The sequence below is a fragment of the Mesorhizobium sp. M0854 genome (assembly GCF_040319815.1).
Lineage (GTDB): Bacteria > Pseudomonadota > Alphaproteobacteria > Rhizobiales > Rhizobiaceae > Mesorhizobium.
In genome coordinates, this window is record NZ_JAMYOL010000005.1 from 1 (window position 1) to 55653 (window position 55653).

Here is a 55653-nt window from a genome sequence, read left to right on the forward strand (position 1 = left end):
CGATGATCTGCTCTTCAGAGAAGCGGCTACGTTTCATGTCCTGGTCCTCTCGATGGGCCAGAACGAACTTCAAACCGGATTAGATCAGAGGGGCAAGGTCATCTGTTCTCCTTTTCCCACACGATTTCCCACAACGGCGTGTTTCCCACAAAATCCGTTGCACGAGTGGAGAGATTAAAATGAAATGAAAAACCCCGGCGCAAACCGGGGAATTACAAGCGTTGAGGGGTTAGTTGCGAGGGTGCAACGGACTAGAACGGGATTTTAAGTCCCTTGCGTCTACCAATTCCGCCACGTCCGCAGGCCAGTCCTGTTCAGATGCCGGGCAGGGGCCGTCAAGCCGTCTTCTGCCGTCGACAAATCTGGCACTGGAAGCTAGCGAGGCCGATCACCTACAGTGATACAAACAAAATCGTTTCACCTGGAAATGTTTTTAGCGGCAGCTTCCGCGACTACCGCGAATGCGCGTCCCCCGTTCGCAGGATGCGTTCGGGCGCTCTGCCCTGATAGACTCCAATTGGCAAGTGGATCGGCGCGCCGATACTCGACGCCGTCCTCTACAGACATTGGGAGATTGTCATGCTCAAGCTTGCCTCTGCCCTGGCACTGCTGGTTGTTGGGACGGCGTCTCTGTTTGCCGATGAGATGCCGATGAACGCCAAAGACATCAAATGGGGTCCTGCTCCAGCTGTCATTCCCGCTGGCGCGGAAATGGCTGTTGTCGCTGGAGACCCCTCAAAGGAGGGCGCCTATGTGCTGCGGTTGAAGACACCCGCCGGCTACAAAATTGCCGCACATAATCATCCCACCACGGAATACGTAACGGTGCTTTCCGGCAACTTCCATATTGGAATGGGCGATAAGCTCGACGAGGCGAAAGGTGTCGAACTGACTGCTGGCGGCTTCGGCGTCGCGCCGGCCGGAATGAATCACTTCGCCTGGACGACAAGCGATACGATCATCCAGGTTCATGGCGAGGGGCCATTCAAGATCACCTACGTCAACCCGGCAGACGATCCAAGCAAGAAGTGACAGTTCGGGATCGAATTGAGTGAACCGGCCGAAGGCTCGAACGATGGAGTGCGTCAAACTCCGCGACCGTCGATTCAGAAGGATCCTCTAACGAGACGAAAGCTGATTGGCCGCAACGGAATCGTATTCCGCCTGGGCCATTTGCCATGAATGGCGCAATAACAAAAACCCGCCTCGGGAGGCGGGTCGTTGGAGCCAATTGGCACCATACCCAAATTAGTAGCATAGCTGCCGGCACAAAGCAAGAACAAAGTTGCTGCGGCCGACACAAAATGCCCTTGGCGATTGGCGAAGGCCATGGCGCATCGATCTCCCTCCTTGAGGGGGAGATGGCCGGCAGGCCAGAGGGGGTCGTCGCGCGTGGATAGGCGACCCCTCTGTCGCCATCGGCGACATCTCCCCCTCGAGGGGGGAGATCTGCAACTTCGCCGTCCGCGCTTACTTCCCCGCTGGTCAAAATCCTCGCGGCTTGGCACAGTCGGGCAAAGAGGAGCCTGTTGATGCCGAAGACCGCCAATGCGACGAAACCAAAACCCTGGACCGAGATGGCGACGCATCTGGTCGATGTCGCCATGGGCCGCAAGCCCGCCGATCTCGTCATCCGCAACGGGCGCTGGGTCAACGTCCATTCGGGCGAGATCATCGCCGGCACCGACATCGCCATTGCCGGCGGCCGCTTTGCCTATTGCGGGCCGAACGCCGGCCATGCCATCGGCCAGGGCACCAAGGTGGTCGATGCCGGCGGCCGCTATCTGGTGCCGGGGCTTTGCGACGCGCATATGCATGTCGAGAGCGGCATGGTGACGGTGACGGAATTCTGCCGCGCGGTGATCCCGCATGGCACAACTTCGATGTTCATCGATCCGCATGAGATCGCCAACGTGCTCGGCCTGCCGGGCGTGCGGCTGATGCATGACGAGGCCGTCGCCATGCCGGTCAATGTACTCGTGCAGATGCCGTCCTGCGTGCCTTCGGCACCGGGGCTGGAGCATGCCGGCGCCGAACTGACCGTCGCCGACGTTGCCGAAGCGATGAGCTGGGAAAACATCATCGGGCTCGGCGAGGTGATGAATTTTCCGGGCGTCGCCGCCAACGATCCGGTGATGTCGGGCGAGATCGCCGCGACGGTGAGGGCCGGCAAGACGGTCGGCGGGCATTATGCCTCGCGCGATCTCGGCCTGCCGTTCCACGGCTATGTCGCCGGCGGCCCCGAGGATGACCACGAAGGCACGCGCGCCGAGGACGCCATCGCCCGCGTCCGCCAGGGCATGAAGGCAATGCTGCGGCTGGGCTCGGCCTGGTATGACGTCGCCTCGCAGATCAAGGCGGTGACGGAGAGCGGGCTCGACCCGCGCAACTTCATCCTGTGCACAGACGACAGCCATTCCGGCACGCTGGTGCACGAAGGCCATATGGACCGGGTCGTGCGCCACGCCATCAGCCAGGGCTTGAAGCCGGTGACGGCGATCCAGATGGCGACGCTCAACACCGCCCAGCATTTCCGGCTGGAGCGCGAGATCGGCTCGATCGCGCCGGGACGGCTCGCCGATCTGCTGATCGTCTCCGACCTCGCCGAAATGACCATCGACGAGGTCTATGGCCGCGGCGTCAGGCTGGCCAAGGGCGGCAAGCTCGAAATCGACATTCCGGCCTACGACTATCCGAAGACGGCGAAGAACACCGTCAAGCTCGGCAGGAAGCTCAAGCCCGGCGACTTCGACATCGCCGCACCCATGGGCGCCAACGAGGTGCGAGTGCGCGTCATCGGCGTCATCGAGAATCAGGCGCCGACGCGGGCGCTGGAGGCCGATCTTGCCGTCGAGGACGGGCTGGTCGCCATGGACCGCCGCAACGATGTCTGCCAGATCGCGCTGGTCGAGCGCCACAAGGGCACCGGCGGCGTCACCAACGCCTTCGTCTCCGGCTTCGGCTACATCGGCGATTGCGCCATGGCGTCGAGCGTGGCGCATGATGCCCACCACATCATCGTCGTCGGCACCAACAAGCAGGATATGGCTCTGGCCGTGAACCGGCTGGGCGAGGTCGGCGGCGGCGTCGTGCTGTTTTCCAACGGCAAGGAGCTGGCGCTGGTCGAAATGCGGATCGCCGGGCTGATGTCGGACGAGCGCGCCGAAATCGTCGCCGCCAAGGCCGACAAACTCAGCGACGCCATGCGGCAGATGGGCTGCTCGCTCAACAACGCCTACATGCAGCACTCGCTGCTGGCGCTGGTCGTCATCCCCGAGCTCAGAATTTCCGACGTCGGCCTGATCGACGTGACGACTTTTCAGAAGGTTGATTTGTTCGTTTGAAGAATCACTGAACCCTGGAGGGACAGCGCCCCCTCTGTCCGGCAGGACAGAGGGGGGCGCGAAGGATCGCTGCAGAGCGTATTTGTTGACAGCTGCCAATCACCGGCGTGATTGGCAGCAGAGGTCGGCTCACCCGCCGGTGGCGATGGTCAGCACCTTGAACGGCGTGGTGATGACGATTTCGGCGACCGAGCCGACGGCCTTGCCGAGGCCCTGGCCGAGATTGTCGAGCTGGGCCGGCGCGGTCTCTTCGGAGGCGAGGCCCGCCGGGGCGCGCAGGCGGTCGCCGAGCAGCTGCACCAGGAACGGGTTGTCGGCGAATTTGGCGTGGTTCAGCCGGTCGCCGCCCTTGGTCTTGGTCAGGTCGACCACCGAGACGCCATAGCTGGCGAGGTCGGCCGCGTCGCCATAGTCGCCGACGCGTGGCTTGTCGCCGGAGATCAGGGTCGACAGCCTGAGCGCCCGGTCGTCGCCCGAAAGCAGCACGGCGAACGGCTTGTCGGGCTTGCCGTAGCGGATCATCTGCTTCTTGAACACGTCGACGTCGATATCGGGTGAGGCCAGGATGACGTAGCCGAGCTTGCCGCCGAGGTCGCGGTCGCCGGTGATGGCAAGCTGGCGCAACGCTTCCATGGTCACCCAGGTCCCCATCGAATGGGCAATGATGTCGATGCTCTTGGCGCGGCTCTTGGCGAGCATGCGCAGCGTCGCTTCGAGATCGTCGCGCGCCGCATTGGCGCTTTCCTTGTCGTAGATGTAGCCGGTCGTCTTGCCGCTCGACGCCCACGAAAACAGCACCGGCGTGCCTGGGTATTTCGTGTCGTGCGCGATCTGCGTCAGCCGGTAGATACCGTCATCGAAGCCGTTGTTGAAGCCGTGCACGAAAACCAGCGCGCGGTCGCCGCGCATGGCGATGTCGGCGCCGACCGCCTTGGCGAATTGCGGGGCGCCTTCGTAGAAGGTGACGCCGGTCGCCGTGAAATCCTTCGCCGGATTGCTGTTGGCCGAGCCCTTGACCCGCTCGATGGCGCCGAGCTGGTGGATTTTGGGCACCGTCACCTCGACGCTGGCAAAGCTGGTGGTCGGCGAACGGTCGCCGTCGAACACCTGCCGGGGCTCTTTCATTGCCTTTTGCCGGGTTGTGGCGACGAAGATCCTGTGCGTCGCCGCAATGTCCGAAGCAGGCACGATGATCGTCGTCTTGTTGAGCAGATCGTGCGTGTTCTGGCCGGCGCAGCCGGTAACCGCGAGCGCGAACGCAGCGACGAGAAAGATCTTCGAAGGCACGATCACGCGGGCTCCCGCAAAGGCGACGTCGAGCCGGAGACGTCTTGGCCTATTCGATAGAGGCAGAGGCCGGCACGGTCCAGTTCAAACTGTTCCGATTGTGCGGCAATGGTCAACGGTCGCTGCCGCGCAATGCAGCTATTGTCCGACCGAGGCGATGCGGTCTGTCACTTCGCGGTCGCTGGCAAACCCGTCATCCTCGCGCAGCTTCTGGCCGATCAACTGCACCAATTCCGGATTATCGGCGAATTTGGTGTGGTTGAAGCGGTCGGTTCCCTTGACGCTGGAGAGATCGACGACCGACACGCCATAGCTGGCGAGGTCGGCGGCGTTCTTGTAGTCGCCAACGCGCGGCCGCGCACCGGCGATCAGGCCGGAGAGCCGCAGCGCCCGGTCGTCGTCGGAGAGCAGCAGGATGAACGGCTTGTCCGGCTTGCCGTAGCGGCGCATCTGGCTCTTGAACACGTCGACGTCGATGTCGGGCGAGGCCAGCACGACGTCGCCGAGCTTGCCGCCCAGATCACGGTCGCCGGTGATGGCGAGCTGGCGCAACGCCTCCATGGTAACCCAGGTCCCCAGCGAATGGGCGACGATGTCGATGCGCCGCGCGCCGGTCTGCGCCAGCATTCTCAGCGTCACTTCCAGCTGGTCGCGGGCAACGCTGGCGCTTTCTTTGTCGTAGACGTAGTCGGTGGTCTTGGCGCCCGACGCCCAGGAAAACAGCACCGGCGTGCCCGGATAGCCGGAATCATGGGTGATCTGGGTGACGCGGTAGACGGCGTCGTCGAAGCCGGTGTTGTAGCCGTGGACGAAGACCATGACACGGCCGCCGCGCGCCGCGATGTCGGCGCTGAGGGCGCTGGAGAATTTCGGCTGGGTGTCGTAGCCGACGACCTCGGAAGCCATGAAGTATTTGGCCGGATCGTCCGACTTGCCGCGTGAGCGCCGCTCGATCTGGCCTGTCTTGTGGATGCCGGGGACGGTGACGTTGACGCGGGCATAGTTCAGCGTCGCCGAACGCTCGCCGTCGAAGACCTGGTTGGGATCGTCGGAGCGCTTGCGCGTCGTGGCGATGAAGATCGAGTGATTGCCGGCGATTTCCGTCACCGGCACTGCCATCATGGCGCTGCCGAGCAGTTCCTCGGTTTGGCGGCCGCCGCAGCCGGCGAGCAGCGCGGCAAGGACAATGATGCAAATCGTCTTCAAGGGCACTTAAGCAATTCCACTCCGGCCTGACCAAAGGCCCATCCACCTCCGCCGCACCTCCCGGACAGGCGAAGTGCGGCAGAAGTAAGTCGCAGGCGCCCGAAATGCGCTCAGCGCCCCGCGACTGCCATCGCACTGTTGCACGAAAGCCAGAACGGCGGCAGGAACGCCGGAATGTTGGAAAAGGGCAGCACTTCCGGCTTCAGCCTTATGCCGAGCACGTCGGTCATGAAGGCGCGGCGCGCCTCGATGCGGCGCCAGGCCTCGGGAAAGCGCGCCGCGATCTCTTCGCGCAGCGCCTCGTCGGCCAGCGCGATGCCGTCCTCGATGTTTGTGGTGAAATAATCGGTGCCGGTCGCCGGGATGATGTCGACCTGCAAGGCCATGCCCGATTTCAATCTGATGTCGGAGCCGGAAAATACCGGCGAATGCATCCATTCGTCGATATGGATGAGATGGCCGGGGTTGAGCGCTACGCCGAAGAACCGATCGCCGATGCGCTCATGCACAGCTTGCCACAACGCGCCGCCGGGAACGCCGATGCCGACCGTCTCGTACCAGTCGACGACGGCGCAGAAATAGGGCGCGACCAGCTTCTCGACATAGTCCTGGATGCCCCTCGGAAGCTCGGCCGCGTCCTCGACCAGAAAACCGGCGCGGGCATTGAGCGAGCCCTGGATGCCATAGGCCATGGTGATCGGGTCGCCGCGCTTGATGACGTCAAGACGCGGGCTCGGCAGGCCATAGGCCGCCCGCCTGCCGGCCGACAGCATCGGGTGGCAGCATTGCGGCAGGCCGTTGATGCCCATCAGCCGCGCCGCCTGCAATTCGGTCATGCCGGGTTCGATGCCTTGCAGGACATTGCGCAGGCCTTGCGAGGAATAGGTCGCGGCGAATTCGAACGCGGCCAGTTGGTCGGCCTCGTTGATGGCGCGCAGGCCGTCGGCAGGGTTCATCAAAAGGTTCGCCGCGTTGATGATCACGCCCCTATCGCCGGCAAGGCTGCGCAGCGTGTCGGCGATGAAGGACGGCAGGTCGAGCGTCGTTTCGCCAAAACCCGCATCGCCGGGGCCGAACGGCTTCCAGCCGATGGCGCCGATGCGCTGGCCGGCTTTCAGGCCGCAACCGACGAGGATGTCGGCCAGCGCTTGCGAGCGGTCGCGCGGCTGCGCCGGCAGCGAGAACGTCTGGTAGAGCACGCGCTCGTAAGGCCCGTCGCAGATCTCGGCATAGCCCCAGCCCTCGTTGCCGACCAGCAGTTTCGGCGGCTTGCCGGGAACGATGACCAGCAGCGTCTCCTCGAAGCGCGGATCGTAGCCACAGAGATAGGCGACATTGGCCGCATGTTCGCGGTCGCCATAGACGACGAAGGCATCGAACCCGCCAAGTGCGACCAGCGCCGCGATACGGGCCTCATAGGTGGCGCGGGGAACCAGCGGCATCACCGTCGGCTCGCCGAACTCCGGCAGCGACACGGTTTTCCGGGCAACCGATGCGACAGGCATGAGCAAACGCCCCCAAATGCTTACGTTGATTCCGGAAATGCCCCTTCGGGTGGCCGGACAATGGCTTCGCGAGGCCGGATATGCAATAGCGGGACCGAATTCGCCTAGCCTGTGGGGTGCTCCAGCCATGACCAGTTTCTCCTCTCGCGTCGCTGCCGCCGCTGCCGCGATCCGCGAGATCTTTCCGGAAACGCCGCTGCAGGAAAACGACTATCTGTCGAAGAAGACCGGCGCGCGGGTGCTGCTGAAGCGCGAGGACCTGACGCCGGTGCGCTCCTACAAGATCCGCGGCGCCTTCAACTTCTTCCGCAAGACGCTCGCCGCCGGCAACGCTGCCGAGCTGTTCGTCTGCGCTTCGGCCGGCAATCACGCGCAGGGCTTTGCCTTCGTCTGCCGCCATTTCGGCAAGAAGGGCGTCGTCTTCATGCCGGTGACCACGCCGCAGCAGAAGATCGACAAGACGCGGCTGTTCGGCGGCGAATTCGTCGAGATCAGGCTGGTCGGCGATTTCTTCGACGACTGCTACCGCGCCGCACTCGAATTCACCGAAACTGCCGGCGCACACATGGTGCCGCCGTTCGACCACAAGGACATCATCGAAGGGCAGGCGACCGTCGCCTACGAGATATCAGGCCAGATGCCCGGCGCGCGCATGCCCGACATTGTCATGCTGCCGGTCGGCGGCGGCGGCCTGGCCGCCGGTGTCACCCATTATTTCGCTGACCAGCACCGCGAAACGCGCTTCGTCTTTTGCGAGCCGGCCGGCGCCCCGAGCCTGAGCGAGAGCCTTGCCGCCGGAAAGCGGATCAAGCTCGCCAAGGTCGACAATTTCGTCGACGGCGCAGCAGTGGCCGAGATCGGCCGCGAGCCGTTGCGCCACCTGAAGGAGTTTGCCGCCGACACCGTGCGGCTGATCCCGGAAAACCGGCTCTGCGCAACCATGATCGAAATGCTCAATGTCGAAGGCGTCGTGCTCGAGCCGGCCGGCGCGCTGGCGATCGATGCGCTCAAGGATTTTTCCAGGAAGGAAATCAGGGGCAAGACCATCGTCGCCGTGGTGTCGGGCGGCAATTTCGATTTCGAGCGGCTGCCGGATGTGAAGGAACGGGCGCTGCGCTTCGAGGGCTTGAAGAAATACTTCATCATCCGCTTTCCGCAACGGCCCGGCGCGCTGCGCGATTTCCTCGAATTGCTGGGTCCCGACGACGACATCGCCCGCTTCGAATATCTGAAGAAATCGGCGCGCAATTTCGGTTCGGTGCTGATCGGCATCGAAACCAAGGACCGCCGCAATTTCGACCTGCTCAAGGCGAATTTCGACGCCGAGAGCGTCCATTACCAGGACATCACAGACAACGAGACGCTCGCCGGGTTCATCATATGAGCAGCAACGATCTTCCGAACGCTCCGGCGAAGGTTTTTATCGCGCTGTTTTCCGGCATCAATGTCGGCGGCAACCGCATCGTCAAGATGGCGGAACTCAGGTCATTTTTGGAGCAGCTCGGCTTCTCCGATGTCGCCACCTATGTGCAGAGCGGCAACGCCGTGTTCCGGTCGCCAGATGGCGATGCGGCGACGCTGACCAAGCGGTTGGAAACGGAATTCGAGAAGAAATGGGGGTTCCATTCACGCATCATGGTGCGCGATATCGGCTGGCTCGAGCGGCTGGCGGCGGACAATCCCTATCCGGAAGTGGCCGGCGAGCCGACCAAGCTGCATGCCTATGCGCTGGAGCGCCGGCCGACCGCCGAGGAGGTCGCCCGGCTGGCGGAAAAATGCACCGGGCCAGAACGCTTCGAGATCAAGGGCGACGTGCTCTACCTGCATGCGCCTGACGGGCTCGGCAAATCCGTGTTTGCCAATCAAATTCCGCGCGTTCTGAAGGTGCCGGGCACGGCGCGCAATTGGCGCACCGTGCTGATGCTGCTGGACATGGCCAAGGCCGGCGGTTGACAGGTCGTCTACGCGGTCGGAGCGCGTTTCCAGTCGAATGCCAGCTCTTCACGGAAGGCGAAGCGCTTGATGTGCTCGGCGACGACCGTTTCCAGGCGCTCGAGCGAGCCGGCTTCATCGGTCGTCACTGCAATGTGCAGCGCAGCCGGGTCGGCATCGAGAACCGTGCGGCCGAGCGTCAGATCGATGGTGCCGTGGTTCGGGTCGAATTCGACGGGAAACTTGTGCGCCCAATGTTTGCACAGCTGCTGCAGATAGCGGCTGGCATGTTCGGTGGCGACGTCGACATGGCTGGCCGGCATGAATGAATTCTCCTTGGGAATGCGGACGCGAAAACCGAACCAGGGCCCGCCTGCGTCCGTTCATGATGGCGTGATCGGTTACCAGCTGCCGGTGTTCGGCATCGACGCCCACGGCTCGGCCTTCGGCTTGGCCGGACCTTTCTGCAACAGCTCGATCGAGATGCCGTCCGGCGATTTGACGAACGCCATGTTGCCGTCGCGCGGCGGCCGGTTGATGGTAACGCCATTGTCCATCAGCCGCTGACAGGTGGCGTAGATATCGTCGACCTCATAGGCGAGATGGCCGAAATTGCGGCCGCCCTTGTAGTCTTCCGGGTCCCAATTGTAGGTCAGCTCGACCAGCGGCGCTTTCTCGCTGATGCCGCTTTGCTCGTCTTCGGGGGCGGCGAGGAAGATCAGCGTGTAGCGGCCTTGCTCGTTTTCATGGCGGCGCACTTCCTTGAGGCCAAGCTTGTTGCAGTAGAAATCGAGCGAAGCATCGATGTCGGCGACGCGGACCATGGTGTGCAGATAGCGCATGATTTCCTCCTTATGTTGCGTTGCGGCGCAACATAAGGGCGGCCCGGCCAAAGGGCAATTGGCCACGCTTGCCGGCGCCGGCAAACGGCAAATCCGCTATTCCTGTACGGAACCGTGAAAAAAGGCACGTCAGGTCTTGCACACACCGGAAGCCGCGGTGTTAATCTGATACCAAGAATCAGTTGCGGTGTTTGTTGAAAAAAGGGGGCGTTCTTATGGGGGAAAAGGCCTCTTTCATGGGGCGGGACGGGGCCGGTAACGATGCGTTGAAGCGGGATGAGAGCGCCGATACGGCCGATCTCGTCGAAATCGCCGGCGCCATCAAATGGTTCGACGTGGCCAAGGGCTACGGTTTCATCCTTCCCGATGATGGTACTTCGGGCGACATCCTCCTCCATGTGACATGCCTTCGAAAGGACGGTTTTCAGACCGCCCTGGAAGGCGCCCGTGTCGTCTGCCTGGTCAAGCAGGGCGAGCGCGGGTTGCAGGCCTTCCGCGTGCTCTCGATGGATGTCACCACGGCGGTGCATCCGGCGGAGCTGCAGGAGCAGCGTACCCATGTCGCGGTGACGCCGGAAAGCGGCCTCGAACGGGCGCTGGTCAAATGGTTCAACCGCACCAAGGGGTTCGGCTTTCTGACCCGGGGCGAGGGCACCGAGGACATTTTCGTCCACATGGAGACGCTGCGCCGCTACGGCATCACCGAACTCCGGCCGGGCCAGGTGGTGCTGGTCCGCTTCGGACGCGGCGACAAAGGCCTTATGGCTGCCGAAATTCACCCCGATATGGGTACCTTGCCGGTCTCGCATTAGTTCCGGCCGAGGATTTCATATGGCTCACAGCAACCAGCTGACGGCGGGCGCGCTCTGCGCCGGGATTTTCCTCATCGTCGCCGCAAGTGCGTTCTTCTATTTTCAGCAACCGAGTTCCGCCGACGGCAAGGCGATGATCCTTCCCGTCGACCCGGCGCCGCTGGTCGCGGTGACGAAGGCCGGCGAGCGTTCTTTTTCCGTGGAAATCGCAGACACGCCCGCCGAGCGCGAAGCCGGGCTGATGTTCCGCCGGCACATGGCCGACAATCACGGCATGCTGTTCGTGTTCGGCGCGCCGCAGGATGTGAGTTTCTGGATGAAGAACACGCCGATGCCGCTCGACCTGATCTTCGTCGGCCAGGACGGCCGGATCCGGGCGATCGAGCAAGGCGAGCCGCAGTCGGAGGCGATCATCTCGCCGGACGAGCCGGTGCGCTTCGTGCTCGAGCTCAAGGCAGGCACCGCCGCCAAAAAGGGCATTAAGGACGGCGACCTGCTGCGCCATCCCGCCATCGGCACGGCGCCGGGGCCGGCCATGCCGCCGCCCGACAAGGGCGATGCGCCGAGTGTCGATTCCGACTGAGCGGGCAGGATCTTCGGCCGATGCAGTTCTTCTCCCATGACGGTTTCGACCTTGCTTTCCTTGACCGCCAGCCGGCATCGGGGCAGGGCGATCCGGTGCTGATGATCCACGGCTTTGCCTCGAGCCATTACGTCAACTGGGTGTCACCCGGCTGGTTCAAGACGCTGAACGACGCCGGCTACCGTGCCATCGCCTTCGACAATCGCGGCCATGGGTCGTCGTCGAAGAGCTATGACGAAGCCGACTACACGCCGGCAAAAATGGCGTCGGACGCGGCAGCGCTTTTGAACCATCTCGGCATCGAACGCGCTCATGTCATGGGTTATTCGATGGGCGCGCGCATATCGGCCTTCCTGGCGCTCTCCGACCCGGAGAAGGTGGCGACGCTGGTCTTCGGCGGTCTCGGCATCGGCATGATCGACGGCGTCGGCGACTGGGATCCGATAGCCGACGCCCTTCTGGCCGACGATCCGGCAGGCACCAGCGATCCGCGCGGCCGCTCGTTCCGCGCCTTCGCCGATCAGACCCGCAGCGATCGCCGCGCGCTCGCCGCCTGCATCGCCACCTCGCGCGAATTGCTGAGCGAGGCCGACATTGCCCGCATTGCCCAGCCGACCTTGATTGCGGTGGGAACCAAGGACGACATCGGCGGCTCGCCGGATGAACTCGCCGCCCTGATGCCGAACGCCAGGGCTTTTCACATCGAAGGCCGCGACCATATGCTGGCGGTCGGCGACAAGACCTTCAAGCAGCGCGTGCTGGAGTTTTATGCCGAGCATCGGTTTTGATGGATGGCTGCCCAAAAGCGGCCATTGGGCCTGAAGCTGGGGTTCTTAGCGGTTTTGCAACGATACGGGAGTAACCAAGCGTGACGCGTGGATCGGTTCAAACCCGCCACGCGCTGAACGAGGGGCAGGGGGTACGATGGCACAATGGGGAAGAAGCGACGCCGCTTTGCTGGGCGTCGTTGCGAAAAGCAGGTTCGGCGAATGGTCCGTTGTTCTAGCGCTGGCTGCATTGGTGGCAGGCGCGATGGCGATCACCGCGTTGATGGCAATGCCGAGCGACGCGTCCGTGCTTATCCAGCACAGTGTGACAGGCTTCTTCATGGCGGTATTTTTCCTGGTCGGGCCATTGGCGCATCTTACCGGCGCGGTCTTCGGGCTGATGGCGCTGGGTCGTCCAAACGACAATCGTTTGCTCGGCCTGGCTGGCATCGTGGTCAACGGCGCGTCGCTTGCCGCCGGGGTGTTTATGCTGTGGGCCATGGCATCGACCATAGGCGCGTTTACGTGATTTCGGGCAGATCTTCCGGACGCAAGTGGCCGACGCGTCGGGCTACGATCGGCGCGGGCTGTGCCCCAGCGCCCTGAGCGACCGCGCCATGTTATGCCGTGCCTGGGTTTCGAAGCGCCGGCGGAATTCCTCGCTGTGGAAGATATGCGGACGCGCGAGGAAGCCCTCTAGCACTGCGGCACGGCCGGCCCGCCACATCGGCTCATCGACCCACTTATATTCGCGGCGGACCGCCTGTTCATAAGCGTCGAACGCCTCGGGCGCAGCACCCAGGATCGCCAGGTCCATGTCGAGGAACAGCGCCGCGTCGCGAACCGAATGCTGGTCGCCAAGGGGCGGCAATTCGTGGCCGGCGGTGGCAGTGATCATCGCGGCGATGTGGCCGAGGCGTTGTGCATCGGCGCGACCGGCGAGCTTTTCCTCGGCAAGTGCGGCACTCCTCGCCTCATTGTCGTTGGCGCGGCTGTCGTAGATCGCGTCGTGAAACCAGATCGCTGCCTCGACTGCTTCAGGATCATGCAGCAACGCCTTGTAATCATTGGCCAGCGCCAGCATCGCCTCGATGTGGCCAAGGTCGTGGTAGTGGCGATCTTCGGCCTCATAGAGCGCGGAAAGCTCGCGCTTCAGGGTCTCGTCCATCAAGGTTGCGTTTTCCATGGCTGCTTGAAATTCCGCCAACCAAATCCATTTCACCAAGCACTAAGGAAAATTGAGTTCACCCGTGCTATGATCTGGCTTATAGGTGCGGCCGGAGAATAGGCAAGCCGCCAACCGAGACATTGGATGGCCGAGACATTGGATGGCCGGAGACATCAGATGAACAGCGTTACGATTTCCCGTCCCACCAGGGTGCAGCCGGTAGATCCGATCTGGCGTTCGATCCGCGACGAAGCGATGGAAGCGGTCAACCGCGATCCGCTGCTGGCGGCGTTCCTCTATTCGACCATCCTCAATCAGGAAAACCTGGAAGAAGCGGTCATTCACCGGCTGGCCGAGCGCCTCGCCCACCAGGACATCGGCTCCGACCTCATCCGCCAGACGTTCAAGGCGATGGCGGCCGACGACAAGGACTGGTCGACGACGGTGCGCGTCGATATCCAGGCCTATTACGACCGTGATCCGGCATGCGACCGCCTCATCATGCCGGTGCTCTACTTCAAGGGTTTTCACGCCATCCAGACGCACCGGCTGGCGCATTGGCTGTGGAACCAGGGCCGTCAGGACTTCGCGCTGTATTTGCAGAGCCGGTCGTCCTCGGTGTTCCAGACCGACATCAATCCGGCTGCCCGCATCGGCAAGGGCATCTTCCTCGACCACGCCACCGGCCTCGTCGTCGGCCAGACGGCGGTGATCGAGGACGACGTGTCAATCCTGCACGGCGTGACGCTGGGCGGCACCGGCAAAGCCGGCGGCGACCGCCATCCCAAGATCCGCTACGGCGTGCTGATCGGCGCCGGCGCCAAGATCCTCGGCAACATCGAGATCGGCCATTGCTCGAAGATCGCGGCCGGCTCGGTGGTGCTGTCGCCGGTACCGCACAACAAGACGGTTGCCGGCGTGCCGGCCCGCGTCGTCGGCGAGACCGGCTGCGACCAGCCTTCGCGGCAGATGGACCAGCTGTTGCCATCGCAGACGATGGACCACGTCGTCAGCTTCGACATCTGAGTGCTCGGGCAGGGGCTTGTCGCGTCGGACCAACTGTCGATGTCGGCGCCGCAGCGCAAACCTGAGGCGATTGCCCGTGTTCTCTCGCCGGCTTGCCTTTACATGACCATTGTCGACGTGCCAGAAGCGCGCTCAAACGAAGAAGCCGACGATCGGAGAAGACTGTTGAAGCCGGACGAAATCAGAAAGCTGGATGCCTATTTCAAGCGCACCTTCCAGAACCCTAAACTCGAAGTGAAGGCGCGGCCGCGCAAGGAAGATTCGGCCGAGGTCTATGTCGGAGACGAGTTCCTTGGCATCGTCTTCAAGGACGAGGACGACGGCGACTATAATTTCTCGATGGCGATCCTCGACATCGATCTGGCCTGAGCTGGGAGTTTAGCTGGCCGCTACGCCTCAAGTGCTGCGGCGGTACGGAACCTTGCAGGACGCCGGTGGGACAGCGCCCCCCTCTGGCCTGCCGGCCATCTCCCCCTCGAGGGGGGAGATTGGCAGCCTCGGCGCTGCGCTCTTCCTGCAACATTGGAGATTGGCGAAAGCCAAGATGACGGCCGATCTCCCCCCTGTGGGGGAGATGTCCGGTAGGACAGAGAGGGGCGCGAAGGATCGCTACGGAACGGCTCGTTTCGTTGCTTATCGCCCGGTCTTCTGCACACGCGCTGCTTCGGCAGAAATCGCCGCGTCGAGCCCCTGCCAGTCGCCCAGGAATTCCCGGGGGAAGCGGTAGGTGAGGCTGAGATTGTCGCCGACCAGGATGTCGCGTTCGCAGGGCGCCAGCGATTCGTCCGCGCTCGGGCCGCTCAGGCAGCGTGCGACGAACGGATCCTTGCCGGGGCGATCGGCGACCGCCAGCACTTCGTTGAGATAGCCTGATTTCTCGCTGAAGGCGTAAAGCGTGGTGCCGCCAGGGCCGGGCGTACCCGGCTTGGCGATCAGCGCGCTGTAGATCGGCGCGAAGCGGCCGCTCATGTCGCGCGACATCATCTGCGGCTCGAACGACAGGAAGACGATGTCCTTGCTGGGTCCCGTGTGGTTGAAGTCGTTGCGGGCAGCCTCGCTGTAGCCGTCCATCTCGGGATAGCGCAGATAGAGGTCGAGTCGCGAGGCGATGCCGTCGCGCCGGGCCTGGGCAAAGCGGATGACATTGGCCGGCACGGCGATGACGTTGTTGCCGATGACGACCCTGTGGACCGTGGTGTCGTCGGTGTACCCGGCCATGGCGATCGAGCGGCCGAACCATTTGCCCCCGAGGCTGATCGCCACCGAAAGCAGCGCCAGCGTCGCGAATGCATAAAACACCCGCCTCATCAGCGTCGAATCGACGACGCTGAGTTGCGGGCCCTCAGTGGCGGCTGCCTGCTTCATCGCGACCCTCATTTGCCGTCCCATCGGGTGTACCTGAACGGCACATCTCGGCGCGGCACGGCTCTTGCTTCGCAGCTTTGCGGGCGACTGTGCGATTTCATGGTAAACGGAGGGTAAAGATGGGCCCGGTCGAACAAATCATATTCAGTTTTATGGCTGGGCTGACGGCTTGCGGCCTGGCCGGATCGGCGATGGAGCTGATCGCCGGCCGCAGGCTTGCCTTCGTCCAGCCCTATGTATCGTCGAAGCACATGCTGCGCTCACTCGCCGCGACGGCTTGCGCCGGGCCGCTGATGTTCGCCAACGAGGCGCTGGACGCCTGGCGCGAGCGTCGCATCTCGGTGCTGGGGCTGATCTCCTGCGGCTGTACGGCGACCATCTGGGCGCTGGCGCTGGGCATGGTGGTGATCGCCATTGCGTCCTGGGCGGCTTCGCTTCTAGGGTCTGGCAGCTTGTCGGTGTGAGACGATCTGGAGACAGCAATGCCGATCTACGCGATTGACGGAAAAGCGCCCGCCTTCGAGGACGCCGACAGCAACTGGATCGCGCCCGATGCCACCCTGATCGGCAATATCAGGATCGGCCGCAATGCCGGCTTCTGGTTCGGCGTCGTCGTCCGCGGCGACGACGAGCCGATCGTCGTCGGCACCGACACAAACGTGCAGGAGCACACAATCATGCACACCGACGCCGGCTTTCCGCTGACCGTCGGCCAAGGCTGCACGATCGGCCACCGTGCCTTGCTGCACGGATGCACGATCGGCGACAACAGCCTGATCGGCATGGGCGCCATCGTGCTGAATGGGGCGAAGATCGGCAACAACTCGCTGGTCGGTGCCGGCGCGCTGGTCACCGAAGGCAAGGAATTCCCCGACAATTCGCTGATCGTCGGCTCGCCCGCGCGCGTCGTCAGGATGCTCGACGAGGACGCAGTCGCCAGGCTGCGCGCCTCGGCCGCGCATTATGTGGCAAACGGCAGGCGGTTTAGGGCGGGGCTGAGGAAGGTCTAGCCGACCCGGAAATGGCGGAGCCGGGCCGGCCTTAAGATACCGAAGCATAACCCCTTCCAAGTCAAACCGGCTGGGCGGTCGGCCGGAACAAGATCTCGTTGATATCGACGTCGTCGGGCTCGTTGATCGCGAAGGCGACCGTTCGGGCAAACGTATCTGGCCCCACGGCGATCTTGCTCACGAAGCCCCTGGTGCCCTGCTGGATATCCTTCTCGCTGATATGCTCGAGCAACTCTGTGCTGACAGCGCCCGGCGAGATCACCGTGGTGCGGATATTGTAGGGTTTCACCTCTTTCCGCAGACCCTCGGATAGCGCACGCACCGCGAACTTGGTGGCGCAATAGACCGCCGCACCCGGGTCGACCACATGGCCGTATACGGACGAGACATTGATAATGTGCCCCGATCGCTGCTCCTTCATGTACGGAAGCGCGGCCGCGATGCCGTAAAGGACGCCCTTGATGTTGACGTCGATCATCCGGTCCCATTCGTCGACCTTGAGCCGCTCGAGCGGGGCCAACGGCATGAGGCCCGCATTGTTGAGCATCACGTCGATGCGGCCGAATTCCCGGACCGCCGTGTTCACCAGGTTCTGGACCTGGCCGGCGTCGGTGACGTCCGTAGTAACGGCCTTGGCTTTGTGCCCAGCGGCGGTCAGTTCCTGGACAAGGGCGTCGATGCGGTGTGACCGCCGTGCACCCAGGACCACGGAAGCGCCTCGTGCGGCGAGATGGCGTGCCGTCGCTTCACCGAGGCCACTGCTAGCACCGGTGATGACGACGACCTTGTTCTCGATTCCTTCGGACATGAGATTCTCCTTGACAAGAATTGAAAGAGTTCAGGTGCGGGGGCCGGCCGAGGCGGCGAGCAAGGCCGATCCCGTGAGCAGGACGGCGGCGAGAAGGAAGGCGCTCCACCAGCCGGCCACGTCGAACAGCAGGCCTCCTGCAATAGCGCCGCCTGCGATCGCGAACTGGATCAGGGCGACCTGGAGTCCGCCCCCGGCCTCCAGGTCTTCAGGGATGAGCGTGCTCATCCAGGTGTTCCACGCCACCGGGATCGGGGTAGCGAACAGTCCCCAAAGAACCAGCAGGCCGGCCGTGGCGCGTGCAAACGGTCCAAAGGCAATCAGCAGTAGAGCGAAGACCGCGAGTGCACTCGGCAGCCCGATCAGCACGGCTGTGAGGTGCCGCCGGAGTATGAAGCCGACAATCGACAGTCCCGCCACGCCACCGAGGCCGACGCCCAATAGAGCCAGTGAGAGGGTGTTGACCTCAAGGCCCGTCACGTTTTCCAGAAACGGCCGCAGATAGATCGAGAGCGCGTTCTGCCCGATGAAAGCGAGCCCGGTCGCGCCCATGCCGATGGCGAATCTGCGATTCCGCAGCAGGCCGAACATGCTCGACACCGAGGCGATCTCTATCGGCGGCATCTTCGGGAGAACGGCCAACTGCCACACGAGCGCCGCAAGGCCGATGGGGACAGTGACGAAAAACGTTCCCCGCCATCCGATCAGCGATCCGAGGAAGCTGCCAACGGGCGCGGCGATCACCAATGCGAAGGCAGTGCCACCCTGGAGCAAGGCAATGGCCTTGGGCAGGTCGGGTCCCGCGGCCAGGCGGGCCAGAATGGCCGTCGACAGTGACCAGAAACCGCCGATCGCGATGCCCACCAGCGCCCGCCCGGCCAGGAAGACCAGGAAGTTGGGAGCAAGCGCCACCGCCAGGCTCGATGCGGCCAGCACTGCCGTATAGACCAGAACCACCGTCCGTCGATCGACGTTTCGCAACAGCGAGTTGCCGAAGAGGCTGGTAACCACGGCGAAGAATCCGGATACCGCGATTGCCTGGCCTGCCTGACCCTCGGAGACGGCCAGATCCTGAGCGATCGGGGTGAGCAGGCTCACCGGGAGGAACTCCAGTCCGACCAGAAGGAAGGTCAGCAGCGACAGGCAGACCACCGCAGACCATGGGGTCGTCCCGCTGTCAGCAGCAGTGGCCCCGTCCAGCACGAAATCGATGGTCATAAGGCAGTCTCCTGTCCGTTCCCGAACTACGTAGTCGGGCTGGCCAAATGCGACTAGCGGGTATAATTTTGATGTGGTTGTGAATGAGGCTCATCAATGCCACGCGACGAGTTCGCCGAAATGCGCGCGTTCCTGGAGATCACCCGGACGCGGAGCTTCACCCGAGCAGCCGCCAAGCTCGGGGTCACTCCTTCGGCCCTTAGCCACACCATCAAGTCGCTGGAGTCGCGGCTTGGCGTCCGTCTTCTGTCTCGCACCACGCGCGACGTGGCCCCGACGGCGGCCGGTCAACGCCTCAAGGAAGGCATCGAACCGCATTTCGAAGGCATCGCGGCTGGGGTCAGCGCTCTCGGCGTCCTTCGCGACAGGCCGTCCGGCAACATTCGCCTGGTGTGCACCGATGATTCGGTCGACATTGTCTTCCGCGCCCGGCTGCCAAAGTTCCTGAGCGACTTCCCCGATATCAATGTCGAGTTGGTGGTCGACAACGCCTTCACCAACATCGTCGAGCGCCAGTTCGATGCCGGCGTGCGTCTGGGCGAGTCCATTGCCCGGGATATGGTAGCCGTGCGCATCGGAGCCGACGTGACCTACACTGTGGTCGGCTCACCCCATTACTTCGCCCACCGGACACCGCCGGAGACGCCGCAGGAGCTGACCGACCATAACTGCATCAACTACCGGCTGCCGACGTCAGGATCGGTCTATGCCTGGGAATTGCGGGAAGGAGCGCGCGAGTTCAATGCTCGGGTCGAGGGACAACTGACGCTTAACAATATGGGGCCGGCGATCCAGGCCGCGCTTGACGGAGTGGGCTTGGCCTATCTGCCGCGCGAACTCGTCCTTCCACATATTGAGAGTGGCCTTCTCCAGGAAGTCCTGACCAAATGGTGCCCGACGTTCCAGGGTTACCACCTGTACTATCCAAGCCGGCGCCATCCCTCTCCGGCGTTTTCCGCCTTTGTCGACGCGTTCCGTATCAGGGGCAAGTAACAGCGTTTCGACGGCAAACGGCAGCTCGTATCCCACAAACGATCGTGAGACAGCTTGGATGACGAAGCGCAGTTGGAGGCAAAGCCGAGATAACTTTATCGAGATGCGTTCCGCCAGAAATGGTGGAGCCGGCCCGGGGACGGGGCCGGCTCCTTAAACCCGGTCGTTGGGGACGGGGAGGGTGGGGACTCGACCGGGTTTCTCCTAAAGCGCGAAGTCATGCGACGCACTTAACCTCTGCTCTATGCATGTCGTTATCCCAAAACCGCTACGCGCTTTTGGGCGACATGCCTTGGCGTCCTCAGCGGACGCTGGCGACCGCGTCGGAGCGGCCGTCGTTGATCGTCACCCAGGCGCCGGAATTCCGCTCGGACTGGCGCTTCAGGTAGGTGTAGCCGGTATTGGTCCAGGACAGCACCTTGGGCTGGAGATTGTCGAGGATGAACTCGCCAAGGCTGGTGCGCACGGTCAGCACCGCATGGCCGTCGCCATTGCGCTGGCGCACCACCGTCATCAGCAGATCGCCGGCCGGCACGCCGATGCTCATCAGCTCGCGGCGCTTTTCCAGCGCATAGTCCTCGCAGTCGCCGAAGCCGCTATTGGGAAAAGACCAGACTTCCTCCTTGCCCCACATTTCCATGTCGGTGCGCGGCGCGACCCTGCTGTTGACCGAATTATTGATCTTGACGATCGTCGCCCACAGCTTGCGGGTCAGCTCGACGGGCGCCCGGCCAGGCGTCCTCTGATTGCATTCCTGCGGAAGCTGCTGGCACATTTCGTAGTGTCCGACCGGCTGCGTGGTACGGCCGCCGGTGTGCATGAAGGCCGGCTCCGCCGCGTTTACAGTCCCCCAACCGAAAAGCTGCATCGCTATTGCCGCCAGCAACAGCTTGCCCCTCATCCTGTTCATTATTCAGTCTCCCCGTTTGAGGAGACAATGACACGGCTGGATTTATTTGACGCAAAAGCGCGAAGTAGACATTAAGTAAAACGCCAATAGAATAAACATAAAATTTGACGCAATTGAATATAGAATTGTTAGGGTGCCCTTTGGGTGCATCCGCGACAGCGGGACAGCGCCCCCCTCTGTCCTGCCGGACATCTCCCCCACAAGCGGGGAGATTGGCAGTTCCGGCGTCCCGCTCATTCCTGCGACGCTTGAGATTGGTGAAAGCCGTTTTGAAAGCCGATCTCCCCCCTCGTGGGGGAGATGCCAAGTGGTGGCAAAGAGGGCAAGACAGAGGGGGGCGCGAAGGATCGCCAGCCTCTCTCTTCCCTATAGTGCTGACGCTTCCGCGTCAGCCGCGCGACGAGCTGAATTCGGTATCGAGCGTTTCCGGCCGCTGGATGACGGCGAACTCGATGGCGACGCCATCTTCGAAATGGCGCACTATCTGGCCGCGCATGGTGCCCAGCATCACCTGGACGCCGATGGCCGGCTTGACGTCGATCTCGATCGCCGCGCCAGACAGCGACAGGTCGATGATGCGGCACTGGTACTGGCGCCCGTCGGCAAGCTGCAGCACGCTCGTCGGATTGCGCGGCGCCACGCGTTCATGGCGGCGGTCTTCCGGCAGGTCGAGCTCGTGCTTGTTGGCAAGCCAGGTCAGTTGCGCGGCGAGCTTGTCCCTCTTGCGGTCCGATGCGATGACGGTCATCGCAAAGCCATCCTGCAAAGTGCGAGTGATGACGCCTTCGATGCGGCCGATGTGATCGATATAGGCAATGACCTTTTCGCCAGCCAGGCCGGCGCGCTCGGTGCGCAGCGCGACGTTGCCGGGCGACATGTCGACCACCTGGCAGGGATGTTCGGTGCGGTCTTCGAGCATGAAACGTCCGTAAATTTTCACGCGGACGCGCTGAAAGTTACGCCTTTCAGCTTGGGACGGCGCATGGTCGACCGCCGCTGACCTCATCACTGCCATACCCCGTTCGGCATTCCGCGCATGGATGCGGGGAATTTCAGCGGAAAACTACAACAAAGCAGGTTAACAAAGGGGAAAGCCCGGCGCTGTTGCTTTAAGCTTTGGGCATCATTCCTCGCGTCCGCCGTCGAAGACGACTAGGTGACGGATGCGGCGGGCTTGGCCGAGCGCCGAAATCGTCTCGGGCGGGTCGAATTCCGATGGGGCGAGCGAGGGAACCTCGATCGCCGGACGGTTCCCCGGGAACATCGGCTCCTTGTCGGGATCGACGACGCGGATCGAATCGATCAACGCGTCGAGAACCGGGTCGGCGCCCAGCCAGAAGGGCTTTTCGACGGCGCTTATCACGCCGAGGCAGCGCGGGCTCTCGACACCGCCGTCGAGCGGCAGCGCGAGCAGCTCGAACCTGTTGGAACGGCCGCTGCGGCTGAAACCTTCATAGGTGATGAGCACCACCGATTTCAGGTCGAAGACGCCATCGGTCAGCTTCGAGATCAGCCGCTGGTCCTTCTCGCGCCACAGCGAAGGGAATGAAAACCCCTTGAGTTCGCGGCCATAGACCGCGCAGAGCCTGGTGCCGGCGAGCCGGAACACCGCTTCGCCGCGCGTGTCCTTTTCCAGGATGAACGTGTCGGCCAGCAGCGACTTGATGTCGGCGGGTTCGACTTCCGAGCGCTTCGGGGCAGGGCGTCCGTCACGCAACCGGTTCCAATAATGGAACAGCGTGATCGATCCGGTCTGGTTCATGCTAATGCTGCTCCGCGCATTCTGTCTTCTGATGTCCCATCGGTGAACAGAAGGGCGCCCTCCGAAGACCTACATGCGTTGCGGAGCAGGATGCGTGCCAGCATCGTTAATACTTGTTCACGGGTCGGGGCGGTTAAGGTTAACAACTGGTTTACGTTGCGCGCCGGCCAGGCCTGTGGCACACCAAAACCACTCCAGAAGCGGTCGTTTTGCGACGATCGGCAGCACTTCAGTCAAGAGTTCAGGGGGAGCAAGGGGGCTCGACCAGCCGTTCAAGGGAAACCTTGGACGGCTTCTTTTTTTGATTCGGGGCTGCTGATTCGCCGTTTGTGATTCGGTTGGCCGTGATCTACATGCTCGCCAAGTCCAATCCAGCGACTGAGTGCAAGCCATATGAGCGACCCAGAAAGCCCACCGGAGATCGAGCAGGGCGAGAGCGGGCCTGCCGCCCGCGAACCGGAGCAGCGCCGCGAACCGGTGTTCAACCTGCCGCCCGTGGTGCTGGCGGTGATCGGCATCTGCGTCGCGGTCCATCTGATCCGGGTCTATTGGCTGACCGACGACCAGGACTTCGAACTGCTTGTCCGGGCTGCCTTTGTCCCCATCCGCTATTCGGGCCGCTTCGATCTGGATTTCTTCGCGTTTTCGAGCCCCTTTACCTATGCCTTCCTGCATGGCGGCTTTGCCCATCTTGCCATCAACATGGTGTGGCTCGCGGCCTTCGGCTCACCGTTGGCCAACCGCTTCGGCGCGCTGCGCTTCAGCCTGTTCTTCGCCGCGACCGGACTGGCGGCGGTGGCGTTGTTCTGGGCCATGCACCCGCTTGGCGAGGCGCCGCTGGTCGGCGCCTCCGGCGCGATTTCCGGCATGATGGGCGCGGCGGCACGCTACGGCTTCCGCATTGACCGATCGTCGGGCAAGGCCGCCTTCGCCGGCCAGCCTTTGCCGATGGCGGCGGTGCTGCGCTCGCGCGGCGTCGTCACCTTTCTCGCCATGTGGATGGTGATCAACCTCGCGACCGGCCTCTTCGGCCTGGCGCCTGGCATTGACGGCCAGATCGCCTGGGAAGCCCATATTGGCGGCTTTCTTGCCGGCTTTTTCGGCCTGCGGTTTTTTGATCGGCGAGAGCAGGTGCCCCGGCAGGCGGACGAGCCGGAGACCTGAGACGGCCGCACTTGAAATGCAACCGTTCGCGGCGCACCATGTTCATCCCAGGGCAAGCCGGCCAGGGCAGGAGCCGGCAGGAAATGCAGAGGAGGACGCCATGACTGTTAAGGCAATTCTCGAGGCAAAAGGCCACGACGTGGTGACGCTCGGGCCGAACGAAAAGCTCAGCGAAGCCATCCGCATGCTTTCCGAACACAGGATCGGCGCGCTGGTCATCACCAACGGCGATCACAAGATCGTCGGCATTCTTTCCGAGCGCGATGTGGTGCGGGTTCTCGCCAAGGAGGGGGCGGCGGCGCTCGACCTTGCCGTCCGCTCGGCGATGACGCCCAAGGTGAAGATCTGCAATGAGAACCACACCGTCAACGAGGTCATGGAGATCATGACCAAGGGCCGCTTCCGCCATCTGCCGGTGGAAAAGAACGGGCTGCTCGACGGCATCGTGTCGATCGGCGACGTGGTCAAGCGGCGCATCGAGGATGTCGAGCGCGAGGCCGAGGAGATCAGGGCCTATATCGCCACGGCATAGGTGACGGCGGCCGGGTTGCCGGCAGGTCGATTTTTCAAGCTGCTATCGCAGTTCGTCGCGGCAGGTGCGGGCCTGTGCCGCGTCGGCGCCTGCGGCTTTGCGCTTGTCTCTTTTGGCGGTTTGCACTAGCGAAGTTGCACAGCAAAATATGCGTTCTCGCATATCCGCAATTTCAGTATGCAGGCCCTTATGAGCATTATCGACACCCGCACGCCCGACGCCAAGCGCCTGGTTCCCGGCGCCACCGGCGACTGGGAGATCATCATCGGCCTCGAGGTCCACGCGCAGGTGACCTCGCAGGCAAAGCTGTTTTCCGGCGCCTCGACCATTTTCGGCGCCGCGCCCAACGCCAATGTCAGCCTGGTCGACGCGGCGATGCCCGGCATGCTGCCGGTCATCAACGAGGAATGCGTCAAGCAGGCGATCCGCACCGGGCTGGGCCTGAAGGCCGAGATCAACCACAAATCGGTCTTCGACAGGAAAAACTATTTCTATCCCGACCTGCCGCAGGGCTACCAGATCTCGCAGTTCAAGCAGCCGATCGTCGGCGAGGGGAAGGTGATCGTCTCGGTCGGCCCGGACCGGCAGGGTGAATTCGAGGACATCGAGGTCGGCATCGAGCGCCTGCACCTGGAGCAGGACGCCGGCAAGTCGATGCACGACCAGCATGCGACGATGTCCTATGTCGATCTCAACCGCTCCGGCGTGGCGCTGATGGAGATCGTCTCCAAGCCGGATATGCGCTCCGCCGATGAAGCCAAGGCCTATGTCACCAAGCTGCGCACCATCGTGCGCTACCTCGGCACGTGCGACGGCAATATGGACGAAGGCTCGCTGCGCGCCGACGTCAACGTCTCGGTGCGCCGGCCCGGCGGCGAATTCGGCACGCGCTGCGAGATCAAGAACGTCAACTCCATCCGTTTCATCGGCCAGGCCATCGACTACGAGGCGCGCCGCCAGATCGCCATCCTGGAGGACGGCGGCAAGATCGACCAGGAAACGCGGCTGTTCGACCCCAACAAGGGCGAAACGCGCTCGATGCGTTCCAAGGAAGAAGCGCACGACTACCGCTATTTCCCCGATCCCGACCTTCTGCCGCTGGAATTCGACCAGGCCTATATCGACGAGTTGGCAAAGGACCTGCCGGAACTTCCCGACGCGAAAAAGGCGCGGCTGATCACCTCGCTCGGCCTGTCGACCTACGACGCCTCGATCCTGGTATCGGAAAAGGCGGTCGCCGACTATTTCGAGAAGGTGGCCGCTGGTCGCGATGGCAAGCTTGCCGCCAACTGGGTCATCAACGATTTGCTGGGTGCGTTGAACAGAGCCGGCAAGAGTATTGAAAATGCTCCGGTTTCGCCCGATCAGCTCGGCGCGGTCATCGATCTGATCAAGGAAGGCACCATCTCCGGCAAGATCGCCAAGGATCTGTTCGAGATCGTCTGGAACGAGGGCGGCGATCCGCGTCAGCTGGTCGAAAGCCGCGGCATGAAGCAGGTCACCGATACCGGCGCCATCGAAAAGGCGGTCGACGAGGTGATCGCGGCCAACCCGGACAAGGTCGAACAGGCGCGCGCCAAGCCGACCATGGCCGGCTGGTTCGTCGGCCAGGTGATGAAGGCGACCGGCGGCAAGGCCAACCCGCAGGCGGTCAACGAGCTGGTCAAGGCCAGGCTCGGGATCGAGTAGGATGTTCGTCCGCACCGCCGGCGAGCGCGATCTTGCGGCGGTGCGCGCATTGCTGGTCGAGACATGGCATGCCACCTATGATGCCATCTACGGCGGGCCGCGGGTCACCGAAATCACCGATGAATGGCATTCTGTCGCCGCGCTCAAAGCACGGCTGATGCGGCCCAACTCGGAGTTCCTGGTCGCCGACGACGGCAAAAACATCGGCGGCATGGCTTTCGCCGCCGCTACCACGGATGCCAGGATCGTCATGCTGAACCAGCTTTACGTGCATCCGGCCTGGCAGAGGCAAGCCATCGGCCAGGCGCTGCTGGACGAGATCGAGGCCAGCTTTCCGGAGGCCCGGACGCTGCGTGTCGAGGTCGAGGAAGCAAATGCTCCGGCTGTCGCCTTCTACCGCTCGAGGGGGTTCTTGCCCGCCGGCAACACGGCCGATTGCGGCGGCGCCTCGGGATTGCCGGCGCTGGTTTTGGAGAAGGCGATCGGCTAGCTCGTTTGCCTGGCGCTCAGTTGCGTTTCTCAGGCAGGTTGGAGCAGCCGGCAGCGAGAAACTCGCACGGCAGGCTGCCGCCGCCGCCCGACGTGTGCGGGGGCGTGGCGGCTTCGATTTTTTCCACCTCGTAATATTTCGAGGTGACGCCCCATTTTTTGACGCCCTGGCACGTCGAGCGCACGCCAACCTCCGTCGCCTTTGCCGCAGTCTTGTAATAGGTGGTGATCCGGCAGGATTGGCTGACCGGCAGCGCGTTCGCCGGGCTCGCGACCGGCGGCAGGAAGTTCGGGAAGGCAAGCAGCGAGATTGCCGCAATGATCCTGACGGCGGGCATGGTGAGGGGAAGGTGCTGCATCGTTTGTCTCCATCGATGGCGCCGCTCGCTCGTGGCGCAGCGGCGCGTTTGTTCCGGCAAGATCAGGCCATGATGCCGGTGCTGCCGCATCTGCCGCGCGGGGGAAGGCGGTAGCGGTCTGAACCGCCGCCGTCATCCGCGAGCGGCCGCGTCAGGGCGTTTTCGGCTTGATGAGCGTCTCTATCGGAACGGCGACTTTTGGAGGCCGGACCGTCCTGGTTCCACCATCGACGGCCAGCCCGCCACTGTTGAGATAGCGTACCGTATAGTGCAGCTCATAGCCGGGAACTCTGATCCATGTAGGCTTGGGATTGAACTGGTCCGGCGGCCTCGAATACCACTTCGGGATCTGCATGATCTTGGAACCGGCACCGAATCCCGCAGTCTTGGCCGCTACTGCGAAGGCGCTGTCTCTGGGGTCGTTCGGCGGCTGGTCGACATTGCCGATGACGACCAGCGAATCGTATTTTCGCGCGTCCAGCCGTACTGCGGGAAGGTTCAGCGCAGCCACGTCGCCTTCGCGCATCGTCAGCGCCTTCTGACGGCCATCCTCATTGGCATAGACGTTGAGGTTTATGGCCTCGGATTCCGCATAGACGACATTGTTGTGGAAGTCGCGGGCTGGCAGGCGTGTGAGGCTGTCGAAGGTCACTTCAACCGTCGGCTTGGCTATGGCGTCCGTCACCACCAGGTTGCGCCGCGGCACCGTCCAGAAGATGAGATCATCGCCGGTGGCCTGCGTGCCGGCATCGGAGCCGTCTATTGCCGAGCATTTCGAATTTGGAACCGGCGTCGTCACCGGCAGGGGTGCCGAAAACGAGCTGCGTACCTGAGCGTCGATGTAATTGCCGACGTTGAAAACGTCTTCGAGGATGTTGCCGCCCTCGAAGCTCGCTGGGCCGGGTTGCGAGCGGATGATGACCTGGCTGGAATCGGTCTGCCAGCCGCTGCAGAAGACGTTGACGTCTATGGGAATGCCGATGTGGCGGTCGGAGGTCACCGGGATCGAGACTTTGATGGTCAGGATGTAAGGAACTTTGACAAACCAGCTGTTCGGCTGGTTCAGCATCTGCGTCGCAAAGCGCGACGGCCGCCATTGCTTCAGCGATTCGATCGATGCGCGTGACGATCGTCCCTGGGCGGCCAGCTGTGCGTTGGTGGCGTCGACCTTGGCTTGCGCCAGGTTGCGGACGGTGTTGGTGATCAGGAACACGCCGAGTTCGGCTTTGCAGGGCCTGTTCGATTGTGTGGCGTTGCATGGGGCAAGTGCCGCACTGGGAACCGGCGGCCCCGAAGGCGGCGGCTGGGCGGCCGCGGCGGCCGCCATCAGGCAGAAGAACAGCATCGTGCAGGTTTTCAACATGGTATCCTCGCTCTTTCGGTTGGAAACCACCCTCCGGCTAGACAACACCATTTCTTCGACAGCGGTTCATCGCCCGCATGGGGGACGAACCGCGAAACATCGGGCCGGCCCAGCGACGTCGAGCCGCCGTCCTTTCGGATTGGATATCTACTGCTTCACGACGCCTTTGGTTGTCGCCATCGGCGCGACGACTTTGGGCTTGGGGGTTTTCGGGCCGGGGTCGACTACCAATGCGGCCGTGCAGGAGCATTTACCCGAACCGCAGTTCAGGTCGCCCTTGCACATTTTGGAATGCCGCATATCGGTGCAGTCGGCGGTCCCGGAGCAGGAGCAACTGCCTTGCCCAATCGTTCCGGACTGACATTTGAAGCTCCATGCCGGATCGGCGGCAAGGCCGGCCACAGCGAGCGATACGGCAAAAAGCGTCGTCGAGATGAGCTTGCGCATGAATACCTCCCGGTTCTATCGAGCGATGGAACCACGAAGCAGCAACGCCTTCATCTCCCGCGCGGGGGACGAACTCGCATACCGGTGACGATCGTCAATGCTGTCCCTTCAGCACGACGAGATAGCCGCGTTCGACGCGAAGCCGGAACGCGATTTGCCCTGCAGTGCCGGGATCCTTAGAAACCTTGTCGATGACATAGCCGCTGGGATGCGAGCCAAGCCATTCTTCCGGTTTGTCGGTGCTTTCGAATGGCTTTTGCAACCGGGCCAGGAAGCCGACTTCGCCTTGATAGTCGAAAGCCACGGCCCAGTCCGCATCCTTTCGCTCGTCGATGAAGTTGGCGAGCGGCGTCAGATCATAGCGTTTGAACGCGGTTGCCGATGCCACCGCGTGGCCGATGCCGAAAATGACAAGCATGACGATGGCCGAGCTCTTCAGCCTGGCGAGCGGGATCTCCGCCATGAAATAGCCGAACAGGATGACCACGAACGGCAACATCGGCACGACATAATGAGGCTGCTTGCCGGATATCGCGCTGAACACGAGAAACACGGCAACGAACGAGAATGACAGCAGGCGCAAGGCGCGCAGATCCGGCGACTTCGCGTCGATCAGGTTGCGTATCCGCGTGCGCAGCTTCAACCGCCACACCTCGGGTATGAAGATCCACGGTATGAACATGACGGGCAGCAGCAGCAGATAGAAATAGAACGGCCGGCCATGCGAATTGCGCAAATTGCCGGTGACGCGCCCCGCCGACTGGTTCCAGACGAGATCATAAACGAAATTGCCTTTTGTCAGGATGGTCGCCGGCACCAGCCAGATCGCCACCGGAATTAGTGCGGCGAGCAGGGCCAGGCCCACTCCAGCGAGGAAGTTCGGTGTCGTCAGTCCCGCCCGCCGGTCGCGCCAGAACGGGTAGAACAGGATGGGCGCGCCGATATGGATCAGCACCACTGGGCCTTTCGTCAGCACGCCCATGCCGATGAACAGCCCGGCCAGAACGGCCTGCCAGCGGTTGCCGCTGCGGGCCAAGGCAATCAACGACAACAGCGCGGCGAGCACAAAGACCGTCAGCAACAGGTCGAACAGGATCAGCGTCGAATAGATGACGAACACGCTGCTTCCGGCAACCAGCCAGGGGATGCGCCGCGCGATGTCGTCGCTGCCCGGAAACAGGGTCTTTGCCAACGCCGTCGTCAGCCAGATGACGAGCGAGGAGGCGGCGAAGATGACCAGCATCGCCGCCGGCCGGCTGGCGCCGAAAATGTTCCAGACAAGGTCGATAAGCCAAAACAGCAGTGGCGGCTTCTGCAGATAGGGCGCGAAATTCATCGTCGGGACGAAGATCTGTCCGCTCAGATACATTTCCCAGGTGACGCTGAGATATCGCGTTTCGTCGACGGGCAGCAGTGGCCGGAAAGCGACCGCGATTACGATCAGCCCAAGCAGAAAGAGGTAGGGGAGCAGTCGCTCGGTAGATGTCGGTGTCAAAGATCGAGATCCGCGCCAGAAACCATTTTCATTCCAGCCGAGCATAGTGCCGCGTTTCTGGACCGCGAACGACCGCACCATGATTTTGGCCGAATTGCAACGATGCCGGTTTCGTTTCCCAGATTTTGCGGACGATGGTGTCAAAGGTTTGAGAAACTTACCGGCCGAGTCATTTGGACCACCGCCGGTTCGAGGAAACTGCGCAAATCAACTGGAGCGCAACGGCGGTGACAATTCGCGCATCAACAGTTCGAGCTCGCGCTGATCGCCGGTACCGGTCTTGTCGAAGATCGTCGCCAGCTGCGACTTGACGGTGCCGTCCGAGACGCCGCCGGCCGCGGCGATTTCCTTTCGCGTCAGGCCGGCGGCAACGTGACCGGCGACTCGCCTTTCTGCCGCGGTCAGTCCGAACAGCGCCGCAATGGCGTCCAGCGCCGGGGTCGGTGTCGAACCCGCCGCGGCGATGAAGATCGCTGCGGCGGCGCGTTGCGAGATGCGCGCCGAGATTTCACGCCGCGCCAGCGGCATGACATGGGCCACCGCCGGAACCACCGTCCTGGCCAGGGGAATGTTGATGCCGCAAGGTCCGAGCGCGAATTCGTCGCGCGTGCCGAGCTGGACGGCACGGCCGATCGCGGCGTTGGCGTTGGCATAGGTGAAGGAAAGCTGTCCGCGCACGCAAGCGACCGAGATGTTTTCGGCGAGCAGCGCTTCGGCTGACGGGTTGGCGAAGATGATGGTCATGTCTTCGGCCACGATCAGCACCGGATGGTCGAGGCTTTCGATGATGGAACGGAAGATTTCGGCCTTGCGCCGCTCGGCTTCGAACAGGTCGCCGATGGTCACCGCGCGCCGCACATGCGGTGCCAGCAGGCTGACAAGCTCGAGATCCTCGCGGGAAATCTGGCGCCTGTCCCTGTCGGTCACCACCATCAACGTGCCGATCCGGGTCGGCCGCTTCATCAACGCCACCCAGAAGAAATCGTCCAGGCGGTTGGGTTGCACCCATTCGCGCACGATGCGGCTTTCGAGCCATCTCTGTCGCGTATCCGGGCCTTGCAAAGCGTAGATCGAATCGACGGTGAACGGCACGTCGATCTCCATCTTGGGAACCGCCGCATAGAACGGCACTTGCGAGCCGTAGTCATGCTTCAACGGCTCAAGAACTGCGGGATCGCCGCAGGACACCGAAAATCGCGCGGAGCTGCTGATCGTGTCGATGACGGCGAGCATGGCAAGCTGGCCTTCCGCCAGATTGCAGATGGCCTCGAGTGTCGCCTGCCAGCGGTCGACGTCGGCAATCGAATCGTAGATCGCCTCAACGACCTGCGGCAATGCGCGACCGGCCGTGCCCGCCAGCGATGACATGAGCCCCTCTCATTTGCCGTCCTTGAGGCAACGAAGCTTCAACTGCTAGAATAACGCTGCGTAAGGTTGCCAACAACCTATTTCATCTGCTTCGGACGGCCGCGAAAATAGCATGAACGTATCGCTTTCCCGTCAGCCATTTGCTCGCCTGTTGCGGCAAGACCCTTGCCTTCGCAATGCCGTGACGCCATAAGCAGGAACAGGCGCCGCAGCTGCCGCGAGGACTTGCTTCAAGGACTTGCCACGAGGATTTGGATGAAGACTTTCCTTCTGCAGTTTTTCACCTGGTGGAATAGCCAGACATTGGGAACGCGCTTCCACACCTGGCGGCACGGCAAGGAGGTCGGGCAGGACGAGGTCGGCAATGTCTACTATGAGGGCGGCGTCGATTCGGAAGGCCGCACCCGTCGCTGGGTCATCTACCGCGACTATTCGGAAGCCTCGGCGATTCCGCCCGGCTGGCATGGCTGGATCCATCATCGTGTCGACGTTGCGCCGCCAAGCGAAGACTACAAGCCACGCGACTGGCAAAAGCCGCATGTGCCGAACCTCACCGGCAGCCCCGCGGCCTATCGGCCGAAGGGCTCGGTGCTGACCAACCAGCATCGTCCGCAGGTGACGGGCGACTACGACGCCTGGACGCCTGGTTCGTGATCGATCGCCGCGACACGCGCGCGGTCCCTACGGGGGCGGTCCCCACGAGGGCGGTCCTTTGTCGCCACAATTGCTGTTTAGCTGTTTGCTGATCCGACAGCAGCAACTAGCCTTGGCGTTAAGAGAATCACCCGGGCGCAAACCACCGGACCTTGCATGAGCATGTTCAGCCGAATTTTGACGGGCGGATTAACCGCGGTCGTTCTCGCTTCTATGGTGGCGCTCGCTACTGCGCAGGAATTGGCGCCGCCTGCGCCGGACGCGTCGGTGGTGCCTGCAGCACCGGCAGTATCCGAGCGCATCACCAATCCAGTCGCTGAATTCGCCGGCATCGACAAGATCACCGGCCGTATCATCACCTTCGATGTCTACATCGACGAGACGGTGCAGTTCGGCGCTTTGCAGGTGACGCCGCGCATCTGCTATTCGCGGCCCGAAAACGAAGAGCCGAAGACGGATTCGTTTGTCGAGGTCGACGAGATCACGCTCGATCGGAAAATACGCCGTATCTTCACCGGCTGGATGTTTGCCGAAAGCCCCGGGATCAACGCCGTCGAGCATGCCGTCTATGATATCTGGCTGAAGGGCTGCAAGCAGAAGTCCGACGTGCCGGCACCCGCCGCCGCCAAAACCAACTAGAATCCGTCAGTGCGCGGCGGATACCGCGCCCTGCGGAACCGCCGCGTTGCCCGAGCGTTGGTGCCTCTCTACGGAGGAGGTTGCCATGATGATGGCCAACAAGAACGAACTTCTCGACATCGAAAGGGGATTCTGGAGCGGCGGTACCGACTATTTCAAGGCCAATGCCGATACCGACTGCCTGGTGGCTTTCCCGCAGATGGCGCGGGTGATGAGCAATACCGATCTGGCCGCAACTGCCACGGACCCGAACCGCTGGCGCGATCTCGACATCGACCTCAAGGGCATCATCGAGCCGGGCAGCGACATCGTCATGCTGACCTACGAGGCGCGTGCGACGCGGCAAGATGGCGAAGCCTATGCGGCGCTGGTCAGCACCGGCTATGTCCACCGCGTCAATGGCTGGAAGATGATGTTCCACGCACAGACGCCGCTGGTGACGGCAGCAAAAGGCTGACCGGCCGCAAGAGCAATTCCAGGAAGTGTGAACGGCTTTCCGTCCGGAATTGCGTTCCTGTGAAACGATGAGCCATTCCAGGTTATGGAAAAAACACGGCCTCGCCCTTCAGCGCCTCGGCCAGCATCTTCTCGTACTTGCCGCGCGGCACGTCGATTGCACCGAAGCGTTTGAGATGCTCGGTGGTGAACTGCGTATCGAGCAGTGCAAAGCCACGCGCCTTCAGGCGTTCGACGAGGTGAACCAGGCAGGCCTTTGACGCGTCGGTCTCCCTGGCGAACATGCTCTCGCCGAAGAACACGCGGCCGAGCGATACGCCGTAGAGCCCCCCGACCAATCGGTCGTTGTGCCAGGCCTCGACCGAATGGCAATGGCCCATCCGATGCAGCTCGATATAGGCTTCGCGGATCGGCGCGTTGATCCAGGTCGAGCGACGTTCCTCGCGCCTTTCAGCGCAGGCCTCGATCGTCGCCTCAAAGTCGAAATCGATGCGGAACTCGAACAGGTTCTTGCGGATCGTCTTTCTCAGGCTTTTCGGTATGTGGAACCCGTCGAGCGGAATGATGCCGCGCGTCTCCGGCCGCACCCAGAATACTTCGGGGTCATTGGCGCTTTCGGCCATCGGGAAGACGCCGGAGGCATAGGCTTTGAGCAAAAGGTCGGTCGGGATGCGATAACCGGGTGCGTAGGGACGGGTCATCGCTTCGCCCTGTATCACTCGCCTTCGGCCAGGTATTTTTCCAGCCAATGGATGTCGTAGTCGCCATTGGCGATGTCGGCGTTGCCAACGAGGTCGCGAAACAGTGGCAGCGTCGTCTTGATGCCGTCGACGACGAATTCGTCGAGCGCGCGCCGCAGCCGCATCATGCATTCGACGCGGTTGCGGCCATGCACGATCAGCTTGCCGATCAGGCTGTCGTAGTAGGGCGGGATCTTGTAGCCCGAATAGACGCCGGAATCGACGCGGATGCCGAGCCCGCCCGGCGTGTGGAAATGGGTGATGGTGCCCGGCGAGGGGGTGAAGGTGCGCGGATCCTCGGCATTGATGCGGCATTCTATGGCATGGCCGTGGAAGCGGATATCCTCCTGGCGCACCGAAAGCCCGCCGCCCGAGGCGACGCGGATCTGCTCGTGCACGAGGTCGATGCCGGTGATCGCCTCGGTCACCGGATGTTCGACCTGCAGGCGCGTGTTCATCTCGATGAAATAGAACTCGCCGTCCTCATAGAGGAATTCGATGGTGCCGGCGCCGGAATAGCCGAGATCGGCGATCGCCCTGGCGCAGACGCCGCCAATATGCGCGCGCTCCTCGGCATTGAGCGCGGGCGAGGGCGCTTCTTCCCAGACCTTCTGGTGGCGGCGCTGCAGCGAGCAGTCGCGCTCGCCGAAATGCACGCCGCGCCCGGCGCCGTCGCCGAACACCTGCACTTCGATATGGCGCGGCTTCTGCAGATATTTCTCGATGTAGACTGCGTCGTCGCCGAAGGCCGCACCCGCCTCCGAGCGTGCCGTCTGCAGCGCCACCTCGAGATCGGCCTCGCTACGCGCCACTTTCATGCCGCGCCCGCCGCCGCCGGCCGATGCCTTGATGATCACGGGGTAGCCGATCGCGGCGGCAATGCGCTTGGCTTCCTTGTCCTCGGTGACCGCGCCGTCGGAGCCGGGCACCACGGGAATGCCGAGGCGTTTTGCGGTACGCTTGGCCTCGATCTTGTCACCCATGATGCGGATATGGTCGCCGGTCGGGCCGATGAAGGTGATGTTGTGCGCGGCGAGGATGTCGGCGAACTTGGCGTTCTCCGACAGAAAACCGTAGCCGGGATGCACCGCGTCGGCGCCGGTGATCTCGCAGGCGGCGACGATCTGGTGGATGTTGAGATAGCTGTCGCGCGACGGCGGCGGGCCGATGCAGACGCTCTCGTCGGCGAGACGCACATGCATGGCGTCGGCGTCGGCGGTCGAATGCACCACCACCGTCTGGATGCCGAGCTCCTTGCAGGCGCGCAGCACCCTGAGGGCGATTTCGCCGCGATTGGCGATGAGGATTTTCTGGAACATCTTTCGCCTGTTCCCGGCTCTACTCGATCACGACGAGCGGCATGCCATATTCGACCGGCTGCGCATCTTCAAACAGGATCGCCGTCACCGTGCCGGCGCGCGGCGAGGGGATCTGGTTCATCGTCTTCATTGCTTCGATGATCAGCAGCGTCTGGCCTTCCTTGACCTTCTGGCCGATTTCGATGAACGGCCTGGCGTCGGGCGACGGTGCCAGATAGGCGGTGCCGACCATCGGCGAGGCAACGGCGTTCTTCGACACGTCGGGCGTCGCCGGCGCGGCCGCTGCCGCAGGCTGCGCAGCTGCCGGGGCATAGGCCGGCTGAGCTGCGGCGACGGCATGGACGGCCGGCGCCTGCCGCGAGACGCGCACCTTCAGATCGCCCAGCTCGACCTCGATCTCGGTCAGGTTGGTGTCGTTCAGTATGCCCGCCAGATCGCGGATCAGCTGCTGGTCAACACCGTTCTTCTTTATCGACATTTTCGAGCCTTCTGTTTGTTGGCCGGTCATAGGCGTGCAGCCAGCGCCTGCAGCGCCAGCGTGTAGCCGAGCGGCCCGAACCCGCAGATCATGCCGACGGCGACCGGCGCGACCATGGAGACGTGGCGGAATGGTTCCCGGGCGTGGATGTTGGAGAGATGCACCTCAGCAACCGGCAGCGGCGCGACGGCGCGGATGGCATCGTGAATGGCGATCGAGGTATGGCCGTAGGCGCCCGGATTGATGACGATCGCGGCGGCCTTGTCGGCGGCCTCGTGGATCCAGTCGACGAGGTCGCCCTCATGGTTCGACTGGCGGAAATCGATCTCCAGCCCAAGTGCGGCACCTGCCTGCTTGCAGTCGTCGGCGATCGCGGCAAGCGTCTTGCCGCCATAGATGCCCGGCTCGCGCTTGCCGAGCGCGTTGAGATTGGGGCCGTTCAGGACGAAAACCGTTTTCAAAAAATGCCGACCTTTCCCGGCGCGGCTAAGCCGGCGCGCCGGACCCTCTATAATGGGCATAGACGCTGGCGAAAAGAGCGCAAGTGCGTTCTTTCGCCGTCCACAACAGCCGGAAAACGGCCCGTGCTGGAAACCCGCAGCCTAATCGAAACCCGAATGCTGATCAGAGCGCGGCCTTCGCAGCCTCGATCTTTTCGGCCAGCACTTCCTGGCCAAGCGCGCCGAACACCACCTCGTTGCCGACGACATAGGACGGCGTTCCGGTGATGGCGAGCTTGGTGGCGAGATCATAGGTCTTGGAGAAGGCCTCGGTGATGCTCGGGTCCTTCATCTTTTCGCGCAGCGCCGCCTCGTCGGCGCCGAGCGACAGCGCCACCTTGATTGCCGCCGCCTCGGTGGCGCGCCCCTGGCCGCCGAGCAGCGCATTATGGAATTCGCCGTATTTCTCCGGCTTCATCAAATGGAAGGCCATCGAGACGACGCTCGCCTTCTGCGAATCCGGGCCGAGGATCGGGAACTCCTTGAGTACGAAGCGCAGGTCCGGATCGGCCTTGGTCAGCGCGCGCATGTCGTCGATGGCGCGTTTGCAGTAGCCGCAATTATAATCATAGAATTCGACGATGGTGACCTTGCCGTTCGGATTGCCGACAACACCGTCGAATGAGGAATTGAAGATCTGGTCCTTGGCGTCTTTGATGACGCCGAGACTGGCGACGCGCTGTTCTTCCTTCTGCTTGGCCTCGAGTGCCTGCTGGGCTTCCAGAAGCACTTCCGGGTTCTTCAGCAGATAGTCGCGGACGATGCCTTCGACTTCGGCACGGTCGAGCTTGGTACCTGAGGACGTCGTCTGGGCAAGCTGTGCCGTGCCGGCCTTCGCCGTCTGCGGATTGCCGGCGACGAAGCCGAACGCCAGCATCGCGAGAGCCGCTGCCACTCCGGTAGTGCCCAGCAGAATTGCCTTTGTCATGATCCTCGATCCTCTTGCCTGTGTTCGGGTCCGCCCGGTTTGGCTGTGTCGCAGCCTGCGTCCGAACGGTTCACTTCTTCTTACCTGATGGTGCGTAGTTTATAATGTCCTGCGCGCGAAGCCAGCCCGGCTCGCCCCGCTTCATGCTCTGCTGCGCCCGCATGGCGAAGATTTTCGCATTCTTGTAGTCGCCGGAATAGAAATGCCCTTCGGCGGTTGCAAGCTCGGCGGCCGGGATGTTGCCGAGTTCCCCGTAAGCCTGTGCCAGATAGCGGTATCCGGCGGCGTTTTCGCGATCCCGTCCGAGGCCGGTGTTGATCTGCGCCACCGCCTTCTTCAGCGAATCCTGCGTGCCGATCGCCATCAGCGCCTGGCCGTAAGAGACCGGCAGCAGCCCCGATCGCGCCGGATCGAGGCTGACCGACTTGGCATAGGCGTCCGCCGCATCCTTCGGCCGGTTCGCCTTCATCAGGATGTCGCCGCGTAATTCCTGGAAATAGGGATTTTTCGGCTGTTCCTTGATCAACGCGTTGGTCTTGGTGAGCGCCGACGCCAGATTGCCGAACAGATAGGTCATCTGCGCGTCGCCATAGCGTGAGGCGAGGCTGCCGGGGTTCTTGCGCATCAATCGCGACGCCGCCGCCTGGCCCTGCATGTAGGCGGCGATCTTGATGCGCATCATGTCGTGGCGCTGCTGCAGTGCCGGCGGGTCGACCTTGTCGACGTAAGGGCTCTGCTTCACCAGCACTTCGAGATTGGCGATACGCTCCTGCGGCATCGGATGGCTGATCCTGTAGGGATCGACTTGCGCGCCCGAGAGCGACAATGCGTTCTGGAAGCGGCCAAACGTCTTCAGCATGCCCATGCCGGACTGGCCGGTTGCATTGAGATAGGTGATCGCCGAACGGTCGGCGGTCATCTCTTCGGTGCGCTGATAAGCGAGGATACTGCGTTGCGCCATCTCGCCGCCGCCGGCCACCACGCCCATGCCGGCGCCGGCGAGACCGCGGCTGTTGCTGGTGGCGCCGGCCACCATGGCGCCGGCGCCAAGCAGCGTCGCCAGGATCGCCATCGTCTTGGCGCGCTCGAGCTGTTCTCGCAATTTCTGCTGGTGTCCGCCGGCGATATGGCCGGCCTCGTGGGCAATGACGCCAATGATCTCGTTGGGCGTTTCGGCCGTCATCAGCGCGCCGGTGTTGATGAACAGCCGGCGGCCGGCAACAAAGGCGTTGAAGCTCTGGTCGTTGACCAGCACGATGTTGATGGCGTCGCCCGACAAGCCCGCCGCCTTGAAGATCGGCCGCGCGTAATCGCGCACCAGCGCCTCGATCTCGGCGTCGCGCACAACCGGCACATTCTGGGCAAAGGCATTGACCGAGCCGGCCATGGCGACCACCGCGGCAAGCGAAAGCATCGCGAGGGCGCGCGCTGTCCTGGCGATCGTCGATTTGGGTCGGCTCAACATGGCAGGTCCACTGGTAGACGAGTGGGCGAAGGATGAAAAGTCGGCAGCCTAAACTTACCGAACTTGTGATCCCCACACCAATCGGGCATTTGTGCGGCGCGGCCAGCATGGCCGGCACGTGCGGACAAGTGTGGTGGATTGAAAATGGTTGTTTCGCTTTCGCGCCGCGGCGCGGTCGAACCGTTCCATGCCATGGACATCCTGGCCGAGGCGAATCGGCTGAAAGCCAAGGGCCTGCCGGTCGTTTCCATGGCCGTCGGCCAGCCTTCCGATCCGGCGCCGGCCGGGGTTCGCGAAGCGGCGGCCAATGCCTTGAAAACAGGCCGCATCGGCTATACCGACGCGCTGGGCCTCGCCGGCCTGCGCAAGGCGATCGCGGCGCATTATGGCGAGCATTACGGGCTTGACGTTTCGCCCGAGCGGATAGCCGTCACCACCGGATCGTCGGCTGCCTTCAACCTCGCTTTCCTGGCAATGTTCGATCCAGGCGACCGCGTCGCCATCGCTGCGCCCGGCTATCCTGCCTATCGCAACATCATGGCCGCGCTCGGCATCGACATCGCCGAGATCGAGTTGGACGGCGCCGCCTATCTGCATGCCGAGCACCTGCAAGCCGCGCATCGCGAAAAACCGCTGAAGGGCGTGCTGTTCGCCAGCCCGGCCAACCCGACCGGCGCGGTCATTCCCGCCGGCGATCTCGAGGCGCTGGTCAAAACGGCGCAAGAGCTCGGCATCGCCGTCATCTCGGACGAAATCTATCACCGGCTGGCCTATGCGGCGCCCGACACGACGGCGCTTGCTTTCGGCGCGGATGTGACGGTGATCAATTCCTTCTCGAAATATTATTGCATGACCGGCTGGCGCATCGGCTGGATGGTGCTGCCGCAGGAACTGGTGCGGCCGGTCGAGCGCATCGCCCAGAGCCTCTACATCTCGCCGCCCGAACTGTCCCAGATTGCCGCGATCGAGGCGTTCAAGGCGACGCCAGAGCTGGAAGCGGTGAAGGCGCGCTATGCCTGGAACCGCGAGCTCCTGATGCAACGCCTGCCGGAGCTCGGCTTTGCTTTGGCCGCGCCTATGGACGGCGCGTTCTACGCCTTCTGCGACGTCACCAGGCACACCAATGACAGCATGGCGTTTGCGCGCCGGATGCTTGCCGAGGCGCATGTGGCGGCGACGCCGGGCCGCGATTTCGACCCGCTGCAAGGCCATCGCACGATGCGCTTTTCCTATGCCGGCAGCCACGACGACATGGTCGAGGCGATGGCGCGTATCGAACGCTGGCTGAAGTAGCGGGGGCGACGATGCCGGAGCTTGAACAGGCGCCCCAGCTTGAACAGGCGTTGCGCGAGGTCGCTGCCGAAATGGCGGAGCGTACCGATCGCGGCGACGTCGCCAGCTATATCCCCCAGCTCGGCAAGATCGATCCGAAAAAATTCGGCATTGCCGCGGTGACCAATGACGGCCGCATGCTGACCGCGGGCGACGCCGACGAGGCGTTTTCGATCCAGAGCATCTCAAAGGTGTTCACGCTGACGCTGGCGCTCGGCAATGTCGGCGACGCGCTGTGGCAGCGGGTTGGGCGCGAACCTTCGGGCAATCCGTTCAACTCGATCGTCCAGCTCGAGCACGAGAACGGCATTCCGCGCAATCCATTCATCAATGCCGGCGCCATCGTCGTCTCCGACATCCTGCTTGCCGGCCATCAGCCGCGCGAGGCGATCGGCGAGATCCTGCGCTTCATCCAGTTCCTGGCCGATGACGACACCATCGTCATCGACCGCGAGGTCGCGGCGTCCGAACGCGCCACCGGCTTTCGCAATTTCGCGCTTGCCAATTACATGAAATCGTTCGGCAATCTTCACCATGCGCCGGAACTGGCGCTGGGCGTCTATTTCCACCATTGCGCTATCGCCATGAGCTGCCGGCAACTGGCCCTGGCTGGCCGCTTCCTTGCCAATGGCGGCAAGAACCCGGCGACCGGGCATTCCGTCGTCTCGGCAGAGCGCGCCCGCCGCATCGGTGCGATGATGCTGACCTGCGGCCACTATGACGGCTCCGGCGACTTCGCTTTCCGCGTAGGCATTCCCGGCAAGAGCGGCGTTGGCGGCGGCATATTGGGGATCGTGCCGGGCGTCGCCTCGCTTGCCGTCTGGTCGCCAGGCCTCAACGCCAACGGCAATTCCAGGCTGGGTTCGATCGCGCTGGAAAAACTGGCGAAGACGATGAACTGGTCGATCTTCGCGCCATAGTCACCATAGTGTTGTCGCCTGAATTGGGGCAAAAAAATCCCGCGCAGCCGATCGGCGACGCGGGATTTTTTTTAATCAGAAAGTCTGGCTAATGCGCGGAAAGGCTTAGAAAAAGCCCTTCCGTTGCCACCAGCCGGCACGCTTCGGCTTGTCCTCGGCCTTTGCTTCCTCGGTCTTTGCCTCGTCGGTCTTTGCCTCGTCCGGGACGATCGAGGAGACGACCGGCACGACCGGAGCATCCACCGGTACCGGTTTGCGCCGCGACGGCCGGACCTTCGGCGTTTCCTCGGCAGCCGCCACTTCAGTCTCCTGCGAAGCCGGCGCAGCGGTCTCGCCGGAAGCCACGGAGGCGGCCTCGGCAGCCGATGTCTCGGCGCCCGCAATCTCGGCAACTGCTTCCGCCGCAACTTTCTTCGGCTTGGCGGTACGGCGCGGCTTCTTCGGCTTTTCGGCGCTCGGCGTGTCGTCGTTCGCCGGAGCACGCACCGCAAGCTCTTCGGCCGGCGGCGCACCCTCCGGCTCGCCGGTCACGGGCTCTGCTTCCGACACGGCACCTTCCGTCATGGCGGCCGGCTCGCCGGCGCTGGCTTCGATCTCGCCTTCGCCCTCTTCGCGGCGATTGCGCTTGCCGCCGCGCTTGCCGCGCCGGCGCTTCTTGCCGTGACCGTCGTCCGCCGCTTCCGGCGTTTCGGCAACACCGGCCGGCGCTTCAAGTTCCGCTTCGGCACCTTGATCGCCGGCGGCGACGAAGGCATCGTCTATCGGCGCCGAAACGGAAGCACCTTCCACAGCAGCGCCATGCTCGCGATCGCCATGTTCGCGTTCCCCGTGTTCACGATCCCCATGTTCACGATCCTTGCCGCCGCGCCGTCTGCGGCGCTTGCGGCGCTTGCGATCGCGGCCTTCGACGTCCTCGCCGGACCTTGGCTGCTGCGGCTGCTGGGCAGGGCGTGGCTGCTCGGCCTGCACCGGTGCCTCGTCTTCCTCTTCGATGACGATCTCGTCCTCGGGTTCTTCCGGCTCGACATAGGCCGGGAACGTGCGCGCCTCGACAAAGCCTTCCGGCTTTTCGGCCAGCGCGCCGCGGAAGATGGCATAGTGTTGTGCACCGACCGCGTCATCGGCTTCGATGGTGATGGTCACGCCGAAGCGGTGCTCGAATTCCACCAGCGTGCCGCGCTTGTGATTGAGCACATAGAGCGCGGTCGCCGCCGGCGTCCGCACCGTGATGTGGCTGCGCGAATCCTTGAGCAGGAATTCCTCGATTGCCCGCACCACCATCAGCGCGACCGACGAATCGGAGCGCACATGGCCGGTGCCGCCGCAATGCGGGCAAGGCTTCATCGTCGATTCCAGCACGCTGGCACGGATGCGCTGGCGCGACATCTCCATCAGGCCGAAATGCGAGATGCGGCCGACCTGGATGCGGGCACGATCGTTCTTGAGGTGATCCTTCAGCCGCTTCTCGACGGAGCGGTTGTTGCGGTTCTCCTCCATATCGATGAAGTCGATGACGATGAGGCCGGCGAGATCGCGCAGCCTCAATTGCCGGGCGACTTCCTCGGCGGCTTCCAGATTGGTGTGAAGTGCGGTGTCCTCGATCGAGTGCTCCTTGGTGGAACGGCCCGAATTGACGTCGATGGCGACCAGCGCTTCCGTCTGGTTGATGATGATGTAGCCGCCGCTCTTCAGCGTCACCTGCGGCTGCAGCATGCGGTCGAGCTGCGCTTCGATGCCGTTGCGCACAAAGATCGGCGTCGTGTCGCGGAACGGCTGAACCACCTTGGCGTGGCTCGGCATCAGCATGCGCATGAAGTCCTTGGCCTCGCGGTAGCCTTCTTCGCCGGAAACCAGGATCTCGTCGATATCCTTGTTGTAAAGGTCGCGCACCGAGCGCTTGATCAGGCTGCCTTCCTCGTAAACCAGGGCAGGGGCCGTGGATTGCAGCGTCAGATTGCGGACGTTTTCCCAAAGCCGCATCAAATATTCGTAGTCGCGCTTGATCTCTGCCTTGGTGCGGCTTTCGCCTGCCGTACGCAGGATGACACCCATGCCTTGCGGCACTTCGAGATCGGCGACCACTTCCTTCAGCCGCTTGCGGTCCTGCGCATTGGTGATCTTGCGCGAAATACCGCCGCCGCGGGCCGTGTTCGGCATCAGCACCGAATAGCGGCCGGCCAACGACAGGTAGGTGGTCAGCGCTGCACCCTTGTTGCCGCGCTCTTCCTTGACGACCTGCACCAGCAGGATCTGCCGGCGCTTGATCACTTCCTGGATCTTGTACTGGCGACGGACCGGCTTGCGGCGGTTGCGCACTTCTTCCAGCGCGTCCTCGGCGCCGACCGATTCGACCTCGTGATCGTCCGGATGCGAGGATTGCACCTCTTCCAGCATGCCGCGATCATTGTCTTCGGAGGTTGCTTCGCCGCTTGTCTCGGCCCCGCTTGTCTCGGGCCCGCTTACCTCGACTTGTGGGACGGCTTCCGAGATTACGTCGGCATCGACGTTGGCAGCGATGGAACTGGAACCGCCTTCGGACGGCTCGGTCTCACCGCGATCGGCGGCTTCATCGCTCTGCCCGGCGGCACCCTCGCTCTGTCCGGCAATGTCGGACATGGTGTTGTCGTCAACGGCATCCAGCTTTTCTGCGACGGCATCTTCGCCGTTCTCGCCGTCGGCCGCGCCTGCCTCGCGCCTGTGCTCGCCGCGGTCGCGGCTCTTGCCGCCGCGCCGGCGTCCGCGCTTGCCACGGTCGCGGCTCTGGCGGTCCTCGCCTTCGGCGGCTTCCTCGTCCTCTTCGTCCTGGGCTTCCTGTGCTTCCGCACGCAGCAGCGCCTGACGGTCGGCGACCGGAATCTGGTAGTAGTCGGGGTGTATTTCACTGAAGGCGAGGAAACCGTGACGGTTGCCGCCATATTCGACAAAGGCTGCCTGAAGGGAAGGTTCGACGCGCGTTACGCGGGCGAGATAGATGTTTCCTTTGAGCTGCTTCTTGTCCTGGGATTCAAAGTCGAATTCTTCAATACGGTTACCGCGAACGACGACAACGCGTGTTTCCTCCGGGTGGGAGGCGTCTATCAGCATTTTGTTGGGCATTATTTCGTTTCCCCCCGGCAGCCGTCGGCCGCAGCTTGCGAGGCAATGCCCGCTGCCGTGGACCTGGAACATGGGTGCCGGACAATTGAACGTCCGCCGGCCGCTGCCTGAGCGCCATGGCGGTGCCGCCCGCAGCCGTAGTGGCGCGGTTTGTTGCGGACCTTTCCATGATTGCGCTTGAAGCCATCGTCACCAGCAGAACCTTTTGAACCTAAGCCCGGAAAAAACCGGACCAGCTTGTTTGCTCATACAGAGCCGGCACGGGACAATCCCGGCCGTTTTGCTCACGCAGGCGATTCCCCCGCCACGGGAGCACGCCTGCGAAAATCGTCGCGATCACCGATGCCTTCTTCGCCTGAAGCGAAAGGAGCCGTCTTGCGTCTGACCTGTAGCAGGAAGCTGCGGAGGAGGACGGTTCCAGGATTGCAGTGATCCACCATCGCTTTTATGATTTGGCGGGTTGGAAGGCAACCCCGATTCCCGATGCCGGCAAAAAGCCGTTCCGCAGCGGAAGCCCCGGTCCCAAGCCTTCCATGAAAAGGCTTGGTTAACCTTCTCTGGATACCAATCGTTAATCGAGTTCGCGGTCTGCCGGCACTTTGACAAGCGACAGGGCACTTCGACAAGCGATCGGGCATGACGCCAAAACGGGAGCGATTGGTAGAAAGATGGGACTGGCAGGCTTCGCAGACAAGGGCCGTCATCATGGAGGCTGGTTCTTCCGCACCGCCTGCCTGCTGCCGCTGATCCTGGCTTGCCTGGTCTTTTCGCCGCTTTCGCGTGCTGCCGACGTACCGCTCGGCGCCATAAGCTACAAGATGGCCGGCGATGCCACCAAGATGCGCATCGTCATCAATTTCGACCGCGAGCCCGACATCAAATGGTTCCTGCTGCGCGGCCCCAATCGCCTGGTCATCGATCTGCCGGCCACCAAATTTGCCCTCAATGCCAAGGATGTAAAGCCGCGCGGCCTTGTCCGCGCCGTGCGTTACGGCGAGCTCGGCGAGGGGAAATCGCGGCTGATTCTCACCGGCAAGGGACCGTTCGCCGTCGACAATCTCGACGTGCTCAAGAACGGTGACGGCAATGGCTACCGCATTGCCATCGACATGTCGGCGGCCTCGCAGCGGGAATTCGACGCAGCGCTCGCCAATCAGGCGCTGACCACCGGTTCGACGGTCTCCGCCGACAAGGCCGGCAGGGTCGGTACCGGGCCGGTCTCCAATCCGGGCCATCATTTCACCGTCGTCATCGATCCCGGCCATGGCGGCATCGACGGCGGTGCCGAGGGCCTGAACGGGACGGTCGAAAAGAACGTGACGCTCGCCTTTGCCATGGAACTGCGCGACAAGCTCGCCGCCAGCGGCAAATACGACGTGTTCCTGACGCGCGAAACGGACGAGTTCCTGCGGCTCGACGACCGCGTGCGCATTGCCCGCCAGCATGAGGCCGACCTGCTCATCTCGATCCATGCGGACACGATCAGCCTCAAGGGCATTCGCGGCGCAACCGTCTACACCGTGTCCGACAAGGCTTCCGATCCCGAGGCGCAGGCGCTTGCCGACCGTGAAAATCTTTCCGACCAGTTCGCCGGCATGGAGATCAAGGACGACAGCAAGGAAGTGACCGATATCCTGATCGACCTGATCCGCCGCGAGACGCATAATTTTTCGATGAGCTTCGCCCATACTCTCGTCGGCCAGCTTTCCACCAGCGTCGGTCTGATCAACAACCCGCAGCGTTCTGCCGGCTTCAAGGTGCTGAAGGCGCCGGACGTTCCATCCGTGCTGGTCGAACTCGGCTATCTGTCGAACGCCAAGGACGAAGCGCAGTTGCTCAGCGCCGATTGGCGCAACAAGGCGACCCAGAGCATAACCAACGCCGTTGCCCTGTTTGCTTCGGCCAAGAGCGGAACGGGGGCCGGAGGCTGAAATGTCCGCCGGCGCCCACAACCTGAAGCAGCGTTGCACGGCGACAACACCCTGTGCTTTTATTTCCGGCATTCGAAACCGAAATCCCGCGCTGCCGTATTTTGCCCACATGGTCGCGACATGGATTTTGCGATTACGGTTTGGGATCGTCCCGAAAGCTTGCGTGAAGGGCGGCTTCGTTTAGGAAATTCCCGAACCAAGGACTGGAGCGGGTATGATTCGTCTCATTGGCTATTTCTTCGGCATCGGCACGACGCTGGCCCTTTTGGTCGCGGCGGGCGTGGCGATCTATATCGGCCATTTGTCGAAGGACCTGCCCGATTACGAGGTGCTAGCCAAATACGAGCCGCCGGTGACGACCCGCATCCACGCGTCGGATGGCGCGCTGATGGCCGAATACGCGCGTGAGCGGCGGCTTTATCTGCCGATTCAGGCGATCCCGGATCGTGTCAAGGCGGCCTTCCTGTCGGCCGAGGACAAGAATTTTTACAATCACCCCGGCATCGACGTGACCGGCCTTGGCCGGGCCATTGTCGTCAACCTGCAGAATGTTGGTTCGGGAAAGCGCCAGGTCGGCGCCTCGACGATTACCCAGCAGGTGGCGAAGAACTTCCTGTTGTCTTCAGACCAGACCTACGAGCGCAAGATCAAGGAGATGATCCTCGCCTTCCGCATCGAGCAGGCCTACTCGAAGGATCGCATTCTCGAGCTCTATCTCAACGAGATTTTCTTCGGCTTCGGCGCCTATGGCGTCGCCGGTGCTGCGCTCACCTATTTCGACAAATCGGTGAACGAGCTCACCGTCGCCGAAGCCGCCTATCTCGCCTCCCTGCCGAAGGGGCCGAACAACTACCATCCCTTCAAGCATGCCGATCGCGCCTTGGAGCGCCGCAACTGGGTCATCGACCAGATGGTCGAGAACGGCTACGTCACGCATGAGGAAGGCGAGAAGGCCAAGGCCGAGCCGCTCGGCGTCACGCCGCGCCGCACCGGCAACTATCTCTTCGCCGGGGAGTATTTCACCGAGGAAGTGCGTCGCCAGATCATCGCGCGCTACGGCGAGAATGCGCTCTACGAAGGCGGCCTTTCCGTCCGCACGACACTGGATCCGAAGATGCAGCTGATTGCCCGCAAGGCCATGCAGAACGGACTTATGAAGTTCGACACGCTGCGCGGCTACCGCGGGCCGGTCACGAGCATCGACGTTTCCGGCGACTGGGGCGTGCCGCTGGGCAACGTCAAGCGGTTGGAGGACGTTCCGGAATGGTCGCTCGCCGTCGTGCTCGACAGCTCGGCCACCGGCCTGTCCATCGGCCTGCAGCCGACGCGCCAGATCTCCGGCGAAATCGTCAAGGACCGCGTCGAAGGCACCGTCAGCAAGGAAGACATGAGCTTCGCCATGCGCCACGTCGTCGACGGCAGGACCGTCAAGGCGAAGTCGCCCGCCGACGTGCTGAAGCCGGGCGACGTGATTTTCGTGCAGAAGAACGACGGCTCGGACAACAACTACAGCTTGCGCCAGGTTCCCGAAGTGGAAGGCGGCCTGATCGCCATGGACCCGCATACCGGACGCGTCCTGGCCATGGTCGGCGGTTTCTCCTACGCGCAGTCGGAGTTCAACCGGGCGACGCAGGCCATGCGCCAGCCCGGGTCGTCGTTCAAGCCGATCGTCTATTCGGCCGCCCTCGACAATGGCTATACGCCCGCCTCCGTGATCATGGACGGGCCGATCACCATCCAGAGCGGCAACACGACCTGGACGCCCAAGAATTACGACGGAACGGTGGCCGGCCCGGCGACCTTGCGGTCCGGCATCGAGAAATCGCGCAACCTGATGACGGTGCGGCTTGCCAACGATATGGGCATGAAGCTGGTCGTGGAATATGCCGAGCGTTTCGGTGTCTACGACCACCTGGCGCCGTATCTGCCGATGGCACTGGGATCCGGCGAGACGACGGTGATGCGCATGGTGTCGGCCTATTCGATCATGGCCAATGGCGGCAAGTCGATCAAGCCGTCGCTGATCGACCGCATCCAGGATCGCTACGGCAAGACCGTCTTTAGGCAGGACGAACGCGGCTGCTCAAACTGCAATGCCGCCGAGTGGCAGGACCAGCCAGAGCCGGAACTGGTCGACAACTCCGAGCAGGTGCTCGATCCGATGACTGCCTACCAGATCACATCGATGATGGAGGGCGTCGTGCAACGCGGTACCGGCGCCACCATCAACGAACTCGGCCGTCACATCGCCGGCAAGACCGGAACGACCAACGACGAAAAGGATGCCTGGTTCATCGGCTATACGCCGAACCTCGTTGTCGGCCTCTATATGGGCTACGATCAGCCGAAAGGTCTTGGCAAGGGCGCGACCGGCGGCGGCCTTGCCGCGCCGATCTTCAAGGATTTCATGCGCGTGGCGCTGGATGGCACGCCCAATGTCGACTTCAAGGTTCCGGAAGGCATGAAGCTGATTGCGATCAATCGCAAGACCGGCATGCGGGCCAACGCGGGCGACGCCGGAACCATCATCGAAGCCTTCAAACCGGGTACCGGTCCCGCCGACAGCTACTGGGTGATCGGCATGGGTGCGGACGGCTCCAACGCCACCGGCGGGGCGCTGTCGCCGCAGGCCAACCAGGCCATCCAGTCCGGCGGCGGCGGGCTCTACTGACAATCGCTACATCGGGTCGGGCCGGCTTGACGATCATGGTCGAGCCGGTCCATTCCGCTTTACAGGGGCCGGTACATTACAGGGGCCGGCGCTTTACAGGAGACCGTGCCGTCCCTATGTATCGCGCCACCAAACCGCCATCCAGCAACAGGACAGAACAGCCAGCCATGCGCGCGGAAACGCAAAATATTGTCGACGAGATCAGGCAGGCGATAACCCTGCTGAGGAGGCATCTTTGACTGGGATCAAGCCATAAAGCGGCTTGAGTACCTGAATGTCCGTGCCGAGGATTCGAGCCTCTGGAACGAGCCGCTGGAAGCGCAAAAGCTGATGCGCGAGCGTCAGGGCCTCGAGGAAGGTATTGCCGCGGTCAAAGGCCTCACCCAGGCCCTGGAAGACAATATCGGCCTGATCGAGCTTGGCGAGGAAGAGGGCGACGAGGGCGTCATCGCGGAGGCCGAAGCGGCGATCCGCTCGATGCGCGGCGAGGCCAAGGCGCGCCAGATCGAAACGCTGCTGTCGGGCGAGGCTGACGCCAACGATAGCTATCTGGAAGTCCATGCTGGCGCCGGCGGCACCGAAAGCCAGGACTGGGCCTCGATGCTTCTGCGCATGTATACGCGCTGGGCCGAGCGCCGCCGCTTCAAGGTCGAAGTGCTGGAAGTACATGACGGTGAAGAAGCCGGCATCAAGTCCGCCACGCTGCTGATCAAGGGCCACAACGCCTACGGCTGGCTGAAGACGGAATCCGGCGTGCATCGTCTCGTGCGCATTTCGCCGTATGACAGCAATGCGCGCCGCCACACCTCCTTCGCCAGCGTCTGGGTCTATCCCGTCATCGACGATACGATCGACATCGACGTTTCCGAATCCGACGTCCGTATCGACACGTATCGTTCCTCGGGATCGGGCGGCCAGCACGTCAACACCACCGATTCGGCCGTGCGCATCACCCATCTCGCCACCGGCATCGCGGTCGCCTGCCAGGCGGAGCGCTCCCAGCACAAGAACAAGGCCAAGGCGTGGGAAATGTTGCGCTCGCGGCTTTACGAGGAAGAGCTGAAGAAGCGCGAAGCCGTGGCGAACGCCACGGAAGCGTCGAAGAGCGATATCGGCTGGGGCCACCAGATACGGTCCTACGTGCTGCAGCCCTATCAGTTGGTGAAAGATCTGCGCACCGGTGTCGAGAGCACCAGCCCGTCGAGCGTGCTCGACGGCGACCTCGACGATTTCATGGAAGCCTCGCTGTCGCAGCGGATCGAGGGTGGCGCCGGCGAAACGGTGGCCGATATCGACTGAGGCCGCCGGGCACCAATCCGGCAGGAATGTGGGTTCATCACGCGAGAGTTACGGCCATCGTGCGAGAGTGACGAGCTCTCAATTTGCACCTACCTGTCGTTCTACAACTTTGTTTTTCGTAGAGTTTTTCAAAATCGATTTCGGCTTTTGACGCGGATGCCTCGGGCCTGCCGGTGCCAAGCCTGGAACCAGCGCGAGCCAAATCCCGTTATTGGCGATCCCGCTGCCGGGGTTGACCAGGTTTCGTCAATCAGGACGGCAGGTTGGTTCCGGCTGCAGAGGTCGGCGTTCGGTTGCGACAGCAATTCCTTGCGCCAACCAAGGAATCAGCCCAGCATTCATGCGCTGGGGAGGAAAAAAGCATTTATGGCCGGACGCGGCGTATCTGCGACCTGACGATCCGACCACTGGGAAGACACGTTCCGGGAACGGGCAAGCGAAATGCTTGACAACCGTTGATAGGAACTGCGCTCATGCCTGCTCTCACAACCAGACCGGCCCCAGTCGCCCGCACGGCGCGCCGACTCCTGAATTCACTTGTCGCGGCAGTGGTTTTGATTGCTGCCGCCATTCCATTTGCGGCGCCTGCTCTGGCGCATGATGCCAAGCCGACCGCGGCAATGCCGCAAGGCTGGAGCTATCCGTTCTCCTGCTGCTCGGGCTATGATTGCCGCGAGGTCTCTCAGACATCGATCAGCGAACGTCCCGAGGGCTATGTCATCAAAGGAACCGGGGAAGTCGTGGCCTATAGCGACAAGCGGATCAAGAATTCGCCCGACGGCGAATATCATTGGTGCTCCGTTGCCGGTGCCAATGACGGAAAGACCATCTGCCTGTTCGTGCCCCCATCGTCCTACTAGCGCATGACGCCCAAAAGCTTGCCCACGGGCTGACCCGAGCGTGTGCAGCGGTTTTGGATCAATGGGCCTTCGATCTGTGCATCGCAGGCTCACAAGCCTGCTGACCGGTTGTCAGGAGCGTTTCTTTATGCTGCCTTTGCCGTACGGGGCGGCGGCATTGTGAGGGACCAATTCATGACCATCAAGGCAAGCTGCCACTGCAAGGCGACGACGTTCGAGGTTTCGCAAGCGCCGCAGACAGTGACGCGATGCACCTGTTCCTTTTGTTCGAAACGCGGTTCGTTGTGGGCCTATTACACCCCATCGCAATTCAGGCTCACCAGCCCGCCGGAGAATGTTTCGTTCTACCAGTGGGGATCGAAAACCATAAAACACGGCTTTTGCGCCACCTGCGGCTGTGGCACCTTCACCGAGACGCCGGACTGGTCGACAGGCGAGCCGAATTTCGACAATCCGAAGATCAGCGTGAACTCGCGGCTGTTCGACGATTTCGATCTCGACAAGGTCGAAGTGGTGGTCATCGACGGCAAGAATCTCTGGTAGCCGGTCGAATTGCGGTGGTCGCGCGAGCCGCTGCAGGCGTGTGGAATTGAGCCGGGGAAAGCCGCGGCAGCGGCTTTTGCTGGTCCGCTTTTCGCCGCATTTCATGTTACAAGTCGCTGGAAGGGCTGATGCGGTGCGCCGTTGCGCGGCCGTGGAATGGAGAGGGACCACCATATGAAAAAGATTGTGCTCGCCGTCGTGGCGACGGCTGTGCTCGTGAGCGCATGCACCACCGATCCCTACACCGGGGAACAGAAGGTTTCCAACACCGCTGCCGGCGCCGGTCTCGGTGCTTTGGCGGGTGCCGGGCTCGGCATGCTTGCCGGCGGTAACGACCGCCGCAACGCGCTGATCGGCGCGGGCATCGGCGCGCTTGCCGGCGGTGCCATCGGTGCCACCATGGACCAGAACGAGGCCGAACTGCGCCGACAGCTTCAGGGCACAGGCGTCAGCGTCACCCGCACCGGCGATCAGATCATCCTCAATATGCCGTCCGACATCACCTTCAACGTCGACCAGGACGCGGTGAAGGCCGGTTTCTATCCGGTGCTGAATTCGGTGGCCCTTGTGCTGAAAAAGTTCCGCCAGACCACCGTCGACGTGTTCGGCCACACCGACTCGACCGGCAGCGACGAGCACAATTTCGACCTGTCGCAGCGCCGTGCTTTGGCGGTCGCCAACTATCTGTCCGGACAGGGCGTCGATTCCCGCCGCTTCGCCGTCACCGGCTTCGGCAAGACACGTCCGATCGCCTCCAACGCGACCGCTGCCGGCCGGGCTCAGAACCGCCGCGTCGAGATCCAGCTGTCGCCGCTTACCTGAGGCAAGCGCACGAACCGGCCGCGGCCCCGCAAGGGGCCGCTCTAATGGCTATGTCGGCCCTCCGTCCGCCGGCACCCTTCGTTCGTGATGTCAGGACCGGGCCGGCTGATCGACAATCGCGGCAACGATTCGGCGCACGATCGGAAGCACAATCAGCAGACTGGGAAACGCGACAAGCCATGAAGCGCCCCACGCATAGCTCCAGGCCGCTATAAACCCGTTCGTCCAGCCTGCGCCGATTGCCGTCGAAACCGCCGAGACAATCGAGGACATCAGAATCGAAAGAACCAACGGCATCACCACCGCGCCGTAGGAGGGCGGCAGCTTTCTCAATTTGAAGGCTCGGTCCGGTGATGCTTGCATCGAAATCTTCCTAATCAAAAAAATTTGCGTAGGCGTTATTGTGAGGACGATCAGGCGGCATATGCCGTCTGCAGCGCCAATTCCTGAATGAAGCTTCGCAGCGAACGCGGCTCGCGGCCAAGCACGGCACGCAACGTCAGGCTGTTCCCGCCGAGGCCGTATTTGGCGTAGTGGCTGTGTACTTTGGCCAGCATCTGCAACTGCCGGTCGGTATAGGGAAGGCGGGCCTTCGCCGCCCAGTCCTGAAATGTCGGCTCGCCCGCCGAAACCGGCCGGCCAAGCGCTTCGCTCATCATGGCGACGACCTCTTCGCGGCTGTGCATACCGTCGGCGCACAGCTCGAGGGTCGCATAGGACAAACGCGCTTCGGTCAGTGCGATTGCCGCCACTTCAGCCACATCGCGATAGTCGACGCGGGCGAGCTTCGCCGTCCTTGGAAACGGCTCGGCGAAAACGCCGTGCTCGACGACGGACGGCCAGGCCGGCGCGATATTTTGCATGAAATTGGCCGGGTGCAGAATGGTGTATTCCATGTTCGTCGAATAGAGGGCAGCTTCAACGGGTACCTTGCTTGCATGGTTTTCCAGCCTCGTATTGGTCGGCTGGATCACCGACGAAAAGACGAACTTTCGAACGCCTGCTCGCGCCGCCGCCTCAACCATGGCAACCCCCATGGCGGCTTCGTCGGGAGCAAAGGCCGGTCCGATGTGAAAGACACCGTCGACACCTTTCACGGCCTGCTCAAGGCTCCGATGGTTGCGCAGATCTCCGATCGCGATCTCGGATGCGCCGCCTTTCCGGGCTTTTTCGGCACTCGCGGCGTCACGAACAAGCGCTCGAACCCTGGCATTGCGGCGGACGAGTTCAGGCACCACCAAACCGGCAACGCGGCCTGCGGCGCCTACGACCAGGACCGTTGGACTGGGTGTTCGCATGACGATCTCCTTCCTTCGAGTCTGCCTTTCGGCCTGTGCAGGGAAGATAAAATCTAGCGAACTTCGTTACAATTGATCGATTTTGCGATAGGTTCTCCCGATTTTCGGTAGAAAGGAGCGATGAGCGATGAGCCGGATAGATGATTTCGAAGCCTTCATTGCCATTGTCGAGCATGGCAGTCTGACGGCTGCCGCACGCCGGCTGAACCGCTCACTGCAGTCGGTCAGCCGGTCCCTGGCGACATTGGAGGAATCAATCGGGGTCGAGCTTCTGCACAGGACGACACGCCGCTCGACGCCGAGCGAAGCCGGAGCGGCCTTTTTCCAGCGCATCAAACCCGCCGTCGAGGAAATTAACGAAGCCAGGCTTCAAGCGGCCAACCGACGATCCGAGCCGTCGGGCATCCTGCGTGTGAGTGCCCCGGTTCTGTTCGGCCCGGACTTCCTCGTGCCGGTCATCGCCGATTATATGCGGACATATCCCCGGGTCGAGGTTGACCTCCAGCTTTCCGATGAATTTGTCGATCTCGATGCCGAGCGCCTCGATTTGGCTGTCCGAATCGGCAATTTGCCGGATTCCAATTTACGTGCGAAGCGCCTGGGCGCGCTGCGACGCGTGGTGTTCGGCGCACCTGCCTACTTCCAGCAACACGGCCGACCGGCCCATCCGCTCGAATTGCGTGAGCATGAATGCATCGTACGAACCGTCGACGGCCGCCCAGGCGAATGGATGTTTCAGATTGAAGGCAAGCCCCGGCCGGTGAAGGTCGCGGGCACTTTCCGGTCGAATTTGATGATATCCATCTATGCAGCCGCGGTTCACGGATTGGGTCTGGGCTACTCGCCGCTTTGGCAGGTAAAACACCTGGTGGACGACGGCCGCCTGGAACTGGTTCTGACCGAATTCGAGCCAGTGCCGGTGCCGATACACGCCGTGTGGCCGGAAGGCAGATTATCCTCGGCCAAAGTCCGTGCTTTTCTGGACCTGCTGGCATCCCGCCTGGAACTCAAGAATCTTTAGGGCGCAAAACCATTTTGAGCGCCGATCTTACCTCATCGACATCAAGTTCGTGATCAGAACTGCCTTGGCGGCGTCGAGTGCGGGTTGATGGACCTCCGAATGACCGATGTCCTTCAGCTGATCGGTCGTCAAATCTGCCAGTGCCCTGCGTCTCGCGACGGTCCGCCGCCATCGCGTGAAGGCAGCGATCATCATTGCTGCGCCTTTCAGGCTAGACCCAAGCAAGCGTTTGGACATGCTGCGGGCGGCGCGAGGTTCCGTGTGAGCCATTGTTTTGGTCTCCCATTTCCAGTTTGCGGATGGGAGCGTGCCACGCAGGCGTTTTCGGGCTGTTCGGCTGTGCGTGAACAACTGGGAGAAGTCCGACGATCCTCCGTTAAATCGGTGTTAAATCAATCCACCGAGATGCTATTCTGTCGCTGCGGTCAAAGTCTGGAGACGATTTGTGCGCATCCGGTTGCTTGGTGGCCTGGAGGTTACTTCCCCGGAGCATCGGCCTGTCCGGTTCGCCACACGCAAGACTTCGCTTCTTTTTGCTGCTCTGGTTCTCGCAGGCCGCCGCGGCCATCGTCGCGAGCAGCTTTCCGAAGTCTTCTGGCCGGGGCGAAGCAATGGGCAGGCCCGCAATAGTCTGCGGCAAGCGCTGGTCGACATCAGGCGCACGTTCCCCGCCAGCTCGGATGCCACCGTCTACATCGATGGGGATCAGGAAACCGTTGCGCTGATTGCCGGTCCGGATGAGGCGGACATCTCGGTGTTCGACCGGAAGCTGGAGGAGGGCCGGACCACCGATCTCGCCTTCGCTGCGGATCTCTATCGCGGTGAGCTGCTTGCCGGGCAAACGATTCCTGACGAACTGGACGAGTGGTTTGGACCCTTTCTGAGTAAGTATCAGCGCAAGGCGCTGCAGTTGGTCGATCGGCTGAGCCTGGCGCTGCCCGCACCCGGCTCAGCGGAAGAGACGGCCTGCGAAGGGCTCGCGGAGAGATTGCTCGCCTCGGATCCGACGGCGGAGGCAGCCCATCGGGCGCTGATCCGCATCCACGCTCATCGAGGTCACGAAAACGCGGCCTTGCGCCAGTTCGAGCTGTGTCGGGCAGCATTAAAAAAACATCTGAATGCGGACCCAGAGGAGCAGACAAGCTCAATTGCGGCTTCCCTGCAGTCTCGTGAAAGAACTGAACGTCAGCGGCCGGAGCCAAGCTCTGGCGCCGCATCACTGGCGCAGGTTCTGGCG

At 62.7% G+C, this 55653-nt stretch carries 58 protein-coding genes (1 of these 58 only partly in view); 31 read left to right on the top strand and 27 right to left on the bottom strand.

From position 1 onward, the window contains the following. Positions 1-579 precede the first annotated feature (579 nt). Positions 580-1032 carry a cupin domain-containing protein gene (locus NKH99_RS10490; RefSeq protein ID WP_352453477.1) on the top strand — a complete coding sequence of 151 codons (453 nt, stop codon included), beginning with the start codon at positions 580-582 and terminating at the stop codon, positions 1030-1032. A 500-nt stretch (positions 1033-1532) separates the two neighbouring features. Continuing rightward, the gene (gene ade, locus NKH99_RS10495) at positions 1533-3344 is read left to right on the top strand and encodes an adenine deaminase (RefSeq protein WP_353013955.1); all 1812 of its coding nucleotides are present in this window, start codon (positions 1533-1535) and stop codon (positions 3342-3344) included. A gap of 129 nt (positions 3345-3473) precedes the next feature. Here the strand turns inward: ade and NKH99_RS10500 are convergent, their stop codons facing one another. The 3 genes from NKH99_RS10500 to NKH99_RS10510 form a co-directional block, all read right to left on the bottom strand. Beyond that, complete coding sequence (locus tag NKH99_RS10500; protein ID WP_353013957.1) at positions 3474-4637, bottom strand: alpha/beta hydrolase; 1164 nt, start codon at positions 4635-4637, stop codon at positions 3474-3476. A gap of 132 nt (positions 4638-4769) precedes the next feature. After that, a complete protein-coding gene (locus NKH99_RS10505) occupies positions 4770-5843 on the bottom strand; it encodes an alpha/beta hydrolase (protein ID WP_353013959.1) in 1074 nt (357 codons plus the stop codon). 104 nt (positions 5844-5947) lie between these two features. Then, complete coding sequence (locus tag NKH99_RS10510) at positions 5948-7342, bottom strand: hypothetical protein (protein WP_353013961.1); 1395 nt, start codon at positions 7340-7342, stop codon at positions 5948-5950. 127 nt (positions 7343-7469) lie between these two features. Here NKH99_RS10510 and ilvA point away from each other — a divergent pair, with 127 nt between their 5' ends. After that, on the top strand, positions 7470-8726 hold the full coding sequence (gene ilvA / locus NKH99_RS10515; RefSeq protein WP_353013963.1) for a threonine ammonia-lyase IlvA: 1257 nt from the start codon (positions 7470-7472) through the stop codon (positions 8724-8726). Continuing rightward, positions 8723-9295, top strand: coding sequence for a DUF1697 domain-containing protein (locus NKH99_RS10520; protein WP_353013965.1), 573 nt, complete (start codon positions 8723-8725; stop codon positions 9293-9295). The genes ilvA and NKH99_RS10520 overlap by 4 nt, the downstream gene beginning before the upstream one ends. An 8-nt stretch (positions 9296-9303) precedes the next feature. On the opposite strand, the gene NKH99_RS10525 is transcribed toward NKH99_RS10520, so the two are convergent. Both NKH99_RS10525 and gloA read right to left on the bottom strand, forming a co-directional pair. Then, on the bottom strand, positions 9304-9597 hold the full coding sequence (locus tag NKH99_RS10525; RefSeq protein ID WP_352472739.1) for a DUF2218 domain-containing protein: 294 nt from the start codon (positions 9595-9597) through the stop codon (positions 9304-9306). 78 nt (positions 9598-9675) lie between these two features. Then, positions 9676-10116 carry a lactoylglutathione lyase gene (gene gloA / locus NKH99_RS10530; RefSeq protein ID WP_023674793.1) on the bottom strand — a complete coding sequence of 147 codons (441 nt, stop codon included), beginning with the start codon at positions 10114-10116 and terminating at the stop codon, positions 9676-9678. Positions 10117-10331: 215 nt separating this feature from the next. Between gloA and NKH99_RS10535 the strand changes: the two genes are divergently transcribed. The 4 genes from NKH99_RS10535 (at position 10332) to NKH99_RS10550 (ending at position 12807) form a co-directional block, all read left to right on the top strand. Then, positions 10332-10928: a cold-shock protein gene (locus tag NKH99_RS10535; protein WP_502899021.1), complete on the top strand. Its 597-nt coding sequence runs from the start codon at positions 10332-10334 to the stop codon at positions 10926-10928. Between the two features lie 19 nt (positions 10929-10947). Then, entirely contained in the window at positions 10948-11511 is a 564-nt protein-coding gene (locus tag NKH99_RS10540; protein ID WP_353013967.1) for a DUF192 domain-containing protein, read from the top strand. Between the two features lie 20 nt (positions 11512-11531). Beyond that, positions 11532-12299 carry an alpha/beta fold hydrolase gene (locus NKH99_RS10545; RefSeq protein ID WP_352746715.1) on the top strand — a complete coding sequence of 256 codons (768 nt, stop codon included), beginning with the start codon at positions 11532-11534 and terminating at the stop codon, positions 12297-12299. Between the two features lie 136 nt (positions 12300-12435). Further along, positions 12436-12807, top strand: a complete 372-nt coding sequence (locus tag NKH99_RS10550) for a hypothetical protein (RefSeq protein WP_352472741.1) — start codon at positions 12436-12438, stop codon at positions 12805-12807. 42 nt (positions 12808-12849) lie between these two features. On the opposite strand, the gene NKH99_RS10555 is transcribed toward NKH99_RS10550, so the two are convergent. Then, positions 12850-13464, bottom strand: coding sequence for an HD domain-containing protein (locus NKH99_RS10555; protein ID WP_352501631.1), 615 nt, complete (start codon positions 13462-13464; stop codon positions 12850-12852). A 159-nt stretch (positions 13465-13623) separates the two neighbouring features. Between NKH99_RS10555 and cysE the strand changes: the two genes are divergently transcribed. Together cysE and NKH99_RS10565 are read left to right on the top strand one after the other, a co-directional pair. Then, the gene (gene cysE, locus NKH99_RS10560) at positions 13624-14472 is read left to right on the top strand and encodes a serine O-acetyltransferase (RefSeq protein ID WP_353013969.1); all 849 of its coding nucleotides are present in this window, start codon (positions 13624-13626) and stop codon (positions 14470-14472) included. Between the two features lie 165 nt (positions 14473-14637). Further along, on the top strand, positions 14638-14841 hold the full coding sequence (locus NKH99_RS10565; RefSeq protein WP_023674799.1) for a DUF3126 family protein: 204 nt from the start codon (positions 14638-14640) through the stop codon (positions 14839-14841). A 264-nt stretch (positions 14842-15105) separates the two neighbouring features. Here NKH99_RS10565 and NKH99_RS10570 read toward each other — a convergent pair whose 3' ends face one another. Next, positions 15106-15837 carry a hypothetical protein gene (locus tag NKH99_RS10570; protein WP_352684867.1) on the bottom strand — a complete coding sequence of 244 codons (732 nt, stop codon included), beginning with the start codon at positions 15835-15837 and terminating at the stop codon, positions 15106-15108. Positions 15838-15956: 119 nt separating this feature from the next. On the opposite strand from NKH99_RS10570, the gene NKH99_RS10575 reads away from it, so the two are divergent. Together NKH99_RS10575 and NKH99_RS10580 are read left to right on the top strand one after the other, a co-directional pair. Continuing rightward, positions 15957-16301, top strand: coding sequence for a DUF6949 family protein (locus tag NKH99_RS10575; RefSeq protein WP_254817711.1), 345 nt, complete (start codon positions 15957-15959; stop codon positions 16299-16301). An 18-nt stretch (positions 16302-16319) separates the two neighbouring features. Beyond that, on the top strand, positions 16320-16847 hold the full coding sequence (locus NKH99_RS10580; protein ID WP_353013972.1) for a gamma carbonic anhydrase family protein: 528 nt from the start codon (positions 16320-16322) through the stop codon (positions 16845-16847). Positions 16848-16908: 61 nt separating this feature from the next. Here the strand turns inward: NKH99_RS10580 and NKH99_RS10585 are convergent, their stop codons facing one another. After that, positions 16909-17655 carry an SDR family oxidoreductase gene (locus tag NKH99_RS10585; protein WP_353013975.1) on the bottom strand — a complete coding sequence of 249 codons (747 nt, stop codon included), beginning with the start codon at positions 17653-17655 and terminating at the stop codon, positions 16909-16911. A gap of 30 nt (positions 17656-17685) precedes the next feature. Further along, the gene (locus NKH99_RS10590; protein ID WP_352541385.1) at positions 17686-18873 is read right to left on the bottom strand and encodes an MFS transporter; all 1188 of its coding nucleotides are present in this window, start codon (positions 18871-18873) and stop codon (positions 17686-17688) included. A gap of 96 nt (positions 18874-18969) precedes the next feature. Here NKH99_RS10590 and NKH99_RS10595 point away from each other — a divergent pair, with 96 nt between their 5' ends. Beyond that, entirely contained in the window at positions 18970-19866 is an 897-nt protein-coding gene (locus tag NKH99_RS10595; RefSeq protein ID WP_353013977.1) for a LysR family transcriptional regulator, read from the top strand. Between the two features lie 301 nt (positions 19867-20167). On the opposite strand, the gene NKH99_RS10600 is transcribed toward NKH99_RS10595, so the two are convergent. From NKH99_RS10600 to NKH99_RS10610, 3 genes are all read right to left on the bottom strand, one after another. Beyond that, positions 20168-20767: a transglutaminase-like cysteine peptidase gene (locus NKH99_RS10600; RefSeq protein ID WP_352836918.1), complete on the bottom strand. Its 600-nt coding sequence runs from the start codon at positions 20765-20767 to the stop codon at positions 20168-20170. Positions 20768-21164: 397 nt separating this feature from the next. Then, positions 21165-21782 (bottom strand): PilZ domain-containing protein, encoded by a 618-nt coding sequence (locus NKH99_RS10605; protein ID WP_352702380.1) that lies wholly within the window; start codon positions 21780-21782, stop codon positions 21165-21167. A gap of 117 nt (positions 21783-21899) precedes the next feature. After that, positions 21900-22538 (bottom strand): PAS domain-containing protein, encoded by a 639-nt coding sequence (locus tag NKH99_RS10610; RefSeq protein WP_023674809.1) that lies wholly within the window; start codon positions 22536-22538, stop codon positions 21900-21902. Between the two features lie 393 nt (positions 22539-22931). Between NKH99_RS10610 and NKH99_RS10615 the strand changes: the two genes are divergently transcribed. The 4 genes from NKH99_RS10615 (at position 22932) to NKH99_RS10630 (ending at position 26413) form a co-directional block, all read left to right on the top strand. Beyond that, complete coding sequence (locus NKH99_RS10615) at positions 22932-23702, top strand: rhomboid family intramembrane serine protease (protein ID WP_031211254.1); 771 nt, start codon at positions 22932-22934, stop codon at positions 23700-23702. Between the two features lie 100 nt (positions 23703-23802). Next, the gene (locus tag NKH99_RS10620) at positions 23803-24234 is read left to right on the top strand and encodes a CBS domain-containing protein (protein WP_023674810.1); all 432 of its coding nucleotides are present in this window, start codon (positions 23803-23805) and stop codon (positions 24232-24234) included. A gap of 189 nt (positions 24235-24423) precedes the next feature. Further along, entirely contained in the window at positions 24424-25923 is a 1500-nt protein-coding gene (gene gatB, locus NKH99_RS10625) for an Asp-tRNA(Asn)/Glu-tRNA(Gln) amidotransferase subunit GatB (RefSeq protein ID WP_352614201.1), read from the top strand. A gap of 1 nt (position 25924) precedes the next feature. After that, positions 25925-26413, top strand: a complete 489-nt coding sequence (locus NKH99_RS10630; protein WP_353013982.1) for a GNAT family N-acetyltransferase — start codon at positions 25925-25927, stop codon at positions 26411-26413. A 16-nt stretch (positions 26414-26429) separates the two neighbouring features. Here NKH99_RS10630 and NKH99_RS10635 read toward each other — a convergent pair whose 3' ends face one another. The 5 genes from NKH99_RS10635 to NKH99_RS10655 all read right to left on the bottom strand — a co-directional run bounded on the left by NKH99_RS10635 (position 26430) and on the right by NKH99_RS10655 (position 31444). Next, complete coding sequence (locus NKH99_RS10635; protein ID WP_353013984.1) at positions 26430-26771, bottom strand: hypothetical protein; 342 nt, start codon at positions 26769-26771, stop codon at positions 26430-26432. Positions 26772-26922: 151 nt separating this feature from the next. Further along, a complete protein-coding gene (locus tag NKH99_RS10640; protein WP_353013986.1) occupies positions 26923-28131 on the bottom strand; it encodes a hypothetical protein in 1209 nt (402 codons plus the stop codon). 150 nt (positions 28132-28281) lie between these two features. After that, entirely contained in the window at positions 28282-28581 is a 300-nt protein-coding gene (locus NKH99_RS10645; protein WP_352472757.1) for a hypothetical protein, read from the bottom strand. A gap of 94 nt (positions 28582-28675) precedes the next feature. Then, entirely contained in the window at positions 28676-30076 is a 1401-nt protein-coding gene (locus NKH99_RS10650; protein WP_353013988.1) for an ArnT family glycosyltransferase, read from the bottom strand. A 207-nt stretch (positions 30077-30283) separates the two neighbouring features. Continuing rightward, a complete protein-coding gene (locus tag NKH99_RS10655; protein ID WP_352472759.1) occupies positions 30284-31444 on the bottom strand; it encodes a helix-turn-helix transcriptional regulator in 1161 nt (386 codons plus the stop codon). 255 nt (positions 31445-31699) lie between these two features. On the opposite strand from NKH99_RS10655, the gene NKH99_RS10660 reads away from it, so the two are divergent. From NKH99_RS10660 to NKH99_RS10670, 3 genes are all read left to right on the top strand, one after another. Then, on the top strand, positions 31700-32098 hold the full coding sequence (locus NKH99_RS10660) for an NADH:ubiquinone oxidoreductase subunit NDUFA12 (protein WP_352472760.1): 399 nt from the start codon (positions 31700-31702) through the stop codon (positions 32096-32098). A gap of 156 nt (positions 32099-32254) precedes the next feature. Further along, on the top strand, positions 32255-32737 hold the full coding sequence (locus NKH99_RS10665; RefSeq protein WP_353013992.1) for a DUF2155 domain-containing protein: 483 nt from the start codon (positions 32255-32257) through the stop codon (positions 32735-32737). An 88-nt stretch (positions 32738-32825) separates the two neighbouring features. Next, positions 32826-33194, top strand: coding sequence for a hypothetical protein (locus NKH99_RS10670; protein ID WP_352501682.1), 369 nt, complete (start codon positions 32826-32828; stop codon positions 33192-33194). Positions 33195-33276: 82 nt separating this feature from the next. On the opposite strand, the gene aat is transcribed toward NKH99_RS10670, so the two are convergent. The 6 genes from aat to NKH99_RS10700 form a co-directional block, all read right to left on the bottom strand. Further along, complete coding sequence (gene aat / locus NKH99_RS10675) at positions 33277-33894, bottom strand: leucyl/phenylalanyl-tRNA--protein transferase (RefSeq protein WP_023674821.1); 618 nt, start codon at positions 33892-33894, stop codon at positions 33277-33279. 14 nt (positions 33895-33908) lie between these two features. Next, complete coding sequence (gene accC / locus NKH99_RS10680) at positions 33909-35252, bottom strand: acetyl-CoA carboxylase biotin carboxylase subunit (protein WP_023674822.1); 1344 nt, start codon at positions 35250-35252, stop codon at positions 33909-33911. Positions 35253-35271: 19 nt separating this feature from the next. Then, positions 35272-35730 carry an acetyl-CoA carboxylase biotin carboxyl carrier protein gene (accB, locus tag NKH99_RS10685; RefSeq protein WP_292662508.1) on the bottom strand — a complete coding sequence of 153 codons (459 nt, stop codon included), beginning with the start codon at positions 35728-35730 and terminating at the stop codon, positions 35272-35274. A 26-nt stretch (positions 35731-35756) separates the two neighbouring features. After that, complete coding sequence (aroQ, locus tag NKH99_RS10690) at positions 35757-36191, bottom strand: type II 3-dehydroquinate dehydratase (protein WP_023717478.1); 435 nt, start codon at positions 36189-36191, stop codon at positions 35757-35759. A 163-nt stretch (positions 36192-36354) separates the two neighbouring features. Then, positions 36355-37158, bottom strand: coding sequence for a DsbA family protein (locus NKH99_RS10695; RefSeq protein WP_352451092.1), 804 nt, complete (start codon positions 37156-37158; stop codon positions 36355-36357). A gap of 70 nt (positions 37159-37228) precedes the next feature. Further along, the gene (locus tag NKH99_RS10700) at positions 37229-38623 is read right to left on the bottom strand and encodes a M48 family metalloprotease (RefSeq protein ID WP_353013994.1); all 1395 of its coding nucleotides are present in this window, start codon (positions 38621-38623) and stop codon (positions 37229-37231) included. A gap of 144 nt (positions 38624-38767) precedes the next feature. On the opposite strand from NKH99_RS10700, the gene NKH99_RS10705 reads away from it, so the two are divergent. Further along, on the top strand, positions 38768-39916 hold the full coding sequence (locus NKH99_RS10705; RefSeq protein WP_352501648.1) for a pyridoxal phosphate-dependent aminotransferase: 1149 nt from the start codon (positions 38768-38770) through the stop codon (positions 39914-39916). 11 nt (positions 39917-39927) lie between these two features. Next, complete coding sequence (locus NKH99_RS10710) at positions 39928-40875, top strand: glutaminase (protein ID WP_352501649.1); 948 nt, start codon at positions 39928-39930, stop codon at positions 40873-40875. A 105-nt stretch (positions 40876-40980) separates the two neighbouring features. Here NKH99_RS10710 and NKH99_RS10715 read toward each other — a convergent pair whose 3' ends face one another. Continuing rightward, on the bottom strand, positions 40981-43971 hold the full coding sequence (locus NKH99_RS10715) for an Rne/Rng family ribonuclease (protein WP_353013996.1): 2991 nt from the start codon (positions 43969-43971) through the stop codon (positions 40981-40983). Positions 43972-44639: 668 nt separating this feature from the next. Between NKH99_RS10715 and NKH99_RS10720 the strand changes: the two genes are divergently transcribed. The 7 genes from NKH99_RS10720 to NKH99_RS10750 all read left to right on the top strand — a co-directional run bounded on the left by NKH99_RS10720 (position 44640) and on the right by NKH99_RS10750 (position 52097). Then, on the top strand, positions 44640-45902 hold the full coding sequence (locus NKH99_RS10720; protein ID WP_353013998.1) for an N-acetylmuramoyl-L-alanine amidase: 1263 nt from the start codon (positions 44640-44642) through the stop codon (positions 45900-45902). A gap of 1 nt (position 45903) precedes the next feature. Beyond that, complete coding sequence (locus NKH99_RS10725; protein WP_352457449.1) at positions 45904-46086, top strand: hypothetical protein; 183 nt, start codon at positions 45904-45906, stop codon at positions 46084-46086. Between the two features lie 30 nt (positions 46087-46116). Beyond that, positions 46117-48573 carry a penicillin-binding protein 1A gene (locus tag NKH99_RS10730; protein WP_353014000.1) on the top strand — a complete coding sequence of 819 codons (2457 nt, stop codon included), beginning with the start codon at positions 46117-46119 and terminating at the stop codon, positions 48571-48573. Positions 48574-48740: 167 nt separating this feature from the next. Further along, positions 48741-49872, top strand: a protein-coding gene (gene prfB, locus NKH99_RS10735; protein ID WP_352451084.1) for a peptide chain release factor 2 whose coding sequence is annotated in 2 segments (ribosomal slippage) — positions 48741-48806 and positions 48808-49872 — 1131 coding nt in all. Because the reading frame shifts where the segments join, the coding sequence is not laid out codon by codon here. A 473-nt stretch (positions 49873-50345) separates the two neighbouring features. Beyond that, positions 50346-50732, top strand: a complete 387-nt coding sequence (locus NKH99_RS10740) for a hypothetical protein (protein ID WP_031212810.1) — start codon at positions 50346-50348, stop codon at positions 50730-50732. A gap of 174 nt (positions 50733-50906) precedes the next feature. Continuing rightward, positions 50907-51275 (top strand): GFA family protein, encoded by a 369-nt coding sequence (locus NKH99_RS10745; protein WP_023679923.1) that lies wholly within the window; start codon positions 50907-50909, stop codon positions 51273-51275. Positions 51276-51449: 174 nt separating this feature from the next. Then, complete coding sequence (locus NKH99_RS10750; RefSeq protein WP_254817106.1) at positions 51450-52097, top strand: YiaD family glycine zipper/OmpA-like lipoprotein; 648 nt, start codon at positions 51450-51452, stop codon at positions 52095-52097. A 90-nt stretch (positions 52098-52187) separates the two neighbouring features. Here NKH99_RS10750 and NKH99_RS10755 read toward each other — a convergent pair whose 3' ends face one another. Both NKH99_RS10755 and NKH99_RS10760 read right to left on the bottom strand, forming a co-directional pair. Beyond that, the gene (locus NKH99_RS10755; protein WP_023679921.1) at positions 52188-52460 is read right to left on the bottom strand and encodes a DUF2798 domain-containing protein; all 273 of its coding nucleotides are present in this window, start codon (positions 52458-52460) and stop codon (positions 52188-52190) included. Positions 52461-52510: 50 nt separating this feature from the next. Beyond that, complete coding sequence (locus tag NKH99_RS10760; RefSeq protein ID WP_352835937.1) at positions 52511-53395, bottom strand: NmrA/HSCARG family protein; 885 nt, start codon at positions 53393-53395, stop codon at positions 52511-52513. Between the two features lie 127 nt (positions 53396-53522). Here NKH99_RS10760 and NKH99_RS10765 point away from each other — a divergent pair, with 127 nt between their 5' ends. After that, entirely contained in the window at positions 53523-54416 is an 894-nt protein-coding gene (locus tag NKH99_RS10765) for a LysR family transcriptional regulator (protein ID WP_353014003.1), read from the top strand. 27 nt (positions 54417-54443) lie between these two features. Here NKH99_RS10765 and NKH99_RS10770 read toward each other — a convergent pair whose 3' ends face one another. Then, complete coding sequence (locus NKH99_RS10770) at positions 54444-54686, bottom strand: YjiS-like domain-containing protein (RefSeq protein ID WP_353014185.1); 243 nt, start codon at positions 54684-54686, stop codon at positions 54444-54446. 175 nt (positions 54687-54861) lie between these two features. Between NKH99_RS10770 and NKH99_RS10775 the strand changes: the two genes are divergently transcribed. Further along, positions 54862-55653 carry the 5' portion of a BTAD domain-containing putative transcriptional regulator gene (locus NKH99_RS10775; RefSeq protein ID WP_353014005.1) on the top strand. Its footprint extends 1221 nt past the window's final position, so 792 of the gene's 2013 nt are visible here — the first part of the coding sequence; it begins with the start codon at positions 54862-54864; the stop codon falls past the right edge of the window.

Bases quoted from the DNA above. Each gene is read 5' to 3' on its own strand.
- NKH99_RS10490 (WP_352453477.1), top strand. From the start codon at position 580: ATGCTCAAGCTTGCCTCTGCCCTGGCACTGCTGGTTGTTGGGACGGCG.
- ade (WP_353013955.1), top strand. From the start codon at position 1,533: ATGCCGAAGACCGCCAATGCGACGAAACCAAAACCCTGGACCGAGATG.
- NKH99_RS10510 (WP_353013961.1), bottom strand. From the start codon at position 7,342: ATGCCTGTCGCATCGGTTGCCCGGAAAACCGTGTCGCTGCCGGAGTTC.
- ilvA (WP_353013963.1), top strand. From the start codon at position 7,470: ATGACCAGTTTCTCCTCTCGCGTCGCTGCCGCCGCTGCCGCGATCCGC.
- NKH99_RS10520 (WP_353013965.1), top strand. From the start codon at position 8,723: ATGAGCAGCAACGATCTTCCGAACGCTCCGGCGAAGGTTTTTATCGCG.
- NKH99_RS10525 (WP_352472739.1), bottom strand. From the start codon at position 9,597: ATGCCGGCCAGCCATGTCGACGTCGCCACCGAACATGCCAGCCGCTAT.
- gloA (WP_023674793.1), bottom strand. From the start codon at position 10,116: ATGCGCTATCTGCACACCATGGTCCGCGTCGCCGACATCGATGCTTCG.
- NKH99_RS10535 (WP_502899021.1), top strand. From the start codon at position 10,332: ATGGGGGAAAAGGCCTCTTTCATGGGGCGGGACGGGGCCGGTAACGAT.
- NKH99_RS10540 (WP_353013967.1), top strand. From the start codon at position 10,948: ATGGCTCACAGCAACCAGCTGACGGCGGGCGCGCTCTGCGCCGGGATT.
- NKH99_RS10545 (WP_352746715.1), top strand. From the start codon at position 11,532: ATGCAGTTCTTCTCCCATGACGGTTTCGACCTTGCTTTCCTTGACCGC.
- NKH99_RS10550 (WP_352472741.1), top strand. From the start codon at position 12,436: ATGGCACAATGGGGAAGAAGCGACGCCGCTTTGCTGGGCGTCGTTGCG.
- NKH99_RS10555 (WP_352501631.1), bottom strand. From the start codon at position 13,464: ATGGAAAACGCAACCTTGATGGACGAGACCCTGAAGCGCGAGCTTTCC.
- cysE (WP_353013969.1), top strand. From the start codon at position 13,624: ATGAACAGCGTTACGATTTCCCGTCCCACCAGGGTGCAGCCGGTAGAT.
- NKH99_RS10570 (WP_352684867.1), bottom strand. From the start codon at position 15,837: ATGAAGCAGGCAGCCGCCACTGAGGGCCCGCAACTCAGCGTCGTCGAT.
- NKH99_RS10575 (WP_254817711.1), top strand. From the start codon at position 15,957: ATGGGCCCGGTCGAACAAATCATATTCAGTTTTATGGCTGGGCTGACG.
- NKH99_RS10580 (WP_353013972.1), top strand. From the start codon at position 16,320: ATGCCGATCTACGCGATTGACGGAAAAGCGCCCGCCTTCGAGGACGCC.
- NKH99_RS10585 (WP_353013975.1), bottom strand. From the start codon at position 17,655: ATGTCCGAAGGAATCGAGAACAAGGTCGTCGTCATCACCGGTGCTAGC.
- NKH99_RS10590 (WP_352541385.1), bottom strand. From the start codon at position 18,873: ATGACCATCGATTTCGTGCTGGACGGGGCCACTGCTGCTGACAGCGGG.
- NKH99_RS10595 (WP_353013977.1), top strand. From the start codon at position 18,970: ATGCCACGCGACGAGTTCGCCGAAATGCGCGCGTTCCTGGAGATCACC.
- NKH99_RS10600 (WP_352836918.1), bottom strand. From the start codon at position 20,767: ATGAGGGGCAAGCTGTTGCTGGCGGCAATAGCGATGCAGCTTTTCGGT.
- NKH99_RS10605 (WP_352702380.1), bottom strand. From the start codon at position 21,782: ATGAGGTCAGCGGCGGTCGACCATGCGCCGTCCCAAGCTGAAAGGCGT.
- NKH99_RS10610 (WP_023674809.1), bottom strand. From the start codon at position 22,538: ATGAACCAGACCGGATCGATCACGCTGTTCCATTATTGGAACCGGTTG.
- NKH99_RS10615 (WP_031211254.1), top strand. From the start codon at position 22,932: ATGAGCGACCCAGAAAGCCCACCGGAGATCGAGCAGGGCGAGAGCGGG.
- NKH99_RS10620 (WP_023674810.1), top strand. From the start codon at position 23,803: ATGACTGTTAAGGCAATTCTCGAGGCAAAAGGCCACGACGTGGTGACG.
- gatB (WP_352614201.1), top strand. From the start codon at position 24,424: ATGAGCATTATCGACACCCGCACGCCCGACGCCAAGCGCCTGGTTCCC.
- NKH99_RS10630 (WP_353013982.1), top strand. From the start codon at position 25,925: ATGTTCGTCCGCACCGCCGGCGAGCGCGATCTTGCGGCGGTGCGCGCA.
- NKH99_RS10635 (WP_353013984.1), bottom strand. From the start codon at position 26,771: ATGCAGCACCTTCCCCTCACCATGCCCGCCGTCAGGATCATTGCGGCA.
- NKH99_RS10645 (WP_352472757.1), bottom strand. From the start codon at position 28,581: ATGCGCAAGCTCATCTCGACGACGCTTTTTGCCGTATCGCTCGCTGTG.
- NKH99_RS10655 (WP_352472759.1), bottom strand. From the start codon at position 31,444: ATGTCATCGCTGGCGGGCACGGCCGGTCGCGCATTGCCGCAGGTCGTT.
- NKH99_RS10660 (WP_352472760.1), top strand. From the start codon at position 31,700: ATGAAGACTTTCCTTCTGCAGTTTTTCACCTGGTGGAATAGCCAGACA.
- NKH99_RS10665 (WP_353013992.1), top strand. From the start codon at position 32,255: ATGAGCATGTTCAGCCGAATTTTGACGGGCGGATTAACCGCGGTCGTT.
- NKH99_RS10670 (WP_352501682.1), top strand. From the start codon at position 32,826: ATGATGGCCAACAAGAACGAACTTCTCGACATCGAAAGGGGATTCTGG.
- aat (WP_023674821.1), bottom strand. From the start codon at position 33,894: ATGACCCGTCCCTACGCACCCGGTTATCGCATCCCGACCGACCTTTTG.
- accC (WP_023674822.1), bottom strand. From the start codon at position 35,252: ATGTTCCAGAAAATCCTCATCGCCAATCGCGGCGAAATCGCCCTCAGG.
- accB (WP_292662508.1), bottom strand. From the start codon at position 35,730: ATGTCGATAAAGAAGAACGGTGTTGACCAGCAGCTGATCCGCGATCTG.
- NKH99_RS10695 (WP_352451092.1), bottom strand. From the start codon at position 37,158: ATGACAAAGGCAATTCTGCTGGGCACTACCGGAGTGGCAGCGGCTCTC.
- NKH99_RS10700 (WP_353013994.1), bottom strand. From the start codon at position 38,623: ATGTTGAGCCGACCCAAATCGACGATCGCCAGGACAGCGCGCGCCCTC.
- NKH99_RS10705 (WP_352501648.1), top strand. From the start codon at position 38,768: ATGGTTGTTTCGCTTTCGCGCCGCGGCGCGGTCGAACCGTTCCATGCC.
- NKH99_RS10710 (WP_352501649.1), top strand. From the start codon at position 39,928: ATGCCGGAGCTTGAACAGGCGCCCCAGCTTGAACAGGCGTTGCGCGAG.
- NKH99_RS10715 (WP_353013996.1), bottom strand. From the start codon at position 43,971: ATGCCCAACAAAATGCTGATAGACGCCTCCCACCCGGAGGAAACACGC.
- NKH99_RS10720 (WP_353013998.1), top strand. From the start codon at position 44,640: ATGGGACTGGCAGGCTTCGCAGACAAGGGCCGTCATCATGGAGGCTGG.
- NKH99_RS10725 (WP_352457449.1), top strand. From the start codon at position 45,904: ATGTCCGCCGGCGCCCACAACCTGAAGCAGCGTTGCACGGCGACAACA.
- NKH99_RS10730 (WP_353014000.1), top strand. From the start codon at position 46,117: ATGATTCGTCTCATTGGCTATTTCTTCGGCATCGGCACGACGCTGGCC.
- NKH99_RS10740 (WP_031212810.1), top strand. From the start codon at position 50,346: ATGCCTGCTCTCACAACCAGACCGGCCCCAGTCGCCCGCACGGCGCGC.
- NKH99_RS10745 (WP_023679923.1), top strand. From the start codon at position 50,907: ATGACCATCAAGGCAAGCTGCCACTGCAAGGCGACGACGTTCGAGGTT.
- NKH99_RS10750 (WP_254817106.1), top strand. From the start codon at position 51,450: ATGAAAAAGATTGTGCTCGCCGTCGTGGCGACGGCTGTGCTCGTGAGC.
- NKH99_RS10755 (WP_023679921.1), bottom strand. From the start codon at position 52,460: ATGCAAGCATCACCGGACCGAGCCTTCAAATTGAGAAAGCTGCCGCCC.
- NKH99_RS10760 (WP_352835937.1), bottom strand. From the start codon at position 53,395: ATGCGAACACCCAGTCCAACGGTCCTGGTCGTAGGCGCCGCAGGCCGC.
- NKH99_RS10765 (WP_353014003.1), top strand. From the start codon at position 53,523: ATGAGCCGGATAGATGATTTCGAAGCCTTCATTGCCATTGTCGAGCAT.
- NKH99_RS10770 (WP_353014185.1), bottom strand. From the start codon at position 54,686: ATGGCTCACACGGAACCTCGCGCCGCCCGCAGCATGTCCAAACGCTTG.